This is a genomic window from Williamsia sp. 1138 (assembly GCF_002095435.2).
Classification (GTDB): domain Bacteria; phylum Actinomycetota; class Actinomycetes; order Mycobacteriales; family Mycobacteriaceae; genus Williamsia.
The window spans coordinates 57672-114613 of sequence record NZ_MJEJ02000048.1; the positions used below are offsets into that span (position 1 = coordinate 57672).

The window sequence follows — 56942 nt, forward strand, 5'->3', positions numbered from 1 at the left end:
CGCGCGCTCCAGTTGGCCGGTCAGGGCAAGGACGTCGTCCTCGTCGCCTCCGAGACCAGTCCCGCCGACGTACCCGCGCTGCTCGCCGCCACCGCGGTCGTCACGTCCAACGGCGGCCTGGCATCCCATGCCGCTGTTGTCGCGCGTGGTGCAGGACGGCCGGCGGTCTGCGGTGCCACCTCCCTACGCATCGACCTGACCGCACGCACCGTGACCGCCAACGGTGTCACCATGTCCGAGGGCGATGTCGTCTCGGTCAACGGCCGGACCGGCGACATCTACGCCGGAGCCGTCATGATCCGTCCAGCAGAACCATCACCCGAACTCGAGGTCCTCCTCGGCTGGGCCGATGAGATCCGTGAACTGGGCATCCGCACCAACGCCGACAACGCCGAGGACGCCGCCACCGCTTTCCGGCTCGGAGCCGAGGGAATCGGCTTGTGCCGCACAGAACATCAGTTCATGGGCGACCAACTGCCGCTCGTGCAGCGTCTCGTTCTCGCCGAGAGCGAGGCCGAGGAGATCGAGGCCATCGCAGCTCTGACCACCGCACAGCAATCGGACTTCACCGATCTGCTGCGAGTGGTCGGCAACCGACCGATCACGGTGCGATTGCTCGACGCACCCCTGCACGAGTTCCTGCCTACCGACGGCCACTATCGCGATGCCGCCCAGGCCGAACGTGCCGCGGCGACACACGAATCCAATCCGATGCTGGGCCTGCGCGGCGTCCGCTTCGCGATGGTGCAGCAACGGTTGTACCCCGCGCAGGCCGAAGCGCTGTTCCGTGCCTGGGTGACGGTCAACGCAGAGGGGCTCTCGCCGGTACTCGAGGTCATGATCCCCCTGGTCTCGCTGCCCGGCGAGCTCAGCAAAGCCATCACCCAGGTGGACAGCGCAGCCGCCGCCGTCGCAACCGACACCGGCGTCAAAGTCCCCTACCTCGTGGGCAGCATGGTCGAGACCCCGCGCGCAGCGCTGCTCGCCGCCTCGCTGACCGCCGACGCCGAGTTCCTGTCGTTCGGCACCAACGACCTGACCCAGTTGACCTACGGATTCTCGCGCGATGACGTCGAGAAGACCATGCTCGCCCACTATCTGGACCACGGCCTGCTGACCGACAGCCCGTTCGCCGTACTCGACCGCGATGGCGTGGGCGCACTGGTCGCGATGGCGGCGGAGCGGGCTCGTGGGTCACGGCCGACGGTGAAACTCGGCGTCTGTGGAGAACATGGCGGCGATCCGGAGTCGATCTCGTTCCTGAACTCCATCGGCCTCGACTACGTCTCGTGCTCACCCCGCCGCGTACCTGTCGCACGGCTTGCTGCAGCACACGCGACCCTGGAAAGTGGCCGATGAGCACCGAACTGGACGATCTGCGCGCAGCAGTACGCGATGCAGCAGCCGACCTCGGCGGACCGGACCTGTGTCGTTCACTCGACGCCTCGGGCCCCGGCTGGGATGCCACGGCCTGGTCCGTGATCGCCGAGCAGATCGGCGTCGGAGCACTGGGCCTGCCCGAATCCTGCGGTGGACTCGGCGGATTGGCCGAACTCGTCGTGGTGGCCGAGGAGCTCGGCGCCGCGCTGCTGCCCGTGCCCTTCCTCTCGACCGTGTTCGCCGGACAGGTACTCGTCAACACCGGCGGTGCAGACGACGTTCTCTCCGAGATCGCCGAGGGAACTCCCGCTGCCGTCGCCGGGCTGAACCGCCAGGGCTGGTGGTCCCCAAATGATCTGATGTTCACCGCGGCCGATCAGGCCGGCTCGTGGTCGCTCACCGGACGCGCTCCCGCCGTTCTCGGTGCTGCCGGTGCTCGCTGGTTGGTCATCCCCGCTGACACTCCTGACGGTCCCGACGTGTTCCTGGTCGATTCGGCCACACCCGGCGCAGCCGTCGTTCCGCTCGAGACCCTCGACCTCTCCCGCGGGCAGGGGTCCGTCACTCTCACCGACGTCTCTGCGACGCGGTTGACCACTGGTGGAACGGCCGCTGCTGCAATACTTCCCGCACTGGACATCGCCTGCATCGTCTTGGCCGCCGAACAGCTCGGCGGAGCGCAGACCAGTCTCGACCAGACCGTCGAGTACGTGAAAGAGCGTCGGCAGTTCGGACGCGAGATCGGCAGTTTTCAGGCCGTCAAACACACCCTCGCCGACCTGTTGGTGCTCGTCGAGTCGAGTAGGTCAGCAGTCACCCGAGCGGTGGAGGCCGACGATCTCGTCGAGGCAAGCGCAGTCGCCCAGGCGTGGTGCAGCGATGTCTACCGGACCGTCAGCGCCGAGGCGGTCCAACTCCATGGTGGTATCGGCTTCACCTGGGAACACCACTGCCATCTGTACTTTCGACGCGCCCGCGCCGACGCCCAGCTCTTCGGCGGCACTGCGCTCCACCGTGAGCGACTGGCCGCCGCACTCGCCTGGTAACCCCGGGTCAGCGCTTGTCGCGCTGCGACCAGGGCTGATCGCGGTTCTCGCGGGGCTCCGGCGGTAGACCGAGCACTCGCTCACCGATGATGTTGCGCTGGATCTGATCGGTTCCGCCGGCCAGTCGATATCCCGGGCTACCCAGCAGGTGTTCGGTCCAGGCGAACTGATCGTCGTCGATATTGGCGGTGACGTTGTTGCCCAGCAGGTCCGCCGCGATCTCGCCGATCTTGCCGAGTACGTCCGACGCCATCAGTTTGCCGACCGACGCTGCCGGTCCCGGCGAGATTCCCGCCGCGGCAGCGCGGGCGACGCGATCGGCGGTGGCGGCACGGAGTTCAGAGCGGATGTAGACGTCGGCGATGTCCTGACGGACGAGCGGATCGTCCGAAACCCCCAGGGACTGTGCCAACGAGACCAGTTCGGCGACCGAGCCACCCTTCTTGCGGGTGACCGACCCCGAGGCGGTGCGCTCGAAGGCGAGGGTGGCACCGGCGACCTTCCAGCCGTGGCCCACCTCGCCGAGCCGCATGCTGTCCGGGACGCGCACGTCGTGGAGAAACACCTCGTTGAAAGAGGCGCCGCCACTCATCTGGCGGATCGGCCGGATCTCGACGCCCTCGGCGTCGAGCGGGATGAGAAACGCCGTGATGCCCTTGTGTTTCGGCACATCAGGGTCGGTGCGGGCGAGCAACATCCCGAGATCGGCGAATCGAGCTCCGGACGACCAGACCTTCTGCCCGTTGAACACCCACTCATCGCCCTGCCGGACACCGCGGCAGCTGAGCGCCGCCAGGTCGGAACCCGCCCCGGGCTCACTGAAGAGCTGGCAGGCCAGCAGATCGGTACGGAGCAACGGGTTGGCGTAGGCAGCCCGCTGCTCGTCGGAACCGAACATCGCCACGGCCGGACCGACCAGACCTGTGGTGACACTGATCAGTTCTGTGGACGGCGGAACATCGAAGTCGCGCTCTGCCTGGGCAATAGCCGAAGCGAACGACGCAGGCAGTCCCCGCCCGCCGTGTTCGATCGACAGGGTCACAGCGCCGTAGCCGGCGTCGAAGCGCTGCCTGCGATAGTCGCGGACCGCGTTCAGCAGCGCGAGTTCGTCCTCGTCGGACAGATTGCGGAACACCGCCAGATCAGGCCGGGCGTCCGGGGAGGGTGCCGGCCGCGGCGGCAGGATCGATGCGAGCCAGTCGCGGACCTCCGCCTGGAAATCTGCCAGTTCGGGGACGACGTCGAGAGCCTTGGTCACAGCGAGCCTTTCGAGATCACGTGGTCAGAACAGTGCACGCCGACAGTCCCGGGGCGCCATACACGTGGGTGAAGCCGACGGACGGGCGGTTCGGCACCTGATGGCCTTCGGCCCGCCCCTGCAGTTGCCGGACCACCTCGTGGACCTGACGCAAACCGGATGCGCCGATCGGCTCGCCGCCGGCGAGACAACCGCCATCGGTGTTGATGGGTAGCTCACCGTCGAACCGTGTTGCGCCACTGTCGAGGAGCTTGCCCTGGTCTCCGTGTGCGCAGAGACCGGTCTCGGCCATGTGGATGATCTCCGAGCCCGAGTCGGTGTCCTGCAACTGCGCGACCTGCACGTCGGACGGACTCACCCCGGCACTGGCGAAAGCAGCGGCAGCCGCATCGATGCTGGGGCTGTGGACGGGTTCGGTGTGGAGCCAGGGCGAGAACACCTCGAAGGATCCGAATCTGCGGGTGCGCACCTCGACTGCGGCCAGCCGGATCGGGTTGTCGCACAGATCGAATGCCCGGTCGTCACGCGCCAGGATCAGACCCACGCCGCCTTCGCCCGGCGAGCAGAACATGTATTGGGTCAGCGGATCGTTGACCGGTGCGGAATCGAGCACCTGCTGCGCGGTCAACGGCTTGCGGCGCCACGCCATCGGGTGCGCGGCACCATTGGCGAAAGCGCGTTCGGACACCGCGGCGAGTGCGTGTTCATCGAGGCCGTGCTCGTGAAAGTACCGTCGTGTCTTCATCGCGAAGTACTGGGTGGTGACCATCATGCCGGTGCGGGCGTACCACTGGCCGAGGCCGTAGGCCGCCGGGTCGGAACCGAACGCACCGCGCGGATGCTTGTCGAAACCCACGACCGCCACCACGTCGGCGCGGCGCGCGGTCAGCATGTCGGCAGCGGTCGACAGGGCGACTCCACCTGTGGCGCAACCGTTCTTGACCGTGGTGAACGGAACTCCGGTCAGGCCCAGGCGCGACACCAGCGAGTCCGGTTTGCCGGACACGTTGCTGCCACCGACCGCGGCATCCACATCGGACCAGCTGATACCTGCATCCGCGAGGGCCGCACGCAGCGCGTGCTCGCCCATGTCCATACCGGTGACACCGTCGTGCCGCCCGAAGGCGTGCATACCCGCGCCAACGATGTAGATGTCCTCTTTGCTCACGACGACACCCTCTCGGACGGGACCTTCGCGAAAGCAAAGGTGAACTCGGCATCACTGACGTCGAGCAGACACAGCTCGACCTGATCGCCGATGGCGACCTCACCGACGATCCTGGATTCGACCAGCACCGAACCGAGGTCGACGTAGCCGACGACGAACGGTTCGAAACCGGATGCAGGCGCCTCGAACGGCGGCTTCGGCGCGAACGATTGCCGTGTCCAGGTCCAGACCGTGCCACGCCCTGGCAACGCCTGTCGTACGACGTCGACCCCGGCGCAGCCCGGACACCGATTCGCGGCCGGGAACACCACGACATCGCATTCTGCACAGCCACTTCCGGCCAGCAGCGGCGGATCGAGCTGGGCGAACAGGGTTGCGTCGATGGCGACCGAATCCATGGCGTACCTACCCGGCCAGCAGGCTCAGCGGTCGCGACAGCACGGCGCTGAGGGTGCGCAGGAACTCCGCGGCGGGAGCCCCGTCGACGGCCCGGTGATCGAAGGTCAGGCTCAACGTCAAGACCTGGGTCTTGACGGGAGTCTCGCCCTCCCAGCGGAATCCGTCCTTGACACGGCCGACACCGAGGATCGCCACGTTGCCCGGATTGATAACAGGCGTGAAGAAGTCGACACCATAGGCACCGAGGGTGCTGACGGAGAACGTCGCACCTTCCATGTCTGCCATCGCGAGCTTGCCCGTTCGTGCGGCCGCTGCGAGTGCGCCGGTACGACCGGCGATCTCGCCCACCGACAGTGCATCTGCGCCCTTGACGACCGGGACGATGAGTCCACCTTCCACCGCCACCGCGACACCGAGGTTGATCTCGGAGAACAAGGTGATCTTGTCGTCGGCGATACCCGCGTTCAGCAACGGATGCTGCTGCAACGCAACGGCAACCGCTTTCATGATGAAGTCGTTCAGACTCGGCGCCTTCGCACCGGTCTCACCGGCTTCCGCCTTGAGCTGTGCACGCGCTGCGACCAGGGCGGTCACGTCCGCCTCGTAGCCGTGGGTCAACTGCGCCATCGTCTGCAGACTGTCGACCATGTTGCGGGCGATCGCTCCCCGCATGCCGGACAACGGGATGACCTCGCCCGGTTGCGGTCCGGACACAGGTGCCGGTTGTGCAGTGGCTGCGGACGGTGCGGAAGCCGCCGACGATCCGGCGGCCTTCTCGACGTCGGCCTTGGTGACCCGGCCACCGATACCGGTGCCCACGAGCGCAGTGAGATCGACTCCCAATTCGGCGGCACGCCGCCGGACCAGGGGTCCGACGAACTGGCCTGCTGACTCGCCTGCAGGTTCGGACGCAGCAGCAGCGATCGATGCGGCGGCAGCGGGCTGTGGTGCAGCGGCCAAGAACTCTTCGACATCCTCGGACACGATGCGCCCACCGGGTCCGGTACCGCGCACAGCGGTGAGATCGACGTTGGCTTCGGCTGCGACGCGTCGGGCGTTCGGCGACGATTTGAGCCGGGTTCCGTCCCCGGTCGCGGCCGCAGGGGTGGCGGCACTGGCAGCCGGCGCCTCGGGAGCAGCGAGTTCCTCGGCCGCCACCGGCGCGGCTCCATCCGGCGCTTGTTCACCCTCACCGAGTAACCAGCCGATGACCGCGCCGACCGGCAGTACGTCGCCGGCCTTTGCGTTCGTGGCGAGGAACCCTTCGGCCTCGGCCTCCACGTCGACCTCGACCTTGTCGGTCTCGAGGCGCAGGAGGACGTCACCCATACCGATGCGCTGTCCCGGGGTGGCCAGCCACTCGCCGATCACCCCTTCTTGCATCGTGAGGCCGAGTTTCGGCAGCACGATCTGCTGTGCCACGACTCAGCCCCTTTCGAGCAGACGCCGCGCTCCGGCGACGATTCGGTCGGCGTCGGGCACGTAGGCCTTCTCCAGCGGCGTGCTGAACGGGACCGGGGTGAACGGCGCGCCGATACGCAGGACCGGGGCATCGAGGTAGTCGAACGCCTCCTCCTGGATCTGCGCGGCCACCTCGGCGCCGATACCGCCGAAGGTCACGGCCTCGTGGACCACGAGGATGCGATTGGTCTTCGACGCCGACTTCACGATGGTCGCGGTGTCGAGCGGCTGGACCGACCGCGGGTCGACGACCTCCACCGATACGCCGGATTCGGCCAGGATATCCGCGGCCTTGAGCGCTTCGACGACCATGCGACCGAAGGCCACGATGGTGACGTCATCGCCCTCGCGCGGAACTGCCGCCTGTCCGAGCGGGATCTCGTAGACCTCTTCGGGTACCTCACCGCGGGCGCCGAGCAGCACCTTGTTCAGCATGAAGACGACCGGGTTGTCATCGCGCACTGCCGAGACCATCAGCCCCTTGGCGTCGTATGCGTTGGACGGCATCACGACCTTGAGTCCGGGCGTGTGCGCCAGCCAGGTCTCCAGGCTCTGCGAGTGCTGAGCACCCGCGCTCACGCCGGCGCCGTAGGCAACGGCGATGACCATCGGAACCTTGACCTCGCCGCCATACATGAACTTCATCTTGGCGGCCTGGTTCACCACCTGGTCGAGCGCGACCGCCAGGAAGTCCATGAACATGATGTCGACGATCGGGCGCAGTCCGCGCGCGGCGGCTCCAACTCCGAGGCCGATCAGGCCCATCTCGGCGATCGGGGTGTCGACCATCCGGCGCGGACCGAACTCTTCGAGAAGTCCGTCGTACATGTGGAAGACCCCGCCGTATCCGGCGACGTCCTCTCCGATGACGAAGACGTCTTCGTTCTCCCGCATGGTCTGCGCGACGGCCTCGTTGTACGCCTTGACGTACGTGGTGACCCGGGCCGTGGCGGCCTCCGCGGGTGCGGTCAATTCTGTTGCAGTAGACATTGGTTCAGCCTTTTCTAAAGGTTCAGTCGCTGTAGACGTTGAGGGCGAAATCGGCCAGGTCGGGGAACGGGCTGTTCTCCGCGAAAGCGACGGATTCGGCGATGTCGGCATCGACCTCGGCCCAGATGTTCGCGAACTCACCTTCGGTCACGAGGCCCTCGGACACCGCCCGCGCCTCGAGTAACTTGATGGCGTCCCGCTCTTTCCACGCCTCGACCTCTTCCTGGGTGCGGTAGGTCTTGCGCAGACCCTTGACACCCTGGTGGTCGTAGTAGCGGTAGGTCTTGGCCTCGACGAGGGTCGGGCCGCCGCCGTTCCGGGCGCGCTCGACGGCACGGCCCACCGCGGCGCGTACCGCGATGGCGTCCATGCCGTCGCAGATCTCGCTCGGGAAGCCGTACGCCGGCGCACGATCGGCCACGTTCTCGAGCTTCATGTGGTCGCGCAGCGCCGTGAACTCGGCATATCCGTTGTTCTCGCAGACGAAGACGACCGGGAGGTTCAGGATGCCTGCCATGTTCGCGGCCTCGTGGAACGCGCCGATGTTGCTGGCGCCGTCACCGAAGAACGGGATGGCAACGGTGTCCTCACCCCGGTACTTCGCGGCGAAGGCTGCTCCGACTGCGATCGGGATACCGCCGCCGACAATGCCATTGGCGCCGAGCATGCCGATGGAGAGGTCATTGATGTGCATCGAACCGCCGCGGCCCTTGCAGTAGCCGTCGACACGACCGAAGAGCTCGGCGAACATCTGTCGGAACTGGGCGCCCTTCGCCACGGCGTGACCGTGTCCGCGGTGGGTCGACGAGATCTGATCGGTGTCGCGCAGGTTGCTCATCGCGCCCGCCGCCACAGCTTCTTGACCGACGTACAGGTGAAGGAATCCCGGCAGCTTGCCGCCTTCCATCAGGCGACCGGCCTCTGTTTCGAACTGGCGGATCCGGACCATACGCCGGTGGAGGTCCAGGACCACCTCACGGCTGGGTGTCGGGTCATTCGATCCGACGGGCTCGATGGCCTCACGGGTTGCGTTTGTCGCGGTCGAAGTCACCACGAGCACCTCTTCTCTGGTTTCAGCAACAATGCAGCGACGACGTTCGGGCTGACTTTGTTTACGTCTTCTACAGTATGGACCACAACTGTAGCCCAATGTAAGTAGAATCACTATAAAGTTACTAAGGTCTGTGGTCAGGCTGCTTCTTACTTGACTTGGTGTCCAGTAAATCGCACGATAGGCCCGGACGTGGACCGTTTGAAGGAGAAAAGTCGATGCTCGACCGAATCAGAGATCGGGCGGTGTCCGATCCCAGCGGGATTGCACTGATCGACGACAACAGCTGGCTGACGTGGGCCGAGGCCGCGGACGCTCTCGATGCGCTCGGCGCACACCTCATCGCACTGGCACCCGACCCCGACGAGCGGGTCGCGGTGATCGGTGAGAACAGCATGGAAACACTGCTCACCCATGCCGCAGCAATCGGTCGCGGCGTCGGGACGGTCGCTGTGTCGCGGCAGCTCAAACCCGACGAAATGGCTGATCAGCTGCTCGATTCCGGAGCTGTCGCCGTGGTGACGGGCCCTCTGGGTCTGGCGTCTTCCATCGCAGCAGCGCAGAAGACCGGCCTGCGGGCGGTGATCGTCCACAACACCGAGGCAGGCGACAGGAACGTCCCTTGGCAGCAGGTCGTTGCCCCCGCCGCCCCTGCGGCCGCGCCTGTAGACCCGGCTGATCGGCCCGCCCGTCCCCCGCTGGTCTACACCTCCGGAACCACCGGTCGAGCCCGCGGCACGCAGGTGCGCTGGTTGCCCGCTCCTGTGGACTCGGCACAGGAGTATGCCGATGCGGTCGCCGCCCGGTCCGGATACCCGGCAGGCGTCCACCTCGTCGTCGGCCCCTTGCAGCACAACGGCCCACTCACCGCGATCAGGCACCTGCTGTCGGGTCATCCCGTGGTCGTCATGGGCCGGTTCGACGCCGAACGCGCGTTGTCCCTGATCGAAACCCATCGGGTCACCTCCACCCTGATGGTTCCGACCCACTTCCAGCGTCTACTGGCGCTGCCCGCGGAGACCCGTGCCAAGTACGACGTGACGAGTCTCGAATGGGTTGCCCACACGGGCTCCGCATGTCCTGCCGACGTCAAGCGCGCGATGATCGACTGGTTCGGCCCGATCCTCGTCGAGTCGTACGGCGGTAGCGAGATCGGTTCGGTCTGCCGGATCGATTCCGTCGAATGGCTGGCGCACCCCCGGTCGGTCGGTCGGGCAACCGCACCGTTCGAGGCGGTGGTCGTCGGCTCAGACGGGACCGAACTGGGCCGCGGAGAGGTGGGGGTTCTCGGATTCCGCACGCCACCAGAGCGCAGCGTCGTCTATCACGCGGACCCCGAAAAGACTGCTGCGGCTTACATTTTGCCAGGCGTGGCCACTCTCGGCGACGTCGGCTACGTCGACGAGGACGGCTATGTCTTCATCACAGATCGAGTAGCCGACATGGTGGTCTCGGGCGGCGTCAATCTGTATCCGGCAGAGAGCGAACGAGTTCTGCTGACCCACCCAGCGGTCGCCGAGGTGGCGGTCATCGGGGTTCCTGATGAGGATCTCGGCGAATCCCTGCTCGCTCTGGTTGTTGCGGAGGCCGATGCACACCTCGACATCGACGAGTTGAAGGCATTCGCCAAAGAGTCCATGGCATCGTACAAGTGCCCCAAGAAGTACGTTGTGGTCGAAGAATTGACGCGCAATGTGATGGGCAAGCTCGACAAGAAGGCACTGCGGGCTCCGTACTGGAGCACCGATCGCACCATCGGCGGCTAGAGCTACCGGCGATTACCCCCGGAAGGTATTCATGATCGAGGTTCTGTTCGTACGGCACGGCCAGCCCGTCTCGCGGGTGCGCAACCCTGCCCTGGCGCCCGAGGGGATCGCGGATGCCCGCAAGCTCGCCACGTGGCTTCGTCACGAGCAGATCGACGCCATTGTCGCGAGCCCACTGGCCCGTGCCCTCCAGACTGCCGAGACCCTCGCAGAGGGCATGGGCCGCGGAGTCGACCTCGTGCTCGAAGACCTCCGAGAATGGGACGACGACATAAGCCCTGAGGACTACATGGCTCTCGAGGACATGGCACCCGACGACGCTCGGCTGACGGCAGTGCGCGACGGCCGATTCGAGGAATACGTCCCTGACCTGAACCTGCCCAAGTTCCGGGCCCGCGCACGATCGGCGCTGGATCAGATCTTCGACCGGTACGAATCCGGTCGAGTGGTCGCGGTGGCCCATGGAGGCATCATCAACGCCGCCGTCGCCGATGTACTGGAGATGCCGAAGACGTTCTGGCACAACCCGGCATACACCTCGGTTGCCCGCGTTCGAAAGTTGGATTCCGGCGTGATCATCGTCGATTCGATCAACGACACCGCACACCTGCGCGGCACGGTGACGCCATGACACAGGTGGTGGACGCAGGCGCCGTTGTTGCCGACACCCTGGCGAACGCCAGCCGGGTCATCCTGGTCCGCCACGGACTCCCCGGTGATCTCGGTGTGGCCGACCCCGGACTCGGAGACGAAGGCGTCAGCCAGGCCCGCCGATTGGGCGACTGGTTACGGAATGAACCTGTGGCGCAGGTCGTCTCCAGCCACTACACGCGAGCCCACGAGACCGCACTGTTCGCGGCCGAGCCCCATGGCCTCGACGTCGTCGTCGACGAGAGACTGCGCGAGTGGGACAGCGACCGGACCACCTATTCCACGCCCGAGGCCATCGCCGAGACACCACGCGGAAAGGCCTTCGCCGAGGCCCGGTTCGACGACTTCATCCCCGACTACGACAAGGTCGAGCTCGCTGCACGTATGCGCGCCGCGGTACTCGAGGCAGTCGAGCGCGCGCCGGGACAGCTGACGGTTGTCGCTTCTCATGGCGGCGCCATCAACACGCTGCTCACCGACATCCTGCAGGCGCCGTCGCCGTTCTTCTTCAATCCCGGCTACACCTCGATGAGTCGCATCGCCGTGATGCGTTCAGGCCGGTTCGTCATCGAGACTGTGAACGAAACCGCCCACCTGCGCTGACGAGTGACTCCGGTCTACTCACTGCCCGTAGGTGTACCGCAGGTTGGCGTTGATCAGCGTCCCGATGCGTTTGCGCATGTGTCCAGCCATTAATCACGGGACCTCCAGGGCGTTGAACTGCGACGATCGAGTTCTCGGTGGATTGTCACACCCTTCTGGCATAGTCGCTCATATGTTCGAGTGTGGGGATGTCGAAGTGCAGCGGGTGGCCGGTATCGGCCCCGCGAATTGGTTGCGGCCCAACGAGTTGTTGCGCAACTGTGAGCGGTCCGTGACCGCGCAGAGTTACTTCGAATGGGTCCGCTACGACAGCGCCGCCCAGCTGCACCGCCAAGTCGTCGCACCCCTAGAAAACACCCCGGTCGCGTTGCGGGCGGTCGACCCATTCGCGGTGTGCGCCGCGCAACTGGCCGCCGCCCAACAGATCACCCAACAAGGCGCCGAGCACTACCTCACCCGCGCCTTGGCCCTGCGCGACCGGCTCCCGCACGTCAAACAGTTGTTGAAAGAAGGGCAGGTCGCGGCCCACCATATTGCTGAGATCGTCTCCCGCACCGACCTGATCGACGGCTCCGAGTACATGGCCGACATCGACCGCGACATCGCCGCCCAACTCCGCCGCCGCGGATCATGGTCGAAAAACCGGATCCGGGACATGGTCGATGCGATGATCATGCTCCGCGACCCCGACCTCGTCAGGGAGAACCGCGCAGACGCCAAGAAGCGCCGCGGAGTGTGGAACAACAACATCGGCGACGGCATGTCAGCCCTGGACGCCGTCGGATCCGCCGAAAGCAACGGCCTGATCATGCAACGACTCGAAAAACTCGCCATGTCCGTGTGCAAAGCCGACCCCCGCCGCAAATCCGAACGCATGTCCGACGCTCTCTTCGCCACAGTCATGGGACGAGAATTCGCGTGCGAATGCCCCAAAGACCCGAAACACCCCTGCTCGGCGAATATCTGGACGTGGCCCGCGGACATGGTGGTCTCCGGGATCGACGCCACACTCGTCCTGCACGTCATCGCCGACCAAGCCACCATCGACGGCGACGCCGACAACCCCGGCTACCTCCAAGGCCACGGCGTCATCTCCGGCGAACATGTCCGCGACATCGCCGGCCGACCCGAGACGAAACAACGCCCGATGCGCAACGACTATGAACAATCCCAACCCCCCTGGAACGACCACGACCTCCGCGCCGAAGCCGAATACGCCGACCTCTACGCCCAAGACCAAGCAGCCGCAGCCGCAGCCGACAAGGCTGCTGCCGTTACTACTGAAGCCGCCGCAACCGACCACGACCCGGAAACAGAACCCAAGCCTGCGGGCAACCCCGAGGCTGATCGTGCAGCCGGGCCCGAAGCACAAGCGGATCCAGAGACAACGTCTGAATCTGAGACAGACGGAAAGACCCAGACGTCTTCCCCACCTGCTGCGGCACCCGACCGCGACCGCGGCCCCACCCGCGCGACCGTGTACTCCCGCGCACCCGAACCCCCGCGCTACGACGAAATGGTCGCCGAAGCAGCCGCACCACCGTACTGGCAAGCCGTCCCACTGCCGGTCGTACAACCCGGCGACTCCTACCGGCCCTCCACCGTCCTCGACGACTTCATCCGCATGCGAGACCTCTACTGCGTGTGGCCCGGCTGCAACAAACCCGCCTGGACCGCCGACCTCGACCACACCTGCGAATACAACCACCACGACCCCGACAACGGCGGCCACACCCACCCCGACGGCATGAAAGCACTCTGCCGCTTCCACCACCTGGTCAAAACTCATTCTGACTGGCTTGACGACCAATGGCCGGACCCGATTACGGGCCGCCCCCGCCTCATCTTCACCACACCCACAGGCCGCAACTACCACGGCCCCGCCTGGACCGGCAACGACCTCTTCCCAGCACTACGCCACATCGTCTTCGACGACTGGGAACCCCACACACCCCCGCCCCCACCACCCCGAAACACACCGCCACCAACCACCCGACAACACACCCGCACCCACGCCAAACACACACGCCGTCAACAAGAACGACTACGCAACCGCAGAAAGAGCGAGGAGAACCCACCACCCTTCTGAACACCAGCATGCGCGAACTAGTTTCTTGACAGTCACGCCTGTTTGGTGGTTGACTCGAACCAACTGAGGCGCAGGTCACATTTGCCGAGCGCCAGTGATTCGAAGGATTCCGTCATGAGCACAGCCGGATTGACCGCCAGTCGAGAACTCGCCAACAGGTACTCGCTCATTGTCCGCAGTCTCACCCCGAAGGAATGGGACGCGCCCAGCCGGTGTGCGGGCTGGTCGGTCAAAGACCTTGTCGCGCACACCGGCTCGAACTTCAAGGTCATGGTCGACCCACCCGAGCCTGATCCGTCGGCCCCCGCTCCCACGACCGCAGAGGAGTTGCAGAACCAGCTCGTCGATATGCGGCGCGACTGGACGAACACCCAGGTGGCCGACGAGTTCCTCACCAACGTCGACGGCGCAATGGGTGTGCTCGAGGCGATGCAGGCAGACGAGCTGGCCTCTGCTCCGATGACCCTGACCGATCTGGGAACCTATCAGACACATCAACTTTCAGATGCGTTCGCGTTCGACATGTGGTGCCACATGTACGTCGATCTCCTCGGACCCGAAGCGCCGGTCGACCGCGACGTCCCCGACCCCGAAGACGATCTGGTCCGCGCGGCCGTCGACTGGATGTGGACCGGCCTACCGCAAATGTGCACGCCCGTGAGCGGAGTGCTCGATCGCCCCCTCGGAGTGCGACTCACCGGCCCCGGCGGCGGCGAGTGGACTCTGCAACCCGGCTCGAACCTGCTCACGGTCGAGACCGGCCTGACGAACGTCGACACGGTCATCAACTCGCCCGCAACGGATTTCATACTGTGGGGAACCACCCGGAGCCCATGGCGCAAGCATGTCTCCATCGACGGTGACGCAGCCTACGCAGAGAAGATTCTCGACACCGTCGACATCATCTGATGCACCACAAGGTCCTCGTCCTGGCGGCTGTCGTACCCGGAGCAGAGCCGGGTGACATCAGCGTTGTGGCTGACAGATTGCAGGCCGAGACCGGCCGGCCCACACGCGGGGTCACGCACGATGCGAGCATCCTCAGCGGACTCGCTCACGAATCCGAAACAGACGACGCACCGCCCTTCGCCGGATTCATCGAGCTGGACGCGGACCTCACCGCGCCAGGGCTGCTGTCGTCGCTGACGCAGACGCTGCGGGCCCAGGCATGCCTGGATTCAGAGCGATCGACAGTTCTGGTCGGCTCCGAGTTCATCGTGGTGCCCGGCGACCAACCGATAGTGCTCGCCATGGCCCTGACTCGCCGCGACGGCATGACACCTGAGGACTTCCTCGAATACTGGAGCACCACCCACGCCGAACTCGGACGCCGAGTGCCCGGATCAGAAGGCTACCGGCAGATCCATCTCGACACCGCACTGACCGAGACTGTCTGGCAACAGGCCGGATTCAGCGGCCCACGGTTCGACGGTATCGCGATGGCCTGCTATTCGACGGACGCCGCGTTCCGCGCGGTGCTCGCCGACACCGAGGTCGCGGGACCGCTGCTCGAAGACGAGAAGAAGTTCATCGACCACGAGCGCTCAGCGATGGTCGTCGGGCGCAGCTAGGACGTGCAGAACGCCCTTCGCGCCGTCACGCGGAGAGCCAGGACACCACGCGTCTGCGCGTACTCGATCGCGGCGAACGCCTCGACATCCCGATTCGGGACGTGCCCGAACAGCGCACCGGACGGCGTCCGTTCCAACCGCGCCCAGGTCAACAGGCGCACGAGATGCGGATCGTCGAGATACAACTCGACATCATCATCGACTGCGTGCCGGTGCCGCACGATCTCGGCCCATACCTGCGCACCCTCGCGCTCGACGGAAACCTGTGCACACTCGGATATCTCGGACCACAGACCGTCGACGTCATGGATCTGCTGATCGGACGGAAACGGCTGAGCTCAGCCGGCAGTGGTGGACGCCGCCGCACCCAGGACATGCTCGACTTCTGCGCCGAACACGCCATCGTTCCCGACGTCGAGGTGCTGCCGTCGACCCAGGTCAACGAGGCACTCGACCGGTTGTCGCGGGGCGATGTGCGCTATCGCTTCGTCCTGGACATGGCCGATCTCGCCAACTGACGGTCAGCGGTGCCGGGCCAGCTCCTGCTCTTGCAGAGCAACGGCTTCCGGGTCTGCGAGCAGCGGACCCACGAGTTCGCCTTCGAGCGCCAGCCCGTCTGCCAACGGAAGGTACTCGGCGCCGGCCAGTGCCTTCTTGGCGGCACGGAGCGCCTGGGGCGGGTTGGCCGCGAGCGGCGCAATCCAGTCCAGGACAGCGTCGATGAATGGGGCGTCGGGCAACACCGCCTGGACGAGGCCGATACGCAATGCCTCGTCGGCGTCGATCGGGCGTGACGTGAGGACCATCTCCGCTGCTCGCCCGGCGCCGATCAACCGCGGCAGGCGCTGAGTCCCCCCGCCGCCCGGAATCAACCCGAGGCCCACCTCGCACAGTCCGAGACTTGCGGCCGGACCGGCTATCCGCAGAGTGCAGGCCAGCGACAGTTCGAGTCCACCGCCCCACGCCTGACCGTTGATCGCAGCGATGACGATCTGCGGCATGGTCTCGAACAGGCCCAGAGTGCGGGGCCACGAGCCGGCGTCGCCGGCGTACGGCTCCCCACGACCCAGCCGCAGCAGGTCTTCGAGGTCACCATGGGCCACGAAGTAGTCGGGCGTGTCACTGGTGATGACCAATACCGAGATGCTCTCGTCGTCAGCGACTTTCTGGACGATCGACTCGAGGGCGGTCATATCCGCGAAGGTCATGAGATTGCGGGGTGCGTGGCGAAAAGTCGCGACTGCCACCCTCTCCTTCACGTCCAGCGTCCACGCGGTCTGTTCAATACTCACGCCAGACCCACCAGCATCTTGCCGACGTTGCCGCCGCCGAGCATGGACAGGAACGCGTCCACCGCGTTGTCGAGACCGTCATAGATGGTGGACTCAGCGACCAGTTCGCCCGCGGCGAGCCACCCCGCCACCCGATCCTCGAACTCGGGGCGAAGGTCCTCGTGATCCCGAACGATGAAGCCCCTGATGGTGATCCGCTTCAAGATGCAATTCATCAGGTGGTCGATCGGCGGACTGTCCGGGCCACCGTTGGAGATCATGCCGCACAACGCGACCCGGCCTCGCTGCCGCAGCGACGACAGCGCAGCGACCAGATGATCGCCGCCCACGTTGTCGAAGTACAGATCGATGCCGTCCGGAGCCGCTTCGCGAAGCGCGGCGCCGATCGGGCCGGCACGGTAGTCCAGACCCGCATCGAATCCGAGACGATCGGTGAGCAAGGCGGCCTTCTCGGGACCACCGGCACTACCGATGACCGTCGCTGCGCCGAGCAGCGTGGCGAATTGACCCGCGGTGCTACCGACAGCTCCTGCAGCGGCGGAGACGAAGACGTCGTCGCCACGGCGGATCTCGCCGGCACGGACCAGCCCGGCGTATGCGGTGAAGCCGGTTTGCCCGAGCACACCGAGCCAGTGGTGCAGCTCGATTCCCCGCGGGTCGATCACGGCAGCGGCGGCGGTGTCGACCACCGCGTGGTCACGCCAGCCGAGCCGGTGCCGAACGTACGAGCCGACCGGAACCTCCCGGTTGCCTTCGACCACGATTCCCAGCGCCGAACCGTCGAGCGGTTCGTCCACCTGAAAGTTGGTGGTGTAGTGCAACTCCGACGTTGCGAGACGGCCCCGCATCGACGGGTCGACACTCATGAACAGGTTGCGGACCAGCACCTGACCGTCGGTGCGCTCGGGAAGCGGTGCATCCCGGACGTCGAAGTGCTCGGGCCTCGGTTCGCCGTCCGGCGGACGCTCGCGCAGGTAGACAGCTCTGGTGGTGGTGATCACGCCGCTGCTCAAGGCAATTCCAGGATCGTGACGGTTCCCTTAGAGCCGTCCACCTCGACGAGCGCGCCATTCGGGATGCGACGGGTGGCGGCCTGAACACCGGCTGCGCAGGCGATACCGAGCTCGCGGCTGACGATCATGGCGTGCGAGCCCATCGCACCGACGTCGGTGATGGCGCCACCGGACACCATGAACAAAGGCGTCCAGGACGGATCGGTCTGGGGTGCGACGAGGATCTCGCCGACCTCGAACTCGTCGAGCGCCGCCATGGAGGTGATAACCCTGGTGCGTCCGCGGGTGATGCCTGGCGAAGCCCCCGACCCTTGCAGCACGTCACCGACCTTGACGGCGTCGACCTTCGACTGCCCCTTCCGACCGAGAGTCGACAGCTCCGGCAACGGTTCGCGCGCGTCGAGGAACGTGGGCAGTTCGAGTCCGAACAACCCTTCCCATTCCTTGTGACGCTCGGCCAACGTGACCCGCATCGACTCGGGCGCGCTCGCCAGCGCGTCGAGCTCATCGTCGACGGCCATGAACACGTGATCGGCCGCTTCGAGATGACCCTCCGCATGGAGCCGGCGGCCGAGTTCGACCAGCGGCACCCGCGCCTCGTGAATGACCTTGATGCAGTTGGTCTTCGCGCGCTCACGCCAGGCAGCGAAACGTCGGGCAGACGCGAGCGCGGCGGTGAGGGTGGCCTGCCCCTCGGCGTCATCTCCGACGATCGCCACCGCCTTGGCGAGAGCGTCGTCGGTGTCCGCGGCGTGGTCGCCGAGGCGCGCGGTCGGTGACGCCGAATCGTCCTGCAACCGGAGCCGGTCGATCAGTCCGAGTACGAGTTCGGGCTGTGTCTCCCACGAGACGGAACCGAGGTCCCACTCGTTGGGTCCGCGGTATCCGAAGTCGAGGATGAACTGCTCGAAGGTGGCATCGAACTTGGGATCGATTCCCTTCACCCGGGCTCCGACCCCCTGGACGCCGGCGTCGAACGCGGCCATCAGCTTCTCGTCGGCCCGCACCATCCGGCCCAGCTCCCAGAGCGCGTACGACGGCAGCGCCGAATCCACATCGCCGGCGGCGCCGACCAACGTGACGATCAGGTCTTGGTGCTCGGCACCGAGGAGTTGTCCCAGTACTGCGGGGCCGACTGCTGCACAGTTGGTGGCGACGACCTCACCGCGCCACGCGACACGCTCGAGCGGCATCACCGAACGCGCGCGGGCGACGAGAGCAGCCGGGGTCAGCGAGGTGAGGTCGGGGCGCTCGGTGCGCAGCTTGTCGGCAAGGGTCCGATCTTCCTCCAACTCGGGAAAGGTCTCGGTCGACAGCGCCCAGGCGTTACGCGCTGCCAGCCGCGCGGTGGCCTCGGCGTTCTCATCATCGGGATGGCCCACGTAGGCCGGAATGTTCGGGTCTCCGCCGTACCAGAGCTGGTCGACGAGTTCGACGGGGATCCCACCGCGGATGCCTACGAGACGTGACATCGACAGGTTGATGTAGAGGTGTCCGTAGAAGATGCCGGACGAAGCCGCGACATCGGGCTTCTCCGCTAGGGAGTAGCTACCGAGGCTCGCATAACCGAAGTTCCACCCTGGCAGGATGTTCTGAATCCAGCCGAGGTCCGCACCGAGCGGCGTGATCGGGTCCGAGAGCACATCACTCGCGTTGAGGCGGGTGTACACGGGGAGACGGTTGCTCGGGTCGGTGTCGACCAACCAACGCTGCTGGGCCATTGCTGTTTCTCGTCTCTCTGACATCACCGATCGTGATCGACGACCGGTAGTTTCTTTATTCGGACTTCACACAGTGTGTGACTTATGACACTGTACATGCAAGACTGTAGTCGATCACAAGTTACTTGTCTGTGGTCAGCCCGAATCTGTTTAGGAGACACTCGATGAAACTGCAAGACAAGGTCGTTGCCATCACCGGCGGCACGCAAGGTATTGGCCGCGGAATCGCCGAGGCGGCACTGGCAGAGGGCGCGAAGGTGTCGCTCAACGGGCGCTCGAAGGACAAGGGCGATAAAGCTCTGGCCGAGTTCGGGGTCGGCGAACGCGCCGCCTTCTTCTCCGGAGACGTCACGGTCCAGGCCGACGTTGAGGACTTCATCGAGCAGACGGTCGCCACCTTCGGCCGCATCGACGTCCTGGTGAACAACGCCGGCGGCGCCAAGGACCTGCAGCCCACCGCCAACCTCAGTGACGAGGAATGGACCCTGGTGATGAACTGGAACCTGAACTCGAACTTCTGGGCCACCCGCCGCGCGTTGCAGCACATGCTCCCGAACAAGTACGGCCGCATCATCAACATCTCGTCGGTCGAAGGCAAGCACGGCAAGCCCGTGTTCACCGCCTACGTGGCCGCCAAGCACGCGATCAACGGCATGACCAAGTCGATCGCCCGCGAGGTCGGCACCGAAGGCATCACCGTCAACTCCATCTGCCCAGGTCTGGTGATCACCGACATCATCAAGAACAACGGGCCCGACACGGCCAAGGCCATGGGCATGTCGTTCGACGAGATGGTCGCGTTGTTCGCGGAGGAGTCGGCGATCAAGCGCCCCAACACCATCGAAGAAGTCGCGGCTGTGGCGATGCTCCTCGCCTCCGACGCCGGAGCCGGCATCACCGGGTCCATCCTGAGCGTCGATGGCGGAACAGCGATGTACTGAGCCTCAGCCGACCTGGAGTGGAGCCGTCACCTCACCGGTGACGGCCCACGACAGGCACCGTCCCAGGATCGTGTGGAACTCCGGCACGGCCCAGCTCCCCAGATCGACCCGGCCGAGATCGTCGATACCGAGGTCCTGGACGTCGAAGCGTCCCCGACAGTGGCCCAGCGTGAAGTAGCAGACAGTGCCCGCGCCGTGGCCCTTCAGGTACAGCACCGGCCGCGGCTCGTCCACCGTCGTGTGACCTTCTTCGAATCCTCGTGACTCGCCGACGAATCGGGTATGAGCCAGGACCTGGATCGGCGGATGCAACTCACTGATGTAGAGCTCGTCGGTCACCTCGAACGGTTCGACACCGGATACGAACGGATGCTCGGGGTCGGTCATCTCGACCAGATACGGCGCGATCGGCGGATGTCCCAGGAATTGGCTCCCGAGCACCTGCGGCAGCTCACCCATCGTCCGCGGGGTCACATACTTGCTCGCAGAACCCGGTGGTGTCGGGTCGATCGCGGAGTTCGTCCCGTGCAGCGCCAGCCACCTGCCACCCCGAGACACGAACTCGGCCAACGCTTCTTGCTGCGTCTCATCCGGCACCCGATTGCAGGTATAGGTGATCAGCAGGTCTGCCGATGCCAGGGCATCGAGACAGTTGTAGTCCTCGAACACCCGCGTGCGGACCTGCTCATATTCCGACAGCATCGAAAGCAGCTGCAGCCGGGCGTAATCGAAGTCGTGCCACTGTCCGCCACAGACGACGACTGCGTCGAGCCTGCCCGCCGGTCCTGCCATTGGTTTTTCCTTCACTACCTAGCCGTGCGCGTGGAGTGCTTTGCCCGCCAGTGCCAGATGCGCTTCACCCAAGGCCTCGGCCTGGGTCGGATGTGCGTGGATGTGTTGAGCGACATCACCTGCGGTCGCTTCCCAGTTGTAGATGAGCTGGGCTTCGCCGATGAGCTCACCGACACGGGCGCCGACGAGGTGGATTCCGACAACCGGACCGTCCGGGCCGGCCGACACGAGTTTCACCCCACCCGAGGTCCGCAAGATCCGGCTCTTGCCGTTGCCCCCGAGGTCATAGACCACCGTCGAGACGTCGCCGTACTGCGCGGTCGCCTCGGCTTCGGTGAGACCGACCGACGCAACCTCGGGATTCGAGTACGTCACCCGTGGAATACCTTTGTCCGCGACGGGAACACAGTCGAGTCCGGCGAGTTGCTCGGCCACCATGATGCCCTGGGCGAAGCCGCGGTGCGCCAACTGCGGTCCGGCGACGATGTCGCCGACGGCGAAGACTCCGGGCACAGGAGTCTGTAACCATTCGTCGGTCACCACGAAGCCACGCTCGAGATCGACACCTGCTTCGGCGAAACCCATCTCGTCCGTGCGCGGGCCGCGGCCCACCGCGACGAGCATGATGTCGGCCTCGATACGCGATCCGTCGGCGAGTTCGACGTCGACGCCACCATCGACCTCGGTCACCGAACTGAAGGCGGTCTTCGTCCGCAGGACCAGCCCCCGTTTGCGGAACGCACGCTCGACCTGCTTCGACGTCCAGGGATCCTCTGTCGGGAGCAGATTCGGCGCTGCCTCCACGATCGTCACGTGGGCGCCGAGCGACGACCAGACGCTGGCGAACTCGCAGCCGATCACGCCGCCTCCGAGCACCACGACACGTTCGGGAACGCTGTCGAGCTCCAGCGCGCGGTCGCTGGTCATGACGGCGCCACCGATCGTCAGACCTGGCAACGACTTGGAACGGGAGCCGGTGGCGAGCACGAGTGCTTCGCCGCGGTAACGCGCGGTCCCTCCGTCGGCCAACTCGACCTCGACAGTGCGATCGCCCACCACTCGACCGTGTCCACCGACGAGTTCGACGTCCCGAGAGGCCACGAGGCCCTGCAGACCGCGGTACAGGCCCGCGATCACATCGTCCTTGTAGGTGTTCACCGCACTCATGTCGACGCCGTCCAGAGTTGCCTTGATCCCGAATCCCGGTGCCTCCCGGACCGAGTCTGCGATCTCAGCCGCATGGAGCAGCGCCTTGGTCGGGATGCACCCGTTGTGTAGACACGTGCCGCCCAGCTTGTCGGCTTCGATCAGGATCACCGACATTCCGAGCTGCGCAGCGCGCAGCGCGCATGCGTACCCACCCGATCCGCCACCGAGGATCAGGACATCGGCCGACTTCTCGCTTGCCATGTCAGAACTCAGAAGTCGAAGCGGTTGGTGAATCCGCCGTCGACCACCAGGTTGGTCCCGGTGATGTGTCCGGCAGCTGGGGAAGACAGGAAGACAACGGCATTGGCGACGTCGTCGGCGCCGCCCAGCTTGCCGAGCGAAGCGGAGGCGAGTGCGGCTTCGTACAGTGCGGGGCGGGCGGTCTGGATGGTGTCCCAGGCGCCGCCTTCGAAGAAGATCGGACCGGGCGAGATGGCGTTGACGCGGATTCCCTTGGGACCCAACGCTCGCGCCTGCGCAGAGGAGTGCTGCAGCACAGCTGCCTTCAGTGCCCCGTAACTGTTGGCGGTGCTGATGGGGCCCGCCTCGAGCGCTGAGGTGGTGCTGATGGTGACCACGGAGGCCGATTCGCTCGCCTCGAGATGCGGCGTCGCGGACTCGATGAAGTTGACCAGGCTCATGAGGTCGACGTTGAAGCTGTTGACCCAGGCCTGATGTCCCTTGCCGGTGGCCGCCGACGCGTTGACCACCACGATGTCGATTCCGCCGAGCGCTTCGGCTGCCTCGTCGACGAACGACTTCACCGAATCGGCGTCGCCTACGTCGACTGCCTTGTGGAAGACCGTTCCCTGCTCGGACAGTTCACTCGCGACCTCGGCGAGGTGCTCCTCTCCACGGGCACAAATGCCCACCGAGGCACCCTCGGCGAGCAGCGTCCGGGCGATCGCCAGCCCGATGCCGCGGCTCGCACCACTGATGAGGGCGCGTTTTCCTTTGAGATTGAGATCCATCGAAAGACTCCTTTACTACTGTGATTAGAGGTTCATGGCTCCGACATGCGTCTGGAAGTCCAGGACGTGGGAGAAGTCGTTGATCGACTGCACCGCCCGCCGGGTGTCGGCTCCTCGAATGACGCTGACGGACGTGTGGTGCACCCGCACAGGCATGTCGAAGCTGCTTCCGAGCGCGTCGGCCAGGATCGCGTTGATGACGCCGCTGTGGCAGGTCACGACCACCCGCTCCCCTGGGTGCTGATCGACGATCGCACCGATCTCACCCAGCACCCTGGCCCGGAATCCGACCGGATCCTCCGCGTACGGGAACGCGTCGTACCTGCGGGTGCGGATGTGCTCGGAGAAGATCTTGGAGATCTCCTCGTGCGGTAGTACCTCGAAAGGCGACTGGTCGGCCGGAAAGTTCTGCCACGGTTCGTATTCGATCAATTCCTCACGAACAACAGGGATGAGTCCGTGCTCGTCCGCTATCGCGGTCCCGGTTCGCAGCGCGCGGCTCAGCGGTGAGCTGTACACCGCATCGATGTGGCGCTCCGCCAGACGTTGCGCCACGGCCCGTACCTGATTCTCGCCCAGCTCGGACAACGGTGGGTCGACGGTCTCGGCTGCGCTGAGTTCCTTGCTGAGCTGCTGCTCGCCGTGCCGGACGAGTATCAATTCACACAGTCCGGTCAGAGGCGCGAAAGGATTGTCGAGGTCGATGGACCGAGCGCGGGTCGAATTGGGCACGGGACCAAGTCAACCACAAACTGTCGTCAGTCTAAAGATACTTTCGCAAAGTGCCAGGTCAGCCGCGATCGATAGCGCGTTACTTGGCTCCCGACACCGCGATGCAGGTCACACACTGCCGATATCGGCCGCGAGTTCGCGGACCTCGTCAGAGAATCGCCGGCGCCCCAGATTCGCCAGCGTGGCGTCCTCGGTGAGCCACGACGACACCGATACCTCGAGCAGACTCGACAGGGCGGTCGCCGCAGCAGCCTGCTTTGCCTTCGCCGCGATGCCGTTGCGCACCCTCAGTTCGGTCGAGAAGAGGTTGAGCAGTTCGAGCCGCACCTCGCGCCGCAGTGCCTCGATCGACAGGCTCCACCCCGGAGACCGGACGAAGAACACCAGCGAGGCGGGCCGGTGCTGGTCCGTCCACTCCAGGAGTCGCACGATGACATCTCCGAGGGGGGCATCCGGACTTGCGAGCAATTGAGCGCGGAACTCGTCGAGCAACCCGGTCGCGTACAACCGCAGGCCGCCCAGCAGGACCTCGTCCTTCGACGGGTAGTGGTAGTAGACCGCGGCCGAGGTCATGTGCGCCTCCGCGGCGATGTCGGCCACCGTGACGTCCTCGATCGAGCGGACCGAGTACAGATGCATGGCCGCCTCGACCACGACCTCGCGGCGAGAAGGCCGGTGCGCCGCTCGTTTGGCGCCCTTCGTCGTCGGCGTGCTCGCGGCGGATTTCCGGCCGGCCCCGGCCTGTCCTGACGTCACTCCCTTGCCTGCCATGGGCTAGATCATGACACCCGATGACCGGATCGTGACACCCCATGGCCCCGGCCCGCGGTCACCGCGACCCGATCTGGGAGTAGCTTGGGGTCACTTCAGTGATCCGCAGGTGGAGGAGGACCGCTGTGCCACGGCGAAACAGCAAGCCAGACGACGACGCCGCATCAGGTGATGCACCCGAGGGTGGTGACGCCGAGCAGTGGGGGTGGGATTCGTCCCCTGCTGCCGACGACATCCCGGCCATGCTGGTCATCCCGGCCGACCGGGAACCGGAGGTCGAAGACGCGACCGTCGAGCCGGCAGCGCCGGTCAAGGGATCAGCTCACCGACCTTCGCGACGGCACCTGATCGTCAAGGCCGCCGTCCGCGTCTTCTCGAAGAAGGGGTTCGCCGAAGCGTCGATCCAGGAGATCGCCGAGGAAGCCGGGATGGTTCCGACGGCCGTGTACTACCACTTCTCCAGCAAGGAAGACCTGTTCGAGAGCGCGCTGGGCTATGCGATGGATGCCAGTTCTGCCGCCGCGCAGACGGCTCGCCCGGATGATGTCACCGGTGACGCACAGTCGTTCAAAGACGTGGTGGAAGCCGTCTGGGACTGGACCGCCGCCCACCCCAATGCCGCTCGCATGCTCTTCTTGCAGATGGCCGGTGGCGCGACACCCGGAACCCGACTTCTCACCAAGGAGTACGAGGATCGCCACATCCGGCGAGCCTTCGACTACTTTCCCGTCGACGAGACACCTGCGAACAAGCGCTCGGCGGCCGCGCAACAGGCGGCGCGGACCCTGCGGGTGCGGACGATGATCGCCACCACGATCGCCATCCAGCCGCTGCGCATCGAGGGTGGCCCACTCGCGACGATCTCGGTCCCGCGTCTGCGCTCGGCCACCACAGATGTCTGCTCCAAGATGATCGAAGGTCGCTGAACCGACCCCGCGAGGCCATTCCGGTCGAGTAACTTGACTGCAACCCCAGTTGAATTATTCAGAAACGGAGTGTGGCATGCGCGTAGCGGCCTTCACCGGCGGACATTCGTTCGACCGCGACGCCTTCACGGATTTCCTGGGCTCACTGCCCGGCGAGATCACCTGGTTCGAACACCCGGACGCAGACCCGGATGCCGCCGAACTGGAGGAGTTCGACGTATCGCTGCACTACGACATGCCCGGCACCCTCCCGGAGCCTGTCGATCCTCCCGCGACCCTGCGGGCAGCGGTCGCCGCCGCGCCTGAGACCGGCCACGGCTACGTGATCCTGCACCACGCCATCGCATCCTGGGCGAACTGGGACGGCTGGGCCGAGTTCGTCGGAGGTCGCTACCTGTACCGACCGGGTGTCGTACGCGGCGTGAGCTGCCCCGATTCCGGTTACCGACATGCCGTGCCGCAGCGGGTCACCCTCGCCGATCCCACCCATCCGATCGTCTCCGGCCTCCCACCCACCTTCGATCTCGTCGACGAAACCTATCTGTGCGAGGTCTTCGAGGACGACGTCACACCCCTGCTACGCACAGATGCCGAGATGAGCGATGCGGTGCACTGGTCCACGGCTCTCGCGATGGCAGGGCGGCGGGACGAGCGAGAAGGCTGGCACCACCGGCCCGGATCGCAGCTCGTCGGGTGGACGAAGACCACCGGTCGCAGTCGACTCGCCTATCTTCAGCCCGGCGACAAGGCACCCACGCTCTCCGATCCGGTGTATCGGCAGCTCGTCGCAGGCGCCCTCGAATGGGCCGCACACCTGCGCTGAGCACTTTTTGGAGTGAGCCTAAAGAAAAGTGTGCTCGTCATCACCTTTCGCTGCTACAGTTAATGCATTCGGTGCCAAGTAAGGCAGCAGCCCCGACAAAGGAGACCGCGATGCGACAGATCAAGCATCCGATGAGCCGCGCAATCTACGAGTTCGACGAGGACTACAACGTGCTCGTCACCACGAAAGACGGCAAGACCGGAACATTCGACCCCGAGGGCCGCTACCTCCACGGCGAGGTGAAGGCAGTGGATCCCGAGATGGCCCGGTGGGTCGGACTCGGCCCTCGCGAACCCGTCCCGATCACCCAGAATCGCCGGTTCATGGGCGCGGCCAAACTGCTCGAGAAGATGCAGGCCGACAAGGCAGCACAAGATGCTCTCGCCGTCAGCCTGGAACAAGGAGGCAAACTGTGACCACCGAAGCGCGCCCGAACCAGCAGGCAGCAACCGACGACGGTTTCATCGAGAACGGCACCGGCTACCAGCGCCTGCTGGACACCGACACCCATCCGGTGCCCGACATCCTGCGGGAAGAATCGTACGAGTTGTACGAGGACCAGAACTTCGTGCCGGTGTCCCGCTACATCAGCCGCAAGTACCACGAGCTCGAGCGCGACAGGGTCTGGTACAAGGTCTGGCAGATGGCGTGCCGCGAAGAAGAGATCCCGGAACCCGGCGACACCCTGGTCTACGAGATCTGCGAGAAATCGATTCTCATCGTTCGCGGCAAGGACATGAGCATTCGTGCGTTCTACAACTCCTGCCTGCACCGCGGCCGCACCCTTCGTGAAGAAGACGGGCCCGCGGGCAACGAAATCCGATGCCCCTTCCACGGCTTCGCCTGGAACTTCGACGGTTCTCTGAAGTCCATGACCTGCGCCTGGGATTTTCCCCAGGTCGACCAGGGCAAGATGGACCTCCCGCAGGTCAAGGTCGGGACCTGGGGCGGGTTCGTCTTCATCAACATGGATCCCGCGTCTGAATCGCTCGACAGCTTCCTCGGCGATCTCGGGAAGCACTTCGAGGCCTGGCCTCTGGAAGACCGGTACATCCAGGCGCATGTCGCCCAGGTGATCCAGGCGAACTGGAAGATCGCGCAGGAGGCCTTCTCCGAGGCGTTCCACGTGATCACCACCCACCCTCAGCGCGTGGTCGGCACCGGTGACTCGAACAGCCAGTACGACAGTTGGGGCAACTTCAATCGCGGGATCACCGCCAACGGCGTGCCCAGTCCGCACATCAAGTTCGTACCCTCCGAGCAGGAGATGTTCGACTCGATGGTCGACGCCCGGATCGACGAGGATCCGATGGTGACCCTGCCCGAGGGCGTCACGGCCCGCGAGATGTCCGGCATGCTCGCCCGCGAAGGTCTGCGTGACATCATCGGAGATGTCAAGGCCGACAACATGTCCGATGCGGAGTCCCTGGACAGCATCTACTACACGGTGTTCCCGAACTTCCATCCGTGGGGCGCATACCAGCGCATCGTCTACCGGTTCCGGCCCAACGGCGACAACCACGAGACGTCGATCATGGACGTGTACCTGCTCGGCCCGTTCAAGGGCGAACGGCCGAAGCCGGCCAAGACGCAGTGGCTCGATCCCGAGCAGTCATGGTTGGAGGCAACCGTTCTCGGTAGCTCGGCACGCGTGTTCGATCAGGACGCGTACAACATGCCCAAGGTGCACAAGGGCCTGAAGTCGGCGCAGACCAAGACCCTTCCGCTCGCCCGGTACCAGGAAGTCAAGATCCGCCACATCCACCATCTGCTCGCGAAGTGGATCGGCGAGGAAGTCGACGACTGACATGCCGACTATGAGGGCCCTGCAGTATCGCGAGTTCGGGGCCCGCCCTGAGGTCGTGGAGATCGACAGGCCGGTTCCCGGTGCCGGCGAGGTGCTGTTGCAGATGACCGCCTCCGGCGCCTGTCATTCCGACGAGTTCATCATGTCGACTCCCGCGGATCAGTATGCGTTCGCACCGCTCCCGTTGACCCTCGGACACGAGGGCGCGGGAGTGGTCGCCGAACTCGGACCCGGTACCACCGGGGTGGAGGTCGGCGATTCGGTGCTCGTCTACGGCCCTTGGGGCTGCGGCGTCTGTCATTCGTGCGCTCAGGGCAGTGAGAACAACTGCGTCAAAGGCATTTCGGCGCCGGGTATCCACCGTCCCGGCACCATGGCCGAGTACATGATCGTCGACGATGTACGGCATCTGGTTCCGCTCGGCGACCTCGACCCGATTCCGAGCGTCTCACTCACCGATGCCGCACTGACGCCGTATCACGCGATCAAACCGTCACTTCCTGCCCTCATTCCGGGAACCACGGCGCTGGTGATCGGCGTCGGCGGACTGGGCCACGTCGGCGTGCAACTGCTCAAAGCGTTGACGCAGGCGACGGTCATCGCCGTCGACATCAATCCGGCGAGCATCTCCCATGCCCTCGAACTCGGCGCCGATCACGCCTTCGCCTCGGACACCGCTGCCGCCGAACGGGTTCGCGAACTCACCGGGGGTCGCGGCGCCGATGTCGTCTTCGACTTCGTCGGTGCCGAACCGACCGCGGCGCTCGCCCAGTCGACCGTCGCCATCGCCGGGCAGATCGTCATGGTGGGCGTCAGTACCGGGGCAGTGCCCGTCGGATATCTGACCGTGCCGTTCGATGTCTCGGTACGGGTGGTCAACTGGGGATCACGATCGGAGCTGATCGAGGTGGTCGAACTCGCCCGTCGCGGCGCGATCGAGATCGCCGTCGAAGAGTTCGCCATGGACTCGTCACCCGAAGCATACGAACGCCTCCACGCCGGCACGATCCGCGGGCGGGCAGTTGTGGTGCCCACCCGCTGATCATGCCCCGGGTTCGTCTTCGACGAATTCGTCGGCTTGTTCAGACGTTTCCGGCGAGGAACTCCGAGTAGGCCGGCAGATCGAGCTGACCGTGGCCGCTCAGTCCGATCACCACGACGTCTTCGGCATCTGAATCACGCACCTGCGCAACAGCTGCGGCAATGGCGTGAGTCGACTCGGGCGCCGGGACGATGCCCTGGGTCCTGGCGAACAGCACACCGGCGGCAAACGCTTCCCGCTGTTCGATCGCGACACCCTCGACCAGCCCCAGTTCGACCGTATGGCTCAGCGCCGGCGACATCCCGTGATAGCGGAGTCCCCCGGCATGGATCGGATCCGGGATGAAATCCATTCCCAGCGTGTGCATCTTCAGCAGCGGCGTCAATCCGGCCACGTCGCCGTGGTCGTAGCGGTACTCGCCCTTGGTGATCGATGGACATGCGGACGGTTCGGCGGCCAGCACCTTCGGATCGGACCGCCCGTGCAGTTTCTCCCGGAGAAATGGGAACGCCAGCCCGGCGAGGTTGGATCCGCCTCCGGCACAGCCGACCACCAGATCCGCACCACCGGACTCCACCAGCGCGAGCTGCTCCACTGCTTCGAGTCCGATCACGCTCTGATGCAAGACGACGTGATTGAGCACGCTGCCCAGTGCGTACCGGGCCTGGGGATCCTTGACGGCCGCCTCCACGGCTTCACTGACCGCCATTCCCAGGCTGCCCGTGGTGTCCGGGGTCGCGGCAAGGATCGCGCGGCCTGCTTCGGTCAGCTCAGATGGACTCGAATGGATGGTGCCGCCGTAGGTTTCGATGAGGTGGCGCCGGTAGGGCTTCGACTCATAGGACGCGCGCACCTGCCAGACCTCGACGTCGATGTCGAACAGCGCACCGGCGAACGCCAGGGCACTGCCCCACTGGCCGGCCCCGGTCTCTGTCGTCAACTTCTTGACGCCGTCCACCGAGTTGTAATAGGCCTGCGCCACCGCGGAATTGGTCTTGTGACTGCCCACCGGGCTCACGCCCTCGTACTTCACGTAGATGCGCGCCTTGGTGTTGAGGGCCTGCTCGAAGCGGCGCGCCCTGATCAGCGGCGACGGTCGCCACATCTTGTACACCTCACGCACCGGCTCCGGGATCTCGATGTAGATCTCGGGCGTCACCTCCTGTGCGATGAGCCCCGCGGGGAACAGTGGCGCGAGGTCCTCGGGACCGACCGGCTCCTTCGTCCCCGGATGCAGGTGCGGAGGAATCGGCTCCGACAGTTCGGCGGCCAGGTTGTACCAGTGGGTGGGAACTTCGACGCTCGTGATGTCGGGGCTTTCGGCGGTCGCATTACTTGTCATGGCATCGACTTTAAAGTCCCGACCCTGCGGGGCGCAGCATTCGGCTAGCATCCGATCGTGATCCTCGCCCGCCTCCGCGACCGCAAGCAGTTCCACCCGGACCTCCGGCTGGCTTCCCTACTCGTTCCGGGCCATCCCATCACGAAGCGGACCCTGCCGGTGATGCGCAAGCTGACCGGTGTGGTGCGGGGCAGTGCACGAGCTCAGGTGCACGAGGTCGTTCCCGGCGTCAGCGTCAGGGTGTTCCGGCCGCAGGCTCCCGCTGCCGTACCGGGACCGGCACTGCTGTGGATTCACGGCGGCGGCTACGTGATCGGCACCGCAGCCCAGGACGACCGGATCTGCCAACGGTTCGCAGACGAGGTCGGCCTCACCGTGGCGTCGGTGGACTATCGGCTCGCCCCCGAGTTCGGTTTCCCCACCCCCGCCGAAGACTGCTACGCGGCCCTCGAGTGGCTGGCCGCCAGAGGAGATGTCGACCCGGCGCGTATCGCCGTCGGTGGCGCGAGCGCGGGAGGTGGCCTGGCCGCCACCGTTGCCGCGTTCGCCCACGACCGGGGTGAGATCACCCCGGCGCTCCAGTTGCTCGTCTACCCGATGCTCGACGACCGCACCGCCACCCCGAACAAACTGCATCGCCTGTGGGACGCCACCAGCAACCTATTCGGGTGGGCCGCATACATCGGCACCGCATCGCCGGATGCCGCAGCTCCGGCCCGTCGCACCGACCTGACCGGCTTGGCACCTGCCTGGATCGGGGTCGGTTCCCTGGATCTGTTCCGGGACGAGGACGAGACGTACGCGAAGCGCCTCGAAGAAGCCGGGGTTCCGGTGACATTCACGGTGATACCCGGCGCATTTCATGGCTTCGACGCCATCGTGAAAACCGGCGTCGGACGGAAATTCTTCGACGAGCAGTGCGAGGTCCTTCAGAAAGCCCTCAACACTCAGTAAACAGAGCCCTCAACACTCAGTAGATCGCGTCCCGTTCCGGGTCGAAGTAGTGCCCCAACCGACGCGCCGTCAACTGACGGAAGATCTCACCCGCCGCCGCAGGCCACGCGGACGTGGTCACCGATTCGCTGGCCCGCAGCACCGTGACCGACACCAGCGCGACGCGCCCGAGCGGGGTGTCGAAGCCACTCGGGGCGCCCCAGCCCTTGTTGCTGAGCAGCACACCCATGGTGTTGCCGACCAGCCATTCCCTCGGGGCGGTGACGCCCGGCAGTTCCACGTAGACCGCGTCCGGCGATCCGGTGATGGTGGCGACGAAGTCCGAGCCTCCGACGGCCCCCTGCGCAGCGACGGCGGACAGGACGGTGAACAGCCAGTGATTGCGGGCGCTCTCGTCCGCACGGAGCTCGGGATCGATTGTCTCGGCGAAGAACTCGGCGCCCACACCCAGGATCGAACCGCCGGGGGTCGGTCCGGATGCGGTGCTGGTGCCACCGCCGATCAGACTCGGCGCCGACAGCCCGTCGGTGGCGAGCAACGTGGTCCGGTTGCGCCGGACCACCCGGTAGCCGCGCATGCCGCCCGGCCACAATTCGGCGTTGTCGGCAAGCGGTGGAAGCAGGGGTTCGTACATCTGACCGACACCACGCCACATGTTGTCGCGGGCGACCTGTGCCTCACGGGCACCGGGCACATCTTGGGTCGATTCCTGCGGCCCTCGCGTGGCCACCCCCACGCCGCCTCCGGACTGCGTCGGAGCATGTACCGACGGCGTCTGGCTACGCTGTCTCGATCGTTCGAACGTCCGCTGCGTGAACATCAGTTCGTTGGCCTCGGGAGTCATTGCAGGCGAGGGCATCTCGACCACCCCGTCGTCGGCCACGAGGAAGATCAACCGCATCCGGCCGCCGGCTCTGGCCGGATCGACCGGAGCCTGCGTGAAGACTCTGTACCCGGCCTGAATACGTTGAGCCGTCAGCGAATACAGGTTGTGCCCAGTGAAGTCGAGGTTGCGGACCCGGATGAAGTCGAGGGCGATGAGTACTGCCGCCTGGGCGTCGGTGGCGTGGGCAGGCACCGATGCGGCCGGCGGGAACGGAAAATACGACCCTGACGTCAACTGTGCGAGCGGTGTTCCACCGACGTACTCCACCAACCACGCCGGCGCCCGGCGCGGATACCGCATCAGGTCGTCCCGATACGCATCGGCATCGAAGATCAGCCCCGGATCGATGGGTCCGTTCTCGCCGTGGTCGAAGCGCGTCACGGGTGCGCCGGCGCCGACAGTGATCTCCATCAGCAGGCAGGCGTCGCCGCCCGACTGGTAACGGCCGACCCGAAGATCCCTCGCCAGCTCGAGCGCCTGCGGCGGAACGGGGACCGGGTACTGCGACACCTGACCGAAGTAGGTCAGGGCGTACCGCGTGCCGGTCCCCGCGAAACTGAAGGCGACCTTGGCTCCGGTCGCACCGGGAGGCGCTGCGGATTGCAGCTGCGCCGCGATGGCAGCGATGAACTCGGGCTCACTCATCAGGCGTCCCTGAGAGTTGGACCAGTAGGTCATCGCAGCTCACCTCCCCGCGTCAGGTATCCGATCGTTTGCGCCGCGACCATTATCGCTCAGATCCACCACGACGGGCGGCGCCCCCGGCGAACGCACGAGGCCTCAGCCATTCCTGCGGTCGCGCCACTCGCACAGGCCGCGGGCGAGGTCGAGGTCGTAGTCGGGCCCGTTCACGGCCACGGTGAACAGGGTCACACCTTCTTCTACGAGCGCGTCGGCGAGTTTCACCGCGTCGTCGATGTTGCCCTCGCGGGACAATTCACTGGACCGAACGATCTCGCTCGGGTCGCGGCCCACTGTGGCGCAGTGATCGGCCAGGACCTGCGCCTTGTGGCGATAGGTCTCCACGTCGACGAACGAATGCCAGATGTGGGCATGCTCGGCCACGTATTTGAGGGTCTTCTTCTCGCCGCCGCCGCCGATGAGGATCGGGATCTCACGGGTCGGCGCCGGGTTGAGCACGGAGAATCGGTTCTTGATCCGTGGTAGCGCCTCACCGAGGGCGTCGAGGCGTTTGCCCGCGGTACCGAACTCGTAGCCGTACTCGGTGTAGTCCTTTTCAAACCAGCCTGATCCGATTCCGAAGATCAGCCGTCCATCCGAGATGTGGTCGACCGTCCTGGCCATGTCCGCGAGCAGATCCGGATTGCGGTAGCTGTTGCACGTCACCAGCGCGCCGATCTGGATCCTCGAGGTCTGTTCCGCCCATGCGGCGAGCATCGTCCAGCATTCGAAGTGCGCGCCGTCCGGGTCACCGTAGAGCGGATAGAAGTGGTCCCAGTTGAAGGCGATGTCGATCCCGATGTCCTCGGACCGACGCACCGCGTCGCGAATGTTGCCGTAATCGGCCGAGTGCTGCGGTTGGAGCTGGACTGCGATCTGAATAGGTGTGCTCATCATTCCAGCATGCCTCAGCCACGAATCTTAACCACCGATTAACCACGGGTTGGCCGTCGGTTTCCTCCGGCCTCATAGCGTTCGGCGGGTCTGTGCCAATCCCAACAGCCCAGGGGGCCCCACGGTGCGAGTTCCACTTGCCCTTTTCGACAAGACCGCAGGCGCCTCCAAGCGCTCGCTGGTCACATGCCACTACAAATGTGGCGATGCCTGCTGGCATCAACCGCCGAACACCAGCGACAACACCTATTTCCGCGACGTCGCCCGCGCAGCGGTCTCGCGTAGATCCGTCCTGCGTGGTTCGGCAGCAGCAGTCGTCGCGGTCGGCGCGACGTCAGCACTGGCTGCCTGCGGTGACAACAGTTCATCGGCGAGCCCGAGTAGTTCGAGCAGCTCGGGCGGCGCCGCCGGTGCCGCGGTCGCCGGGATGAACTTCGCAAGCGTCGCACCCAACACCGAAGACGCACTGCTCGTCCCCGAGGGTTACGAACAGGCGGTCGTCATCATGTGGGGCGATCCGGTGGTGCCCGGTGCTCCCGCCTTCGACTTCGACAACCAGTCACCGGAGGCGCAGGCCCAGCAGTTCGGGTTCAACAACGACTTCGCCGGTCTCATCCCGATCGAAGGACAGGCCGGCCACTTCTACCTGGTGGTCAACCAGGAGTACACCACCGAAGAGTTCATGTTCAAGGGGTACAAGCCCAAGGAACCGACCGAGCCGCAGGCACGGATCTCGATGGCCGCACACGGAATCACCGTCGTCGAGGTGACGAGCGAGAACGGTTCGGGCAAACTCACACCTGTTGTCGGCGAACGTAACCGGCGACTCACCGCGTCCAGCCCGTTCACCCTGACCGGGCCGGCCGCGGGCAGCGACTTCGTCAAGACCTCCGCCGACCCGGCGGGCACCACGATCCTCGGCACCATCGGGAACTGCTCGGGCGGGCTCACCCCGTGGGGCACCATGGTCTCGGGCGAGGAGAACTTCAACAACTACTTCACCGGCGCCGCGTCGGTCACCGACCCGGTCGCGAAGGAACGACTGGACCGGTACGGATTCGACGACGAGGACGACTACCACCAGTGGGGCCGTTACGAAACCCGGTTCGACCTGTCGAAAGAACCCAACGAGGGCAACCGATTCGGCTACATCGTCGAGGTCAATCCACACGACCCGAATTCCACCCCGATCAAGCATTCGTCGATGGGCCGGCTCAAGCACGAGGGCGCCAACATCTTCGTCACCGGCGACGGCACGGTGGTCGCATACACCGGTGACGATCAGAAGTTCGAGTACATCTACAAGTTCGTGTCGGACAAGAAAGTCCGGCCAGGCGTCGGCGCTGCAGCGATGCAGCACAACATGAGCATCCTGTCGACGGGGACGCTGTACGTGGCGCAGCTCAGCGGCAACGAGCCGGACCAGATCGACGGCTCCGGCAACCTACCGAGCTCGGGGTCGTTTGCAGGCACCGGACAATGGTTCCCGCTGCTGACGGTGACCGACGACGGCGCCGAGTCGCGGGTCGAGGGGATGACCGCCCAGGAGGTCGCGGTGTTCACCCGTATGGCCGCCGACAAGGTGAACCCCACGAAGATGGACCGCCCCGAGGACATCGAACCGCACCCGGTGACCGGCAAGGTCTACTGCGCCCTGACGAACAACGATGATCGCGGCACCGAGGGCGAAGCACCCGTGGACGAGGCCAATCCTCGCAACGAGAACAAGAACGGTCAGGTCATCGAGATCACCGACAACCACGCGGGCACCGAGTTCACCTGGGACCTGCTACTGGTGTGCGGTGATCCGGCTGCCGCCGACACGTACTACGGCGGATTCGACAAGACCAAGGTCAGCCCGATCTCATGCCCGGACAACGTCGCATTCGATCCGCACGGCAATCTGTGGGTGTCCACGGACGGCAATGCCCTGAAGAACAACGACGGACTGTTCGCGGTCGCGCTCGAAGGCGAGAACCGCGGTCAGACGAAACAGTTCCTCACCGTTCCGCGTGGCGCCGAGACGTGCGGTCCCATCATCGGCACCGACCGGGTGATCGTCTGCGTCCAGCATCCCGGCGAGGAAGACGAGTACTCCGCCGACAAGCCGTATTCGAACTGGCCAGAGGGAGGCGATGCGCAACCGCGGCCTGCTGTTGTCGCAGTGTGGAAGCCTGGCGGTCAGATCGGCGTCTGACCGACGAGCTTCAGGTCAGCATCGACTCCATGACGGTGGCGACCTGTGCGGCAAGGGACTGCGCCGCCGTGTCGTCACCGTTGTGTAGCCGGAACAGCGCCTGCTGGAACAACCCGTCGAAGAGTGCGTAGGCGATCGGTGGGGTGAGAGCGGGGACCGCTCCGTCGAGTTCGCCGTACCGCGCCACCACCCGCCAGATCATGGCTTCCAGGCCACTCTCGATCTCGCCCACCGCGGGCCGGAATCCGGCGTCGAAGTAGCTCTGTGCGCGCATGTCGTACCAGAGTCGGTGCATCGAGGCATCGTCGGTGAGCGTGGTCGCCATCGCTTCCGCGAAACGCGCCGTGAGGTCTTCGGTGCTCGACGCACCTTCCGTGGCGGCGTCGTAGCGGGTCACACATTCGGCCTTGTACTCGAGTACGCCGAAGATGATCAGTTCGTTCTTGTCGGCGAAGTAGTAGTGCAGCACGCCATGGGTGAAATCCGAATTGTTCGCGATGTCGCGCAGGCTGGTGTTGGCGTAGCCACGTTCGGCCAGGGTGAGCAGCGCCGATTTCGCGAGCTGACGACGTCGCTCGCCGAACTTGTCGGGGCGACGTTCGATCCGCTGCTTTCGTGTAGGCGTGCTCATCACACAGGAGTGTAGGGCGGTGAGACCATTCCAACAATTGTTTCACCAGGCGTCCAAGAAACACCTTGCTGCCGTCGGCGGCCAGGAGGAGATCAGGTCGATGAAGGGCCGAGGAACTCCAGCACCAGGTCGGCGACGACGTCCGGTTGTTCGAGCTGCAGGAAGTGTCCTGCTCCCTGCACCAGTCGAACGTCGCTGCCCGGTGGGAGCCCGGCGCCTACGCGGTCGGCGAATCCGGCTTGCATGCAGCCGTCGGTGACACCGTGCAGGTACAGCAGCGGCGTCAGCACCTGATCGAAGCCCGAGGCCTGCAGTGCCCGATAGGGCTCTGCAGGCTTACCGGGCCGCAGAGTCGCCCGGTAGTACTGCAGCACCGCACTCCGGTGTTCGCCGGTGGGGAGTGCGTCGAACACGTGGCGCAGATCCTCGGCGGCGTCGTAGCCCGGAGACCATCGCTTCCACAGCAGCGGGATCAGCTTGTCGAGAGATCGCTCGGACAGCCGCGGTAGTTGGACGAACATCATGTACCAGCTCATGAAGGCCTGTCTGGCGAGCAGCTTCGCCAACTGCCCGGCCTCGTCCCCGACCGACGTGAACGCTCCGACGGGCGGCACCGACATCGACACCACCTTTCGAAAAGGTGAATCCCGATATGCCGCGAGACCATTCGAGGTGAGGCACCCCCAGTCATGCCCGATGACGACAGCGCGATCGTCGGCTCCGAGGAGCCGATGGATCTCTATCGCGTCGAACATCAGCGCACCGACGTTGTAATCACCGTCCGCAGCAAGCGTCGACGGCGCGTAACCACGAGTGAACGGAGCCACCACGCGGTAGCCCTGCGCAGCGAGCCGCGGCCCCACATGGCGCCAGGAATACGCGGAGTCGGGAAAACCGTGCAGACACAACGCCAAAGGTCCGTCGTCCGGGCCCCAGGTGAAGGCCTGCAAGGTGGCGGTCGGCAGCACCAGTTCGATCTGATCGGCGCCGGCCGGTGCGGCGAGAGTCTGTGTCATCAGTCCAGCCAATCCAAAACAGCGGCTGCTGTCCAGGATTGCTGCATACTGCCCAGCGGTGCGCCGGTGAAGGGTTCGTAGTATTCGGCAAACGATCCGTCCTGCGCCTGGCGCAGGCCCTCCTCGCGCAGGCGTGCGGATCGTTCGGTCCAGCCGCGGCGGGCGAACGCCCAGGAGAACAGCCAGGTCATCACCGGCCACACCGGACCGCGCCAGTACTCGCGTGGCTTGAAGTCTCCGGAGATCGGCGACGTCGACGGCGGTACCGCATATCTCAGATCCGGATGCCCACAGAACCGTGGGCCCTCGAACAGTCTGACCAAGGCGCGCTCGCGCTCGCGCGGCAGTCCACCGCAGAGCAACGGCGCGAACATCGCGATGGTCTCGGTATTGATCCACCGACCCGCCTTGATGTCGAAATCCCTTGCCGCCCCGTTCCTCTCGGCAGAAGCGGCCGCGACGCCGGCCCGGAACCGATCGGACCAGGCACGCAGGTCACGGATGTCGGCACGAGGTTTCGAGTACTCCTCGCCGATGGTCGCGAGCACGTCGCAGGCCACCGCGAAGATCGCGCTGACGAACACGTCCTCGATGGCGAAACTCATCACATCCGGGAGTTTCGCGTCGTCGTAGTTCGCGCGTTTCATCTGCTCCACGAGCCAGAGGTAGCGGTCGTATTCGACGTCGCTGGGCCGCATCGAGGCGTCGGCCCCGTGGGACAGGTCTGCGCGGGTGTACGGGGGCAGGTCTGCGCCCGGGACCACGTTCCCGTACGCGGCGTCCCAGCGCGGCGAGTTGTCCATCCCCGATTCCCAGCCGTGGTACAGCGTGATGCGACCGCGACCCTGCGGGTCCCGGGCATGGGCCAGCCAGCGGTGCCAGCGCACCAGGTCACCCCAGCGCCTGTCCAGGAACTCCTCCGCGACCGACCGCGTCGTGCGGCCCTGCCGTCGCGAGTGGTCGAGGATGCGCTGTACAGCGATCGCGTGCACCGGCGGCTGCGTGATACCGGAGGTCTGCGGAGAGCGAGGTGCGTTGAACGCCAACTCAGAGCACTCCCACCGGGCGGGGCCCGGGAAATATCCGTCACGACCGTTCGCGAAGACGATGTGCGGGATCATCCCGTTTCCCCACTGCGCGGACAGCAGGGTGTCCATCTCGACCACCGCCCGTTCCACGCTCAGCGGGGCGAGTCCGACCGTGACAAAGGCCGCATCCCAGCTCCACATGTGCGGATAGAGGCGCGGTGCTGCGCTGGTCATGGTGCCCAGGTCGTTGCCGCGCAGCAGGTAGGCAGCGCGCGCCGACAGCTGGGTGTTGGTGAAGCCGACGGATCTCACATCGACATTCTGGCCCCGATGACGCGATCGTGCTCGACCGGTCATACCGATCTGGCCGCGTGGTTAGGCTTGCGGGCATGCCAACTGCCTTGATCACCGGCGCCAGCCGCGGGCTCGGAGCGGCCATCGCCCGCGGCCTCGCTCCCACCCATGACCTGCTGCTCGGCGGGCGTCCGTCGTCCGAACTCGACGAGATGGCGCTCGAACTGGAGGGCGCGGCCACCTGGGAGGTCGAACTCACCGACCACGACGACCTGTACTCCGCGACCGAGATGATCACCTCGCTCGACGTACTGATCCACAACGCCGGAATCGGCTCACTCGGCACCATCGAGGAGACACCCGCCGACGAGTGGAGGCGGGTGCTGGAGGTCAATCTGATCGCGGCCGCCGAGTTGACGCGGCTGCTGCTTCCTGCGCTGCGGCAGGCCCGCGGCCACGTCGTCTTCATCAACTCGGGCGCGGGCCGGCGGGTCAACCCGGGCTGGGGCGCCTACGCCGCGAGCAAGTTCGGGCTACGTGCCCTCGCCGACGCGGTCCGCGTCGAAGAGCCCGACCTCCGCGTGACGTCGATCTTTCCCGGTCGCATCGACACCGACATGCAGCAGGAGATCGTCGCGATGGAAGGTGGCGACTACGACGGGACCCGATTCTTGGTCCCCGAAACCGTGGCGGCAGCCGTGGTGAACGCCATCCACACGCCTATCGATGCCCACCCGGAAGAGATAGTGCTGCGGCCCACGGGTCGCCGGTAGCCACAACCGAATCTGCTCCACTTCTAGCAATCTGCTCCACTTCCAGGGCGCTAGAAGTGGAGCGGATTACTAGAAGTGGAGCAGATCGCCTCGCGAGGTACCTCACTTGGTGAAAAATGGTCCACCATGACCACAGCACCCCGAGGAACCGCGCTGGTTCGGCGGCCGGCGGCCACACTGGCCGACGGCATCGTCACCTTCATCGAGCGTCAGTCGATCGACCTCGGGCTCGCGCATCGGCAGTGGCAGGACTACGTGGCTGCCCTCGAGGAGAACGGGTGGTCCACGCGCGAGGTCCCGGTGGACGATTCACTTCCCGACTCGGTGTTCGTCGAAGACACCGTGGTGATGTTCGACGAACTCGCGGTGATCACCAATCCCAAAGCGCCGGCACGCAACCCGGAGACGGTCGCGACCGAGAAGTTCGTGCGGGACCTCGGGCTCGAGGTCGCGGGCATCACCGACCCGGCGACCATCGACGGTGGCGACGTCCTCAAGGTCGGCAAGCGTGTCTACGTCGGCTTGACCGGCAGTACCGACCAGGCCGCTGTCGACCAGCTCACGGACCTGCTCACGCCCCGCGGCTGGGAGGTGATCGCGGTGCCGGTCACCAAGGCCCTGCATCTCAAGAGCGCGATCACCGCGCTGCCCGACGGCACGGTGATCGGCTACGCGCCGATTGTGGACGATCCGTCGATCTTCCCGCAATTTCTCGCCGTGCCGGAGGAGCCGGGCGCCCATGTGGTGGTCCTCGACGAGAACACCGTACTGATGAGCTCTGCCGCGCCAGACAGTGCCACGCTGTTCGTAGACCGTGGTTATGACGTTGTTGCCGTGGATATCTCGGAGTTCGAGAAGCTCGAGGGTTGCGTCACCTGCCTCAGTGTGCGCATTCGAAAGAGTCTATGAGCCCGCGAGTATCGGGCGCACCTGCCGCCCGAGAAAGCGGCACAGCCCCGGCAGATCTGGTTCGTCTTCGGTCGGCTGGATCGCCACCGACGTCACGCCCACCTCGGCGAGCCGGCTGATCGCGGCCGCGAGCGCTTCTGCATCACCCGCCACACCCACGTCGTCGCGATCGGACTTCTGCCACCGGGCCACCTCTACGGCGACACGCTCCGCCGCCCCTACACCGGTGGCGGCGATCAGCGGCACGACAACAGGCGGCGTGGCCTTGCCCGCGGCCGCGGCCTCCGCGCGGATGAGGTCACACGCAGCGCCGATTTCGCTCACCCCCAAGCCTGCCGTCAGCAAGACACCGTCCGAGCGGCGAGCGGCGAACCCCAGCGAGCGCGGCCCTTCCCCACCGACCAGCAGCGGGACGTTTCCGGTGGGCGGCCAATGGAGCTTCACGGCGTCGACGTGCAGGTACGACCCGTCGAACGTCACCTCACCGCCGGCGAGGAGATCTCGCAGGACCGAGTCGTACTCGTTCAGCAGGGTCATCGGAGAGGCGACCCTGGCACCGACCTGACCCATCCAGCTCTGCACCCCGTGACCGATCCCGGCGAGCACCCGGTCCGGGAACAGCCGGTGCAGACTTGCCAATTCCATTGCTGCCACTCCGACGTTGCGCAGTGGAACCGGCAGCAGTCCGACTCCCACCGTGATCCTGCTCGTCCAGGCCAGCGCGGCCGACGCCGTCGCCAGGCCGCCGTGCCGGAAACAGTCTTCCCACAACCACAACTCGTCGAGGCCGGCCGAGTCGGCTTGCTGCGCAACTTCTCGGAGTTGCTCCGGCGCGAACGCCGGCAGGAAGGTGATGCCGAGGGATGGGATTCCGGGGGGCGCGATTCCGGGCGGCGGGGAGACCATACCGGCGAAAGTATCACCGCCGGCCTCATCATTTGGTTAACGTGATGGTGACGATATCGACACTGCACGTTGCCTTGCGACTGTGACGATTGCCGGGCAGTGAGTTCTCTGTGAAAGCTCCTTCGTCCGAACGGAATACCATTGCCCACCTATCAGTTCCGTTGTCCGACCTGTGGTGATTTCGACCGCAGGTATCCCATCGCCTCGGTGCCCGATCACAGCAGGTGCGTCGAGTGCGACTCCTCTGCGCGACGCGTGATGACGGCGGCACGGTTGGGCGGCGGCAGTTCGGTGGCGATGCGCCTCCTCGACGCCACGGCCCGTACCGCGTCCGAACCGCGTGTGGTGTCGAGCCCACCGAGCAGCGGGCGCCCATCGCCACGACCGGCCCGCGCAGCAGACCCTCGACTGTCCACCTTGCCCCGACCCTAGAGAGATCCGCAGATGCCTGACCTCGTGTTCCCGCTGGATTCGACGAAGAAGTTCACGGAGCAACAGCTCCTGGGACACAACCGGTGGCACCATGCCATCCCTCCGGCGGTGACCGTGAAGCCTGGCGACAGTTTCCGGGTGCACTGCCGCGAGTGGTTCGACGGTGCAATCGAGAACAACGACTCCGCCGAGGACATCCTCAACGCACCACTGACCACCGTGCACACGCTCAGTGGCCCGATAGCGGTCGAGGGCGCCAAGCCCGGCGACCTGCTGATCGTCGACATCCTCGATGTCGGGCCCATCCCCCAAGAGGATTCGGGACCTCTGGCCGGTCAGGGCTGGGGGTACACGGGTATTTTCCCTACGGACAACGGCGGCGGTTTCCTCACCGAACAGTTCCCCGACGCCTACAAGGCGGTGTGGGACTTCGCCGGCCAGACCGCGACCTCGCGCCATGTACCCGGGGTCAGCTTCACCGGCATCGTTCACCCAGGCCTGATGGGGACCGCGCCGTCGAAGGATTTCCTTGGTACGTGGAACACGCGCGAGGCCGCGCTCATCGCCACCGATCCGGATCGCGTACCGCCGCTGGCGCTGCCACCGGAACCGCAGGACGCGATCCTCGGAAGTCTGACCGGTGACGAATTCGCCGCAGCCGCAGCAGAAGCCGCGCGGACGGCACCGCCGCGGGAGAACGGCGGCAACCAGGACATCAAGAACATGACCAAGGGCACGCGGATCTTCTACCCCGTGTTCATCGACGGCGGAAACCTCTCCGTCGGCGATCTGCACTTCAGCCAGGGCGACGGTGAGATCACGTTCTGCGGCGCGATCGAGATGGGTGGATTCATCGATCTGCGCGTCGACATCCTGCGCGGGGGTATGGACACCTACGGAGTCTCGGAAAACGCGATCTTCATGCCCGGCAACACCGATCCCCAGTATTCGCAGTGGCTGGCATTCTCTGGCACGTCGGTGACGCTCGACGGTGAGCAGCGCTACCTCGACTCCCACCTGTCCTACCAGCGCGCCTGCCTGCACGCGATCGACTACCTCACGAAGTTCGGCTACGCGCCTGAGCAGGCATACCTGCTGCTCGGCGCCGCACCCATCGAAGGCAGGCTCTCGGGTGTGGTCGACATCCCGAACGCCTGCGCCACGGTCTACCTGCCCACCGCGATCTTCGACTTCGACGTCACGCCCGGCCACGGCGGACCTGTGCAGATCGACCCTGGGATGGGAGCGCCTCACGCGAGCAGATAGGGATCAGGCCCGGTCCAGCGACGCCGCGAACGACACAAGTGCTGCGCTGACCTCGTCGGCTCGTTCCATCTGGATGAAATGACCGGCACCAAAGAAGGTCTCGACACCACGGAGCCCCGGCATCATCTCCCGCATCCGGTCGACGGCGCCGCGGCCGGCGATCGTCAGGACCGGATCGTTGTCGCCGCAGAGAAAGTATGCGGGTACATCGAGAACCCGCGGCACCTCGCTCTGCAGCTGCCAGTTGAGGTCGGCGGCCCGATACCAGTTCAGGCCGCCTGTGAAGCCCGACTTCCGGAACGCAGCGTGGTAGACGTCGAGTTCGGCTGACGTCAACCACGACCAGGGCAGCTCGGGTGCCTCGGGCAAGACGTCGAGGTAGCCCAGCCGCCGGCCGCCTCGATCACTCGGGTGCTCCCAGACGTCGAGGTACCGGTAGTCCCCCGACAGCGCATAGAAGATGCGGGTCAGGAACTCCCGCGGGCGGGCGTCGAGTTCAGCGTCGGCCAGATTCGGCTGCAGGAAGTAGTCGAAATGGAAGAAGTGCTTCTGCGCCAGGTACCCGAACGCTTCGGAGGGCCGGATCGGAATGCGATCCGGGGCGTAAGGCATGGCCAGCAAAGCCAACCCCGCCACCCGTTGCGGGTACTCCAGAGCCAGCGTCCACGTAGTCGGTGCACCGAAGTCATGTCCGACGACGACGGCGCGTTCGACATGCAGCGACTCGAGTAGGGCATCAAGGCGACCGGCGGCAGAGAGGTACGTGTACTCGGCTACCGCCGCCGGTGAATCGGTGCCGCCGTAGCCCGGCATGTCGGGGGCGATGACCCGGAACCCCGCAGCGACCAGTGGCTGCACCTGATGCCGCCAGCTGTACGCCAGACCGGGAAACCCGTGGCACAGCAGCACCACCGGTCCCGAGCCCTCATCGATGAACGCCCACCCGAAACCGTCGACCGTCAGCCGGCGGTACTGCATCTACAGGGTCTGCAGATCTTCCGCACTCCAGACCGCACGCATCGTCTTGATCTTGCCGTCGTTGTCGAAGACCATGATGTCGACCGGCGTGATCTTGAAGGCCGAGCCGCCCGCCTCGGTGATGAGCGTGAACTCGAACACGGCGGTGTCGCCGGCGATCTTGGACCAGTGCAGTTCAGAGGTGACCTTGTCCATGGCGGCGATCACGCCATAGAACTCGATGAGTGACTCTCGGGTGTTACGGATGTCGGCGCCGATCGGGTCCTCGACCGTCGCGTCGGCGGCGTAGAGATCCGCGACCTGCTCCGGGGTGCCATTCGCGACCAGGTCCACATAGGACTCGACAATTTTCTTGATTTCTTCGGCACTCGGCATCTGCGTCTCCCTCGAGGATTAGAACGTGTTCTAGTTCGAGGACGTTACCCTTACTCGGCGGGAGGCGCGGTCAATTCGATGTTGATGTCGTCGGGGTCCTGGAACGACATGATGAAGCCCGCTCCACCGAGGTCGGTGATCTCGCCGTGGGTGATGTCCGCCTCGTCGAGAGCCTTCGCTGCGGCCTCGAGCTCGTCGCGCGACTCGACGGCAAAGCTGACGTGGTCCAATCCGGTCGTCGTGGAGTCGAAGGTTTCGCTGCCAACCGGACGCAAACCGAACAGGGTGCCCTGCGGGGTCGCGTAGATGGTGCCGCCGTAGAACTTGTCGGGAGATTCCCGGACGCCGTTCTCGTCCACGGATTCGGACGAATCGATGACGATCGGCCAGCCGAACAACGTGTCGTAGAAAGTCTTGGAGCGGGCGATGTCGGTGACGGTCAAACGGACGTGTGCAAATCCCGAACTGGTGATGAGTGCCATGGCTCCAACTTACGCGTCAAACGATCTTTGGTCGACCGCATGAGAGATCAAATCCCTTGAGCTGCAAGAGAAGTGAAACGAACAGGTCTGACCAGCCCTCGAGGCGCCCACCGATTGGTGGGCGCCTCGATTTGATGACTGTTGGTGCGACGAGTGGTCAGCGAGCCTGGTCGGCTGCGCCCTTCTCGCTGGTGGCTCCTGCGTTGGACAGCTCGCCCGACGGATTCTCCAGGTGTGCTCGGACGAACCACTGGAACTTCTCGAGCTCCGCCGTCTGACCGATCAGGATGTCTTCTGTCACCGGGTCGATCTCGCCGGCGACGGCGATCGCCTCACGATGCGAGGTGATGAAACCGACGTAGACGAGGTCGAGCGCACCGAGGTGAGCTTGCACCGTGTCGCGGCCGACGGAGTAGTCGTCCCAGGAACGGTCCTCCTCGATGGCCTTGGCGGTGCCCCGAGGCGAGCCACCCAGGGTCGCGATGCGCTCGGCGAGAGTGTCTGCGTAACCGCGGGCCAGTTCGACCTGCGGGTCGATCATCTCGTGCACGCCGATGAAGTTCGTACCGACGACATTCCAGTGAATGTGCTTCAGCGTGAGATGCAGATCGTTGAACGCGCTGAGACGTTCCTGCATGACAGAGACCAATTTTTTCGTGGCGTCATCCGAGAGGCCGGGTGCTGTAAAAGTCATGACTGTCATGTGCCCATCCACGGGGTGCCCCAAACCTATGAACCCCCCACCGCGATCAAATCGCGACCTTCAGGTCACGAAATGGTAACGGCGGGCTTCGCAGACGGTGGTCACCTGTGGTTGTCTAGCCCTATGGCGGGAGTGCGAGTAAGTACTTGGTGACCCGAATCGACGGCGAGGGAGTCTTCGGGGGACTCGACCTGGTGCACCGATACGCACCCGTCAGGCGCCTTGCCGACGGGGCGCTCGTCGCTGCCGAGCTGCAGATCACGGGTCGCCCGGGCACCGCGGTCTCCACTCCCGATTCCCTACGCCGCACCGCGCGCCTGATGCAGGAGTCGGTGGCCGTCGATCAGCGGAAGCTGGTGATCGCCGCGGAGAACACCACTGCAACCGACCTCCCGGTGCTCATCACCGTCGACATCGGCTCGATAGATCACTCCGCGGCGCCTTCGGAATTTCGGCAACTGGCCTCGGTGGATCCGGACGATTTCCTCCGACGGCCGGGCGACATGCTCAAAGAGGTCGAACGCACCCGCAGTGCCGGCCACCTGATCTGTGTGGACCTGATCGGCATCACGAACCGCGCGATGACGTTGCTGTGGCTGATCGATCCCGACGTCATCATCATGACGGCCGAATTGCTCGCCCGCGACGACGCCGCGACCGCACAACTCGCGCACGGTCTGACCGCCCATGTCGAGCGCAGTGGTGCGCTTGTCATCGCCGAAGGCGTCGACACCGAGGCCCGGCGGATCGCCGCACAGACGATCGGCGCGGACTACGGCATCGGAAATCTCTTCCCGCCGGCAGCCGAGCTCAGCGAGTTGGGCGCCGAGCGATTCGAGCCACTGCCCCTGCAGCAATCACGTCGGCATCCCAGCGAAGCAGCCACAACGCCATACTTCATTGCATCTGCCGAACACCGGTCCCGCCGCGGCGACAAGCGACTCCTGATCGAGATGAGCAAGGCGCTCGAGGTCCAGGCCTCCACCGCGGGGCCCGGAGTGCTGGTGCTCGGGACGTTCCAGGAGGCCAAGCAGTTCACGCCACTGACGGCGAAGCGCTGGCGGGTGCTCGCCGACCGCTCGGGCTTCGCCGGTGTTTACGGAGTCGGGTTGTCCCACATGCTCGACGGCAACGTGCAACATGCTCCGCTCGACCCCACCGACGATCTCGTCAACGAATGGACGGTGGTCGTTCTCGGACCGCATTCGGCCGCACTGCTCGCAGCACGCGACCGCGATGACGATGTGCCCGACCTCGACCGGACCTTCGACGTGGTGCAGAGCTACGACCGAGACCTCGCCACCCGTGCCGCGCACTCCATCCTCACCCGGTTCACCGTCCCGAGCAGCGACTGAGGAACCCATGGCCAACCGCCCGGACCCGGTCGACCTGCGCGACTACCACGACGCCGACGAGGTCGTGGCCCGCGGCCGCACACTGCGGGCACAACTGCCCGAGTCCGCTCACGACCACCGCGCCGCCGGCCCAGACCGCCCGGGTGTCCTCGACTATGTCGAGCAGAGCAACGCCGGGAGGCTTGCCGACCTCACGCCGCTTCGGATCGGACGGATGACATTGTCCCCGTTCGCGTTCTTCCGCGGCGCTGCCGGCCTGATGGCCGCCGACCTCGCCGGGACGCCGGACAGCGGTCTGCAAGCCCAACTCTGCGGCGACGCGCACGCCGCGAACTTCGGGCTCTACGGCACACCCGACGGCCAGATCGTCATGGACATCAACGATTTCGACGAGACGATCCCCGGTCCATGGGAGTGGGATCTGAAACGGTTGGCGGCCAGTTTGGTGCTGGCCGGCCGCGGCGGCGGGGTCTCGGAGGCTGGGTGCCGCGATGCGGCGCAGGACGCGGCGCGGTCGTACCGCAAGACGATGCGCACCTTGGCCGAGGTGCCTTTCCTTCGGTCTTGGTCGGCACTGCCCGATGCCTCGATTCTGGATCAGGCCAAGGCGGACGCGTTGCTCGACGACTTCGACGAAGCTGCGAAGAAGGCTCGCCGCAACACCAGCGAGAAGGTGGTCGCCAAGTGGACCGAGCACCTCGAGGACCACACGACTGGTATCCGGCGACATCGGTTCGTCACCGATCCGCCCATTCTCACCCGCGTCGATGCGAGCACGGCTGATGAGGTCGCGACCGGACTGAACGACTACGTCAGCACCCTGCGCGAGTCGCGGCGCAACCTGATCTCCCGGTTTGCAGTGTCCGACATCGCTTTCCGGATCGTTGGCACCGGGAGCGTGGGGTTGCGCAGTTATGTGGCGCTGCTGCACGGCAACCGCTCGGAGGATCTGGTGTTGCAGATCAAACAAGCGAAGCAGTCGGCACTGGCACCGTACGTCAGGGCCGACACCCCGCGGCATGAAGGCAAACGCATCGTCCGCGGCGCCCGGATGGTGCAGTCGGAGACCGACATCCTGTTGGGCTGGACAACCATCGACGGCCTGCCCTACATTGTCCGCCAGTTCCGAAACCTCAAGGGCGACATCGATCCGACGGCACTGAAGCGGAGCCTGCTCGACGACTACGGTCGCCTCGCCGGAGCTCTGCTGGCGCGAGCACACGCCCGCTCGCTCGATCCGCGACTGCTGGCGGGGTATTTCGAGGACGGCAAGGCACTGGACAAAGACATCGGGAGCTTCGCTGTCCGGTATGCGGACCAGACCGAACGGGATCATTCCGAACTCGTGGCCGCCGTCGCTGCGGGCGTCATCGAAGCGGCCGACGGCTGACTGGCTAGCCTGAAGGCGTGAGCGCAGAATCCGACAAAAGCCCCATTCCCTCGTCACCGACCGTGGTGCTGGCCGCGTGTGCTCAGCTTCCCACCGGCGACGGCGATGACGACGGGTTGATCGACGCCCTCACCGCGGCCGGGTTGTCGGCGCGCTGGCTGGCGTGGGACGACCCGGAGATCAACTCGGTCGATGGTGTCGTACTGCGCGCGACCTGGGATTACCCAGATCGGCTCGACGAGTTCCTGGCCTGGGCCGAAGGAGTCGACCTGCTGATCAACAGCGCGTCGATGGTGCGGTGGAACTCCGACAAGGGATACCTGCTCGATCTCGAAGCAGCAGGCATCCCGATCGTTCCGACTGCGGTCTTCGCGCCGGACGAGACCGTATCCATCCCGGAGGGCGAGGTGGTGGTGAAGCCTGCCGTCGCCGGAGGCTCCCGCGGCGCGGCCCGGTTCACCGATCCCCGGCACGCGGCCGACCATGCCGCCGCACTGCAGGCGGCCGGCCACCGCGTGGTGGTACAGCCCTTCGACCCCGCGGTGGCCGAGGGCGAGACCGCGCTGGTCTACATCGCGGGCCAACGCTCACATGCGTTCACCAAGGGACCGATGCTGCCCGAACCCGGTGTGGAAGGCGAACTCGACGAGTCCGGGCTCTACCTCGTCGAATCACTGGCTCCGGCAAGTCCTCCCGACGAGTTCTGGGAGTTGGGTGACAGCGTGCTGACCGCGGCCGCGCATGCGGTCGGTGTCATGCCCGCCAACATCCTCTATGCCAGGGTCGATCTCCTGGGTGCCGGCGGGTCCGGTGCCCGGCTACTCGAGTTCGAGGCTGTCGAACCGTCGCTGGGCTGGCACCAACTCCCCGAGACAAAGCGAGGACCGGCGATGGCACGGTTCGCGCTCGCCACCGCGGCCGCGCTGGCACGCCGGTGACGTCCTTTCCGGTCAAGATCGTGGCGCCACGATTCCGAGCAGTGCGAGCGCCGACCCGACGAAGATGGTGACGAGGAACATCACGACACCTACGTCTTCTTCGGTCGTCATCCTGATCACGCTCGCTGCACATCCCAGGGCGACGACACAGCTGATACCGGTGCCGACGGCCACGATGTCCTGCGCGTGAAGCCACTTGGGCCCCAACGGGATCACTGGCCGGATGCTCGCAGGTAACGGCCGGGAGATCAGCGCGTACACGGAAAAGGCGATCGTGAACACCACGTAGCCCAGGGCTGCGGTCGGGGGATACACGGTGACCTCCGGATCAGCCCGCAGTAGCAGGTATCCGACGTCTGATGCCGCTGCCGCCAGCAGACCGATCACCGACACCGCCGAACCGAAGATGCGGTAACCGCAGAGCATCGGAGCCAACGCCATCATGGCAAGTGCGATGTCAGCCGCAGGCAGAATCGCGTACAGAAGAATGAGACCGTCCGTCCGGAGGCCCAGAGCGGTCAGCAGCAGGATTGCCAAGGTGTACGGGCAAGCCACCAACCCCACACAGGTGACTGCGCTACGCCACGGGCGGCGCCAGTTGCCCGCACCGTGGAGGCCCGAACTCATCCACAGCGCGGCACCCACACAGATCGGCATCAGAAAAAAGCCGCTGCCGGCAAGCAGTCCTGTGGGCATGTCGTCGTGGAGTAGTTGCCGTTCTATGAACCACATGAGTCTTCCGGATGCCCAGCTCGCGGCGCCGAGAGCCAATAGGGAGAAAAACAGCGAACTCGGCCGATCGTTGTTGTCGTGTGCGTCAATTGCTCGCTTGATGAGGATGACGGTTGTACCCGTCATGAAAACTATTTGGACAAGATCGGCGATAAACGTTGTGTGGGCGACATTGTCGTCAATTGCCTGCATCACACCCATTGCAATAGCTCCGCAGAAAAGCACCACGATCCACAGCACCAGCGGAAGATGCTGGGCACGGGAGTTCGTGTCATTGCCGGCTTCGACAATGACATCCGGCTGTTCGCCTGCACCGACCCACAGCTGATGCAACACCACCGGGTCCGCGCCGACCGCCAGACCCACCTGCTCGATGACAGGCCACGACAGATCTCCCACATGTTGGGAGAACGCCTTGGCGACTGTGGTGTGGCTGTAGTCGGTTCGTGCGGCAATCGCCCGTAAACTCGGTGACCCCTGGGCTTTACGGGCACGGTCCAAACAGTCCGCTAGTGTCTGATCTGTATCGCTGTCGTACATGACGCGCCCCCTTGAATGCTGCGATTTCTCCCCCGTAAACATGACCCTGATGGTGTCTAGCAGCGTAAACACGACCGAATTGGCCGGGTGACACCTGACGAGGACACCGATCGTGCCTGCGCGCCAAGCAAAGAACTCTCCGCGACTATTTGTCAAGACGACAGCGAAGTGGCGGGTCGGTGCCGAACGCCTCTGCTGCCCCCGCTCGTCGCTCGACAGTCGGACCTCGGTGACACAGCCTTCGTAAAATCGGGCTTCGGCGGCATTTACAAGGCGCGCCAGTCGGGCGCTGCGGAACTGTGACGTGAATCACAGGGTGGTCCGTGGTTCGTAGGACCAGCGGTATCGACTCGTAAAGGCGCGGATACCTGTTGTCCAGCAGTGTAAACGCGCATTCCTGCAGTTGCGTGACACCGCAGGGACGCGCTTCGCTGGAGACCCCTTCGCAGAGGGGATTCATGCAATTGATGACCACGCACCAGCCGACTCCGGCCAATTCGATCTCAGCGAAGCCGGGGTCCTTCGATTTTTGCAGTCGACGTTGCCTGCAAAACCGCGCAGGTCGAAACGATCTGGCGGGATATCCATTGTCAGACAACCAACAAATAGAAATAGAGGTCCCAACCATGATCGCAACAAAGCGTAAGTCGGCGGCAATGGGTGTATGCCTGGCCGCCATGATGGCAACAGGTTTGGCGACGGCCGCAGCCGGACCCGCAGCGGCGGACAGGCACGATCATGGCCGTGCCGAGATCGCGGTCTCCGCCAATACCGGGGCAGGCACGCGTGCGTACGTGGTGAGAAACGACGGCGACACCGTCGTGCCGGCCGGAACGCAGTTCACCTTCCACTCGGCCGGATTCGCCAGCATCGGACTCTTCGGGGATTCGCAGATCGGCCAGGACTGGAACATCCAGGCACTCGGTTCGGGTTACGACACCAGGGTCTACCTGAAGAATCCGTTGCAACCGGGACAGAGTGTTTCGTTCCAGCTGTCGACGGTGGAGGTGTCGGCGTTCACGCAGTCCACGTTCACCCTGACCGATCCGAGGATCGCGACCATCGATACGAACCTGCAGAACAACTCCGCTGGAATCCGCTGCCTGGTGGTGGTTCTCGGACTGCCGGCATGTAGCGCGGTGCTGTAACACAACCACCCGCACAGGCTGGTGACGTCGCACGCGATCGTCGCCTGCGCACACCAGCCGAGAAGTCGGCCGTCGCCGAGGGATCGACGGCCGACTTCTGTGGCCTATCTCTGAGACGACACGACATGGTGGTGACCGAAATGTTCAGTGCTACAGCCGGATCCGGAACGCAGTTCACTGTAGAGGAGGTCGCTTCCATCCACGCGGTGGTTGCGCAGCTGCCGATCGCCGCGGTCGTCTTCAGTCTCGAGTCGTCGGTCATCGCCGCCAACGACGAGTGCCGCCAACTCCTCGGATACGATTCCGACGATCTCACCGGCGCACCGGTCACAGACCTGCTTCCTGACAGCGGATCGGCGACGTTGCAGTTCGACCCCTGTGGCCGCACGAACCCGGCCGGGGGCCTTCGTCGGCTTCGACGTAGCGACGGCACGCACGTCTCATGTTGGCTGCATCTCGGGGCCGGGATACTCGCAGGCCGGCGTGTTGTCATCGCGTGTATGGACCTGGTCAGTCCGATGGTGCACGAAACGGATCTGTGGAGAACCCGAGCCGAGCGCGACGACCTGACCGGTCTCTACCGACGGTCGGCGTTCCTCGACCACGTCAACAGATGGATCGCCGACGACCGAACACTGATCCTCGCGTTCATCGATGTCGATGATCTGAAGCACATCAACGATACTCATGGTCACAGTGCGGGCGACTGCGTCCTTCAAGCAGTCGCACATCGACTTCTGAACTGGCTGCCACCCGGCGCTCTCGCAGGACGATTCGCCGGCGACGAGTTCGTGCTCGCCCTCAGCGCCGCGGACGGTTCGTACACGATCGAGGGCCTGTGTACCGGACTACGCGACCACCTGTGCGGCGAACTCGTTGCCTGGCGCGGTGGCTCGTTGTTCTTGTCGGTGAGCATAGGTGCGGTCATCGGCGCATCGGGCGAAGATGGCGCCCCGTTGGTCGCACGCGCGGACGAGCAGATGTATGCGGCAAAGGCGGCCGCACACCTGGCTCGGGGCCGGCGCAGCGAGGCGCCTACTCGGTGACCGCGGCGGGCCGGACCTCGGCCATCTCCCGGCGCGCTCGCCTGCGGTTCACCAGGATCCCGACGGTCGCGAGGATCCAGACGACGTACTGCACCGTCCAGGCGACGCGGAAACTGTCGAAGGAGTAGCCGCCCATCGCGTCGATGATGATGCCCATCGCCTGCATCACGAGTAGCGAGGCGATGAAACCGCCCATGTTGACCATGCCCTGGGCGGTGCCGAGCATGCTGCTGGGATTGAAGGTGCGCGCGAAGTCGAAGCCGATCACCGAACCCGGGCCACCGATCGAGACGACGACGACCAGAACGATCAACAGCCAGAGCGGCGCCGGACCCGGCAACAGCAGGATGACCGTCCACATCAAGGCGTTGCTGCCCATGATGAACAAGACCAACCGCGATCGGCGTCCGGGGAAGCGTCCGGTGAGCAGTCCGATGACCACCCCTGACAGCACGATCGACACCACCGAGATCGTCAGCAGACCACCGGCGAGACCAGAGGACAGGCCCTGTGCCGTCGTCAGATACGGGATGCCCCACATCAGCGCGAACACAGTGATCGAGAACTGGGTGCCCATGTGCGCGAAGAACCCGAGTCGCGTGCCGGGCCGTTTCGCGACCGCCTTGACGTTACCGAGTGAACCTCGCACCGATACCTTCTGCGCCGCCACAACGGTCCCGCGCGGAGCGTTGCGCACCAGCGCCAGGGTGAGCACCGCCGACAGCACCCCGAGCGCGGCGGCCGAGATGAACGCGGTGGTCCAGCCGCGAGCGTCGAGCAACGCCAGGAACGGCACGGCCGACAGCACCTGGCCGAGCTGCCCGGTGATACCGGTCAGCTGGGTGATCAACGGCACGCGTTTCGGGGCGAACCAGCGTGGCACCAACCGGAGCACCGAGATGAAGGTGAACGCGTCGCCGACCCCGACCAGCGCCCGTGCCGCGATGGCGAGGGGCAGTTCCTCGGTCAGCGCGAGAGTCATCTGCCCGGTGGCCATGATCAGCGCGCCGGCGACGATCATCGCTCGGGAGCCGAACCGGTCGAGCAACAGCCCGGCCGGGATCTGCATGGACGCGTAGACGATCACCTGCAGCACCACGAAGGACGACAGCACACTCGGTGATGCCGAGAAACGGTCGGCGGCGTCGAGCGCGGAGACCCCGAGGGTGGTGCGGTCGAGGACGGCGACGATGTAGACGAACACTCCCGTTGTCCAGACGACCCAGGCGCGCACTCGTCAATCCTAGGGGGTCGACCCCCGAGCGGTGACCATGGATGATTGGCGGGTGCCCACCTCGGACGACGAACCGACCCCGCGAGACACCGTTCCCGGTGCCGTGGACGCGCGCTTCACGCTGGCCGCAGAACGCACCGTGCTGTCGTGGTTCCGGACCGCGCTGGGCCTGATCGCCGCCGGCCTGGCGGTGATGCACGTGCTGCCCGACTACTCGACCCAGACATCTCGCGACATCCTCGGCATCTGCCTGGTCGCGTTCGGGACAGCGACGGCGATCGCAGGCGGTGCGCGGTGGCGCCAGACCACCAACGCACTGCGCGACGGCGGACCGATGCCGGGTCCGCTACCGATCTGGGCCCTGATCTCGCTGCTGACAGTGTTCTCGGTGCTGGCAGTCGTCCTCGGCCTGCAGACCCGCTGACCCTCGGAACACCAGAGCGCCGGGAGTCGTTGTACTCATCGAATGCGTCCCGCAGCCAGCGGTGACGAATCCCGAGGAGGATCATCCACGTGTCGAAGCAATACCGTAAAGATCCGGACGCCGTCGCCCGGCTCAACCCGGACCAGTACGCCGTCACCCAGAAGTCGGCGACGGAGCCCGCTTTCCGCAACGAGTTCTGGGACAACCACGAGGCAGGTCTCTACGTCGACATCGTGTCCGGCGAGCCCCTGTTCACGTCGACGAAGAAGTTCGACAGCGGATGCGGCTGGCCGAGCTTCACGCACCCCATCGACCCGGCGAACATCGTCGAGAAATCCGACAAGGGTTTCGGCATGGTCCGCACCGAGGTCCGGTCGGCACACGGCGACAGCCACCTCGGTCACGTCTTCAACGACGGACCGATCGACCAAGGCGGTCTTCGTTACTGCATCAACTCCGCAGCCCTGCGGTTCATCCAGGTCGCTGACCTGGAGAAAGAGGGCTACGGCGACTACGTCGAGCTTTTCAACACCCAGGAGGCAAAGTAGATGACCGACAAGGCAATCCTCGCGGGCGGCTGTTTCTGGGGAGTCCAGGATCTCGTTCGTAAGCAACCCGGTGTCGTCTCCACCCGCGTGGGTTACACGGGTGACGACAGCAAGCCGAACGCCACGTACCGCGATCACGGCAACCATGCCGAGGCACTGGAGGTCGAGTTCGATCCGGAGCAGACCAGCTTTCGCGATCTCCTCGAGTTCTTCTTCCAGATCCACGACCCGTCGACCAAGAATCGGCAGGGCAACGATCGCGGTGCCAGCTACCGCTCGGCGATCTTCTACACCGACGACGAGCAGAAGCAGGTCGCTCTCGACACCATCGCCGATGTCGACGCCTCCGGGTTGTGGCCCGGCAAGGTGGTGACCGAGGTGGTGCCGGCCGGCCCGTTCTGGGAGGCCGAGCCCGAGCATCAGGATTACCTGCAGCGCATACCGAACGGCTACACCTGCCACTTCGTGCGCCCGGGCTGGAAGCTGCCGCACCGCGCGGACGCCGCAACCAGCTAGCAGTACATGCCCGACCAAGCTGCGGCAGGACGCCTGTTGGTCATCTCCGGGAGTACGCGTTCCGGCTCGACCAACTCGGCGTTCTGTCGCACTGTCGTTTCTTTCGCGTCCGGCGAACTCATCGTCGACGGCATACTCGATGTCGCGATGCTGCCGCACTTCAATCCCGACGATGATCGCGAGCCGCTCCCGGCCACCGTCCACGCGCTCCGCACGGCCATCGCCGCCGCCGATGCGGTGTTGTTCTGCACCCCCGAGTACGCGGGCACACTGCCCGGCTCGTTCAAGAACCTGCTCGACTGGACGGTCGGCGGGACCGAGATGACCGGCAAACCCCACACCCGATCGAAGGACACGCGATGCCACAGCGCCGATTCCCCAAGGTCCACGACCTCGCGCCGCTCATGCAGTTCAAGAGGCCGAGCCTCGACTTCAAGGCGAACCGGCTCGCGAAGGCGCAGACCGTGTACGACCTGCGCCGCATCGCTCAGCGCCGCACACCGAAAGCCGCTTTCGACTACACCGAGGGCGCCGCGGAGGCAGAGATCTCGCTCGGCCGCGCGCGGCAGGCGTTCGAGGACATCCAGTTCAATCCGTCGATCCTGCGGAACGTCGCGGAGGTGTCCACCGGGTGGGACGTCCTCGGCGCACCGGTGGCCCTGCCGTTCGGCATCGCTCCGACGGGATTCACCCGGATGATGCAGACCGAGGGCGAGATCGCGGGCGCCCACGCGGCCGCCAAACACGGGATCCCGTTCTCGCTGTCGACGATGGGCACGACCGGCATCGAGGACGTCAAGGCAGCGAACCCCGATGGTCGCAACTGGTTCCAGCTCTACATGTGGAAAGAC

General features: G+C 65.3%; 58 protein-coding genes and 1 pseudogene (2 of these 59 cut by a window edge). 31 read left to right on the plus strand and 28 right to left on the minus strand.

The features are described from left to right. Positions 1 to 1359, plus strand: partial view of a putative PEP-binding protein gene (locus tag BH683_RS18730; protein WP_084837794.1) — the 3' portion only. 1188 nt of this gene lie to the left of the window's left edge; the window shows 1359 of its 2547 coding nt (coding positions 1189–2547); its start codon lies beyond the left edge, outside the window; its stop codon occupies positions 1357 to 1359. Further along, the gene (locus tag BH683_RS18735; RefSeq protein ID WP_084837795.1) at positions 1356 to 2426 is read left to right on the plus strand and encodes an acyl-CoA dehydrogenase family protein; all 1071 of its coding nucleotides are present in this window, start codon (positions 1356 to 1358) and stop codon (positions 2424 to 2426) included. The genes BH683_RS18730 and BH683_RS18735 overlap by 4 nt, the downstream gene beginning before the upstream one ends. 7 nt (positions 2427 to 2433) lie before the next feature. Here BH683_RS18735 and BH683_RS18740 read toward each other — a convergent pair whose 3' ends face one another. Genes BH683_RS18740 through BH683_RS18765 form a run of 6 tightly spaced genes read right to left on the minus strand, consistent with a single transcriptional unit; the run spans position 2434 to position 8753 of the window. Further along, the gene (locus tag BH683_RS18740; protein WP_084837796.1) at positions 2434 to 3684 is read right to left on the minus strand and encodes an acyl-CoA dehydrogenase family protein; all 1251 of its coding nucleotides are present in this window, start codon (positions 3682 to 3684) and stop codon (positions 2434 to 2436) included. Between the two features lie 16 nt (positions 3685 to 3700). Continuing rightward, the gene (locus BH683_RS18745; RefSeq protein ID WP_084837797.1) at positions 3701 to 4852 is read right to left on the minus strand and encodes a thiolase family protein; all 1152 of its coding nucleotides are present in this window, start codon (positions 4850 to 4852) and stop codon (positions 3701 to 3703) included. Then, positions 4849 to 5250 (minus strand): OB-fold domain-containing protein, encoded by a 402-nt coding sequence (locus BH683_RS18750; RefSeq protein ID WP_084837798.1) that lies wholly within the window; start codon positions 5248 to 5250, stop codon positions 4849 to 4851. Before BH683_RS18750 ends, BH683_RS18745 begins: the two co-directional genes overlap by 4 nt. A gap of 7 nt (positions 5251 to 5257) precedes the next feature. Next, positions 5258 to 6673, minus strand: a complete 1416-nt coding sequence (locus tag BH683_RS18755) for a dihydrolipoamide acetyltransferase family protein (protein WP_084837799.1) — start codon at positions 6671 to 6673, stop codon at positions 5258 to 5260. 3 nt (positions 6674 to 6676) lie between these two features. Then, positions 6677 to 7702, minus strand: a complete 1026-nt coding sequence (locus BH683_RS18760; RefSeq protein ID WP_084837800.1) for an alpha-ketoacid dehydrogenase subunit beta — start codon at positions 7700 to 7702, stop codon at positions 6677 to 6679. Between the two features lie 22 nt (positions 7703 to 7724). After that, positions 7725 to 8753: a thiamine pyrophosphate-dependent dehydrogenase E1 component subunit alpha gene (locus BH683_RS18765; protein WP_246833459.1), complete on the minus strand. Its 1029-nt coding sequence runs from the start codon at positions 8751 to 8753 to the stop codon at positions 7725 to 7727. Between the two features lie 218 nt (positions 8754 to 8971). Here BH683_RS18765 and BH683_RS18770 point away from each other — a divergent pair, with 218 nt between their 5' ends. The 6 genes from BH683_RS18770 (at position 8972) to BH683_RS18795 (ending at position 15433) form a co-directional block, all read left to right on the plus strand. Further along, positions 8972 to 10519: an AMP-binding protein gene (locus BH683_RS18770; RefSeq protein ID WP_084837802.1), complete on the plus strand. Its 1548-nt coding sequence runs from the start codon at positions 8972 to 8974 to the stop codon at positions 10517 to 10519. Between the two features lie 31 nt (positions 10520 to 10550). After that, positions 10551 to 11150: a histidine phosphatase family protein gene (locus BH683_RS18775; protein ID WP_084837803.1), complete on the plus strand. Its 600-nt coding sequence runs from the start codon at positions 10551 to 10553 to the stop codon at positions 11148 to 11150. Then, positions 11147 to 11773 (plus strand): histidine phosphatase family protein, encoded by a 627-nt coding sequence (locus tag BH683_RS18780; RefSeq protein WP_084837804.1) that lies wholly within the window; start codon positions 11147 to 11149, stop codon positions 11771 to 11773. Before BH683_RS18775 ends, BH683_RS18780 begins: the two co-directional genes overlap by 4 nt. 172 nt (positions 11774 to 11945) lie before the next feature. Further along, entirely contained in the window at positions 11946 to 13862 is a 1917-nt protein-coding gene (locus BH683_RS29015) for a DUF222 domain-containing protein (RefSeq protein WP_246833460.1), read from the plus strand. Between the two features lie 114 nt (positions 13863 to 13976). Then, positions 13977 to 14771: a maleylpyruvate isomerase family mycothiol-dependent enzyme gene (locus BH683_RS18790; protein ID WP_084837805.1), complete on the plus strand. Its 795-nt coding sequence runs from the start codon at positions 13977 to 13979 to the stop codon at positions 14769 to 14771. After that, a complete protein-coding gene (locus BH683_RS18795; protein ID WP_084837806.1) occupies positions 14771 to 15433 on the plus strand; it encodes an EthD domain-containing protein in 663 nt (220 codons plus the stop codon). The genes BH683_RS18790 and BH683_RS18795 overlap by 1 nt, the downstream gene beginning before the upstream one ends. Here the strand turns inward: BH683_RS18795 and BH683_RS29020 are convergent. Then, positions 15430 to 15618: a hypothetical protein gene (locus BH683_RS29020; protein ID WP_246833461.1), complete on the minus strand. Its 189-nt coding sequence runs from the start codon at positions 15616 to 15618 to the stop codon at positions 15430 to 15432. The genes BH683_RS18795 and BH683_RS29020 overlap by 4 nt on opposite strands. Between BH683_RS29020 and BH683_RS29025 the strand changes: the two genes are divergently transcribed. Beyond that, positions 15598 to 15951 (plus strand): hypothetical protein, encoded by a 354-nt coding sequence (locus BH683_RS29025; RefSeq protein WP_246833462.1) that lies wholly within the window; start codon positions 15598 to 15600, stop codon positions 15949 to 15951. The two genes, BH683_RS29020 and BH683_RS29025, sit on opposite strands and share 21 nt — an antisense overlap. Before the next feature lie 3 nt (positions 15952 to 15954). Here BH683_RS29025 and BH683_RS18805 read toward each other — a convergent pair whose 3' ends face one another. Genes BH683_RS18805 through BH683_RS18815 form a run of 3 tightly spaced genes read right to left on the minus strand, consistent with a single transcriptional unit; the run spans position 15955 to position 19459 of the window. Beyond that, the gene (locus tag BH683_RS18805) at positions 15955 to 16725 is read right to left on the minus strand and encodes an enoyl-CoA hydratase/isomerase family protein (protein ID WP_084837807.1); all 771 of its coding nucleotides are present in this window, start codon (positions 16723 to 16725) and stop codon (positions 15955 to 15957) included. Next, entirely contained in the window at positions 16722 to 17738 is a 1017-nt protein-coding gene (locus BH683_RS18810; protein WP_246833463.1) for an NADP-dependent oxidoreductase, read from the minus strand. Before BH683_RS18810 ends, BH683_RS18805 begins: the two co-directional genes overlap by 4 nt. Next, positions 17735 to 19459, minus strand: a complete 1725-nt coding sequence (locus BH683_RS18815; protein ID WP_084837808.1) for a PEP-utilizing enzyme — start codon at positions 19457 to 19459, stop codon at positions 17735 to 17737. Before BH683_RS18815 ends, BH683_RS18810 begins: the two co-directional genes overlap by 4 nt. 164 nt (positions 19460 to 19623) lie before the next feature. On the opposite strand from BH683_RS18815, the gene BH683_RS18820 reads away from it, so the two are divergent. Next, the gene (locus tag BH683_RS18820; RefSeq protein ID WP_084837809.1) at positions 19624 to 20400 is read left to right on the plus strand and encodes an SDR family NAD(P)-dependent oxidoreductase; all 777 of its coding nucleotides are present in this window, start codon (positions 19624 to 19626) and stop codon (positions 20398 to 20400) included. A gap of 3 nt (positions 20401 to 20403) precedes the next feature. Here BH683_RS18820 and BH683_RS18825 read toward each other — a convergent pair whose 3' ends face one another. The 5 genes from BH683_RS18825 to BH683_RS18845 form a co-directional block, all read right to left on the minus strand. Then, entirely contained in the window at positions 20404 to 21192 is a 789-nt protein-coding gene (locus BH683_RS18825) for a ThuA domain-containing protein (protein ID WP_084837810.1), read from the minus strand. Between the two features lie 18 nt (positions 21193 to 21210). Beyond that, positions 21211 to 22602, minus strand: coding sequence for a dihydrolipoyl dehydrogenase (lpdA, locus tag BH683_RS18830; protein WP_084837811.1), 1392 nt, complete (start codon positions 22600 to 22602; stop codon positions 21211 to 21213). Between the two features lie 8 nt (positions 22603 to 22610). Then, a complete protein-coding gene (locus tag BH683_RS18835; RefSeq protein WP_084837812.1) occupies positions 22611 to 23372 on the minus strand; it encodes an SDR family oxidoreductase in 762 nt (253 codons plus the stop codon). Between the two features lie 24 nt (positions 23373 to 23396). Continuing rightward, the gene (locus BH683_RS18840; RefSeq protein WP_084837813.1) at positions 23397 to 24104 is read right to left on the minus strand and encodes a histidine phosphatase family protein; all 708 of its coding nucleotides are present in this window, start codon (positions 24102 to 24104) and stop codon (positions 23397 to 23399) included. 108 nt (positions 24105 to 24212) lie between these two features. Next, positions 24213 to 24875: a TetR/AcrR family transcriptional regulator gene (locus BH683_RS18845; RefSeq protein ID WP_084837814.1), complete on the minus strand. Its 663-nt coding sequence runs from the start codon at positions 24873 to 24875 to the stop codon at positions 24213 to 24215. A gap of 125 nt (positions 24876 to 25000) precedes the next feature. Between BH683_RS18845 and BH683_RS18850 the strand changes: the two genes are divergently transcribed. The 5 genes from BH683_RS18850 to BH683_RS18870 all read left to right on the plus strand — a co-directional run bounded on the left by BH683_RS18850 (position 25001) and on the right by BH683_RS18870 (position 29473). Continuing rightward, a complete protein-coding gene (locus tag BH683_RS18850) occupies positions 25001 to 25801 on the plus strand; it encodes a TetR/AcrR family transcriptional regulator (RefSeq protein ID WP_084837815.1) in 801 nt (266 codons plus the stop codon). A gap of 76 nt (positions 25802 to 25877) precedes the next feature. Then, a complete protein-coding gene (locus tag BH683_RS18855; RefSeq protein WP_084837816.1) occupies positions 25878 to 26624 on the plus strand; it encodes a ThuA domain-containing protein in 747 nt (248 codons plus the stop codon). A 110-nt stretch (positions 26625 to 26734) separates the two neighbouring features. Further along, positions 26735 to 27040 carry a hypothetical protein gene (locus BH683_RS18860; protein ID WP_084837817.1) on the plus strand — a complete coding sequence of 102 codons (306 nt, stop codon included), beginning with the start codon at positions 26735 to 26737 and terminating at the stop codon, positions 27038 to 27040. Next, positions 27037 to 28431, plus strand: a complete 1395-nt coding sequence (locus BH683_RS18865; protein ID WP_094647578.1) for an aromatic ring-hydroxylating dioxygenase subunit alpha — start codon at positions 27037 to 27039, stop codon at positions 28429 to 28431. Before BH683_RS18860 ends, BH683_RS18865 begins: the two co-directional genes overlap by 4 nt. Before the next feature lie 10 nt (positions 28432 to 28441). Continuing rightward, a complete protein-coding gene (locus BH683_RS18870) occupies positions 28442 to 29473 on the plus strand; it encodes an NAD(P)-dependent alcohol dehydrogenase (RefSeq protein ID WP_084837818.1) in 1032 nt (343 codons plus the stop codon). A 40-nt stretch (positions 29474 to 29513) separates the two neighbouring features. Here the strand turns inward: BH683_RS18870 and BH683_RS18875 are convergent, their stop codons facing one another. Next, positions 29514 to 30815, minus strand: a complete 1302-nt coding sequence (locus BH683_RS18875; protein WP_084837819.1) for a TrpB-like pyridoxal phosphate-dependent enzyme — start codon at positions 30813 to 30815, stop codon at positions 29514 to 29516. A gap of 60 nt (positions 30816 to 30875) precedes the next feature. Here BH683_RS18875 and BH683_RS18880 point away from each other — a divergent pair, with 60 nt between their 5' ends. Next, positions 30876 to 31769, plus strand: coding sequence for an alpha/beta hydrolase (locus tag BH683_RS18880; protein WP_246833480.1), 894 nt, complete (start codon positions 30876 to 30878; stop codon positions 31767 to 31769). A 16-nt stretch (positions 31770 to 31785) separates the two neighbouring features. Here BH683_RS18880 and BH683_RS18885 read toward each other — a convergent pair whose 3' ends face one another. Both BH683_RS18885 and BH683_RS18890 read right to left on the minus strand, forming a co-directional pair. Further along, entirely contained in the window at positions 31786 to 33333 is a 1548-nt protein-coding gene (locus BH683_RS18885) for a hypothetical protein (RefSeq protein WP_084837820.1), read from the minus strand. Between the two features lie 102 nt (positions 33334 to 33435). Next, complete coding sequence (locus BH683_RS18890) at positions 33436 to 34230, minus strand: LLM class F420-dependent oxidoreductase (RefSeq protein ID WP_084837959.1); 795 nt, start codon at positions 34228 to 34230, stop codon at positions 33436 to 33438. A 124-nt stretch (positions 34231 to 34354) separates the two neighbouring features. Between BH683_RS18890 and BH683_RS18895 the strand changes: the two genes are divergently transcribed. After that, positions 34355 to 36427 carry a PhoX family phosphatase gene (locus tag BH683_RS18895; RefSeq protein WP_084837821.1) on the plus strand — a complete coding sequence of 691 codons (2073 nt, stop codon included), beginning with the start codon at positions 34355 to 34357 and terminating at the stop codon, positions 36425 to 36427. A gap of 10 nt (positions 36428 to 36437) precedes the next feature. Here BH683_RS18895 and BH683_RS18900 read toward each other — a convergent pair whose 3' ends face one another. From BH683_RS18900 to BH683_RS18910, 3 genes are all read right to left on the minus strand, one after another. Beyond that, positions 36438 to 37058 (minus strand): TetR/AcrR family transcriptional regulator, encoded by a 621-nt coding sequence (locus BH683_RS18900; protein WP_084837822.1) that lies wholly within the window; start codon positions 37056 to 37058, stop codon positions 36438 to 36440. A gap of 92 nt (positions 37059 to 37150) precedes the next feature. Further along, complete coding sequence (locus BH683_RS18905) at positions 37151 to 38074, minus strand: alpha/beta hydrolase (RefSeq protein ID WP_084837823.1); 924 nt, start codon at positions 38072 to 38074, stop codon at positions 37151 to 37153. Next, positions 38074 to 39414 carry a glycogen debranching protein gene (locus BH683_RS18910; protein WP_094647598.1) on the minus strand — a complete coding sequence of 447 codons (1341 nt, stop codon included), beginning with the start codon at positions 39412 to 39414 and terminating at the stop codon, positions 38074 to 38076. Before BH683_RS18910 ends, BH683_RS18905 begins: the two co-directional genes overlap by 1 nt. 77 nt (positions 39415 to 39491) lie before the next feature. Here BH683_RS18910 and BH683_RS18915 point away from each other — a divergent pair, with 77 nt between their 5' ends. Next, positions 39492 to 40169, plus strand: coding sequence for an SDR family oxidoreductase (locus BH683_RS18915; protein ID WP_084837825.1), 678 nt, complete (start codon positions 39492 to 39494; stop codon positions 40167 to 40169). Positions 40170 to 40295: 126 nt separating this feature from the next. Beyond that, positions 40296 to 41078 carry a dimethylargininase gene (ddaH, locus tag BH683_RS18920; protein WP_084837826.1) on the plus strand — a complete coding sequence of 261 codons (783 nt, stop codon included), beginning with the start codon at positions 40296 to 40298 and terminating at the stop codon, positions 41076 to 41078. Here ddaH and BH683_RS18925 read toward each other — a convergent pair. Further along, the gene (locus BH683_RS18925) at positions 41073 to 41984 is read right to left on the minus strand and encodes an LLM class flavin-dependent oxidoreductase (RefSeq protein ID WP_084837827.1); all 912 of its coding nucleotides are present in this window, start codon (positions 41982 to 41984) and stop codon (positions 41073 to 41075) included. The genes ddaH and BH683_RS18925 overlap by 6 nt on opposite strands. A 141-nt stretch (positions 41985 to 42125) precedes the next feature. Here BH683_RS18925 and BH683_RS18930 point away from each other — a divergent pair, with 141 nt between their 5' ends. Beyond that, positions 42126 to 42416, plus strand: coding sequence for a zinc ribbon domain-containing protein (locus BH683_RS18930; RefSeq protein WP_084837828.1), 291 nt, complete (start codon positions 42126 to 42128; stop codon positions 42414 to 42416). 12 nt (positions 42417 to 42428) lie between these two features. Then, the gene (gene fmdA, locus BH683_RS18935) at positions 42429 to 43682 is read left to right on the plus strand and encodes a formamidase (RefSeq protein ID WP_084837829.1); all 1254 of its coding nucleotides are present in this window, start codon (positions 42429 to 42431) and stop codon (positions 43680 to 43682) included. Positions 43683 to 43685: 3 nt separating this feature from the next. Here the strand turns inward: fmdA and BH683_RS18940 are convergent, their stop codons facing one another. The 4 genes from BH683_RS18940 to BH683_RS18955 all read right to left on the minus strand — a co-directional run bounded on the left by BH683_RS18940 (position 43686) and on the right by BH683_RS18955 (position 46211). Then, the gene (locus tag BH683_RS18940; protein ID WP_084837830.1) at positions 43686 to 44660 is read right to left on the minus strand and encodes an alpha/beta hydrolase; all 975 of its coding nucleotides are present in this window, start codon (positions 44658 to 44660) and stop codon (positions 43686 to 43688) included. Then, positions 44661 to 45035: a nuclear transport factor 2 family protein gene (locus BH683_RS18945; RefSeq protein WP_084837831.1), complete on the minus strand. Its 375-nt coding sequence runs from the start codon at positions 45033 to 45035 to the stop codon at positions 44661 to 44663. It abuts the gene before it with no gap. A 50-nt stretch (positions 45036 to 45085) separates the two neighbouring features. Beyond that, positions 45086 to 45517: a VOC family protein gene (locus tag BH683_RS18950; protein ID WP_084837832.1), complete on the minus strand. Its 432-nt coding sequence runs from the start codon at positions 45515 to 45517 to the stop codon at positions 45086 to 45088. Between the two features lie 157 nt (positions 45518 to 45674). Further along, the gene (locus BH683_RS18955; RefSeq protein WP_246833481.1) at positions 45675 to 46211 is read right to left on the minus strand and encodes a DNA starvation/stationary phase protection protein; all 537 of its coding nucleotides are present in this window, start codon (positions 46209 to 46211) and stop codon (positions 45675 to 45677) included. Between the two features lie 158 nt (positions 46212 to 46369). Here BH683_RS18955 and BH683_RS18960 point away from each other — a divergent pair, with 158 nt between their 5' ends. The 3 genes from BH683_RS18960 to BH683_RS18970 are packed head-to-tail and all read left to right on the plus strand — an operon-like array spanning position 46370 to position 49903. Beyond that, the gene (locus tag BH683_RS18960) at positions 46370 to 47575 is read left to right on the plus strand and encodes a DICT sensory domain-containing protein (RefSeq protein WP_084837833.1); all 1206 of its coding nucleotides are present in this window, start codon (positions 46370 to 46372) and stop codon (positions 47573 to 47575) included. 7 nt (positions 47576 to 47582) lie between these two features. Continuing rightward, the gene (locus BH683_RS18965) at positions 47583 to 48965 is read left to right on the plus strand and encodes a DUF2252 domain-containing protein (protein WP_084837834.1); all 1383 of its coding nucleotides are present in this window, start codon (positions 47583 to 47585) and stop codon (positions 48963 to 48965) included. Between the two features lie 17 nt (positions 48966 to 48982). Continuing rightward, positions 48983 to 49903 carry a hypothetical protein gene (locus BH683_RS18970; protein WP_246833464.1) on the plus strand — a complete coding sequence of 307 codons (921 nt, stop codon included), beginning with the start codon at positions 48983 to 48985 and terminating at the stop codon, positions 49901 to 49903. A 12-nt stretch (positions 49904 to 49915) separates the two neighbouring features. On the opposite strand, the gene BH683_RS18975 is transcribed toward BH683_RS18970, so the two are convergent. Then, positions 49916 to 51175 (minus strand): hypothetical protein, encoded by a 1260-nt coding sequence (locus tag BH683_RS18975; protein ID WP_143696092.1) that lies wholly within the window; start codon positions 51173 to 51175, stop codon positions 49916 to 49918. 626 nt (positions 51176 to 51801) lie between these two features. Between BH683_RS18975 and BH683_RS18980 the strand changes: the two genes are divergently transcribed. Next, the gene (locus tag BH683_RS18980) at positions 51802 to 52323 is read left to right on the plus strand and encodes a hypothetical protein (protein ID WP_143696093.1); all 522 of its coding nucleotides are present in this window, start codon (positions 51802 to 51804) and stop codon (positions 52321 to 52323) included. Positions 52324 to 52463: 140 nt separating this feature from the next. Next, positions 52464 to 53369: a sensor domain-containing diguanylate cyclase gene (locus tag BH683_RS18985; protein ID WP_246833465.1), complete on the plus strand. Its 906-nt coding sequence runs from the start codon at positions 52464 to 52466 to the stop codon at positions 53367 to 53369. On the opposite strand, the gene BH683_RS18990 is transcribed toward BH683_RS18985, so the two are convergent. Further along, complete coding sequence (locus BH683_RS18990; protein ID WP_084837838.1) at positions 53359 to 54603, minus strand: MFS transporter; 1245 nt, start codon at positions 54601 to 54603, stop codon at positions 53359 to 53361. The two genes, BH683_RS18985 and BH683_RS18990, sit on opposite strands and share 11 nt — an antisense overlap. 37 nt (positions 54604 to 54640) lie before the next feature. Between BH683_RS18990 and BH683_RS18995 the strand changes: the two genes are divergently transcribed. The 5 genes and pseudogenes from BH683_RS18995 to BH683_RS19015 all read left to right on the plus strand — a co-directional run. Further along, positions 54641 to 55027 (plus strand): DUF202 domain-containing protein, encoded by a 387-nt coding sequence (locus BH683_RS18995; protein ID WP_084837839.1) that lies wholly within the window; start codon positions 54641 to 54643, stop codon positions 55025 to 55027. Positions 55028 to 55116: 89 nt separating this feature from the next. Continuing rightward, complete coding sequence (gene msrB / locus BH683_RS19000) at positions 55117 to 55575, plus strand: peptide-methionine (R)-S-oxide reductase MsrB (protein WP_084837840.1); 459 nt, start codon at positions 55117 to 55119, stop codon at positions 55573 to 55575. Beyond that, the gene (msrA, locus tag BH683_RS19005; RefSeq protein ID WP_084837841.1) at positions 55576 to 56091 is read left to right on the plus strand and encodes a peptide-methionine (S)-S-oxide reductase MsrA; all 516 of its coding nucleotides are present in this window, start codon (positions 55576 to 55578) and stop codon (positions 56089 to 56091) included. Positions 56092 to 56097: 6 nt separating this feature from the next. Beyond that, positions 56098 to 56367: pseudogene (locus BH683_RS19010) on the plus strand (NADPH-dependent FMN reductase); the annotation flags it as partial. An 83-nt stretch (positions 56368 to 56450) separates the two neighbouring features. After that, a protein-coding gene (locus tag BH683_RS19015; protein WP_084837842.1) for an alpha-hydroxy acid oxidase crosses the window boundary here: on the plus strand, positions 56451 to 56942 show its 5' portion. The gene runs 765 nt beyond the window's last position; the window shows 492 of its 1257 coding nt (coding positions 1–492); the start codon lies at positions 56451 to 56453; the stop codon falls past the right edge of the window.

Bases quoted from the DNA above. Each gene is read 5' to 3' on its own strand.
- BH683_RS18950 (WP_084837832.1), bottom strand. From the start codon at position 45,517: ATGGCACTCATCACCAGTTCGGGATTTGCACACGTCCGTTTGACCGTC.
- BH683_RS18845 (WP_084837814.1), bottom strand. From the start codon at position 24,875: ATGGCAGGCAAGGGAGTGACGTCAGGACAGGCCGGGGCCGGCCGGAAA.
- BH683_RS18780 (WP_084837804.1), top strand. From the start codon at position 11,147: ATGACACAGGTGGTGGACGCAGGCGCCGTTGTTGCCGACACCCTGGCG.
- BH683_RS18965 (WP_084837834.1), top strand. From the start codon at position 47,583: ATGGCCAACCGCCCGGACCCGGTCGACCTGCGCGACTACCACGACGCC.
- BH683_RS18760 (WP_084837800.1), bottom strand. From the start codon at position 7,702: ATGTCTACTGCAACAGAATTGACCGCACCCGCGGAGGCCGCCACGGCC.
- BH683_RS29025 (WP_246833462.1), top strand. From the start codon at position 15,598: ATGCGGATCGTCGAGATACAACTCGACATCATCATCGACTGCGTGCCG.
- BH683_RS18825 (WP_084837810.1), bottom strand. From the start codon at position 21,192: ATGGCAGGACCGGCGGGCAGGCTCGACGCAGTCGTCGTCTGTGGCGGA.
- BH683_RS18855 (WP_084837816.1), top strand. From the start codon at position 25,878: ATGCGCGTAGCGGCCTTCACCGGCGGACATTCGTTCGACCGCGACGCC.
- BH683_RS18940 (WP_084837830.1), bottom strand. From the start codon at position 44,660: ATGCAGTACCGCCGGCTGACGGTCGACGGTTTCGGGTGGGCGTTCATC.
- BH683_RS18770 (WP_084837802.1), top strand. From the start codon at position 8,972: ATGCTCGACCGAATCAGAGATCGGGCGGTGTCCGATCCCAGCGGGATT.
- BH683_RS18875 (WP_084837819.1), bottom strand. From the start codon at position 30,815: ATGACAAGTAATGCGACCGCCGAAAGCCCCGACATCACGAGCGTCGAA.
- BH683_RS29015 (WP_246833460.1), top strand. From the start codon at position 11,946: ATGTTCGAGTGTGGGGATGTCGAAGTGCAGCGGGTGGCCGGTATCGGC.
- BH683_RS18775 (WP_084837803.1), top strand. From the start codon at position 10,551: ATGATCGAGGTTCTGTTCGTACGGCACGGCCAGCCCGTCTCGCGGGTG.
- BH683_RS18955 (WP_246833481.1), bottom strand. From the start codon at position 46,211: ATGACTTTTACAGCACCCGGCCTCTCGGATGACGCCACGAAAAAATTG.
- BH683_RS18735 (WP_084837795.1), top strand. From the start codon at position 1,356: ATGAGCACCGAACTGGACGATCTGCGCGCAGCAGTACGCGATGCAGCA.
- BH683_RS18945 (WP_084837831.1), bottom strand. From the start codon at position 45,035: ATGCCGAGTGCCGAAGAAATCAAGAAAATTGTCGAGTCCTATGTGGAC.
- BH683_RS18750 (WP_084837798.1), bottom strand. From the start codon at position 5,250: ATGGATTCGGTCGCCATCGACGCAACCCTGTTCGCCCAGCTCGATCCG.
- fmdA (WP_084837829.1), top strand. From the start codon at position 42,429: ATGCCTGACCTCGTGTTCCCGCTGGATTCGACGAAGAAGTTCACGGAG.
- BH683_RS18860 (WP_084837817.1), top strand. From the start codon at position 26,735: ATGCGACAGATCAAGCATCCGATGAGCCGCGCAATCTACGAGTTCGAC.
- BH683_RS18905 (WP_084837823.1), bottom strand. From the start codon at position 38,074: ATGACACAGACTCTCGCCGCACCGGCCGGCGCCGATCAGATCGAACTG.
- BH683_RS18790 (WP_084837805.1), top strand. From the start codon at position 13,977: ATGAGCACAGCCGGATTGACCGCCAGTCGAGAACTCGCCAACAGGTAC.
- BH683_RS18980 (WP_143696093.1), top strand. From the start codon at position 51,802: ATGATCGCAACAAAGCGTAAGTCGGCGGCAATGGGTGTATGCCTGGCC.
- BH683_RS18820 (WP_084837809.1), top strand. From the start codon at position 19,624: ATGAAACTGCAAGACAAGGTCGTTGCCATCACCGGCGGCACGCAAGGT.
- BH683_RS18975 (WP_143696092.1), bottom strand. From the start codon at position 51,175: ATGTACGACAGCGATACAGATCAGACACTAGCGGACTGTTTGGACCGT.
- msrA (WP_084837841.1), top strand. From the start codon at position 55,576: ATGACCGACAAGGCAATCCTCGCGGGCGGCTGTTTCTGGGGAGTCCAG.
- BH683_RS18900 (WP_084837822.1), bottom strand. From the start codon at position 37,058: ATGAGCACGCCTACACGAAAGCAGCGGATCGAACGTCGCCCCGACAAG.
- BH683_RS18995 (WP_084837839.1), top strand. From the start codon at position 54,641: ATGGATGATTGGCGGGTGCCCACCTCGGACGACGAACCGACCCCGCGA.
- ddaH (WP_084837826.1), top strand. From the start codon at position 40,296: ATGACCACAGCACCCCGAGGAACCGCGCTGGTTCGGCGGCCGGCGGCC.
- BH683_RS18795 (WP_084837806.1), top strand. From the start codon at position 14,771: ATGCACCACAAGGTCCTCGTCCTGGCGGCTGTCGTACCCGGAGCAGAG.
- lpdA (WP_084837811.1), bottom strand. From the start codon at position 22,602: ATGGCAAGCGAGAAGTCGGCCGATGTCCTGATCCTCGGTGGCGGATCG.
- BH683_RS18890 (WP_084837959.1), bottom strand. From the start codon at position 34,230: ATGAGCACACCTATTCAGATCGCAGTCCAGCTCCAACCGCAGCACTCG.
- BH683_RS18925 (WP_084837827.1), bottom strand. From the start codon at position 41,984: ATGGTCTCCCCGCCGCCCGGAATCGCGCCCCCCGGAATCCCATCCCTC.
- BH683_RS18915 (WP_084837825.1), top strand. From the start codon at position 39,492: ATGCCAACTGCCTTGATCACCGGCGCCAGCCGCGGGCTCGGAGCGGCC.
- BH683_RS18870 (WP_084837818.1), top strand. From the start codon at position 28,442: ATGAGGGCCCTGCAGTATCGCGAGTTCGGGGCCCGCCCTGAGGTCGTG.
- BH683_RS18835 (WP_084837812.1), bottom strand. From the start codon at position 23,372: ATGGATCTCAATCTCAAAGGAAAACGCGCCCTCATCAGTGGTGCGAGC.
- BH683_RS18815 (WP_084837808.1), bottom strand. From the start codon at position 19,459: ATGGCCCAGCAGCGTTGGTTGGTCGACACCGACCCGAGCAACCGTCTC.
- BH683_RS18885 (WP_084837820.1), bottom strand. From the start codon at position 33,333: ATGACCTACTGGTCCAACTCTCAGGGACGCCTGATGAGTGAGCCCGAG.
- BH683_RS18985 (WP_246833465.1), top strand. From the start codon at position 52,464: ATGTTCAGTGCTACAGCCGGATCCGGAACGCAGTTCACTGTAGAGGAG.